53 protein-coding genes, 5 tRNA genes, 1 pseudogene and 1 riboswitch (1 of these 60 only partly in view) are annotated in these 55,825 nt (G+C 61.5%); of the genes and pseudogenes, 48 read left to right on the top strand and 11 right to left on the bottom strand.

Translation table 11 applies throughout. The features are described from left to right. From accC to B5F89_RS05625, 3 genes are all read right to left on the bottom strand, one after another. Positions 1 to 129, bottom strand: partial view of an acetyl-CoA carboxylase biotin carboxylase subunit gene (accC, locus tag B5F89_RS05615; RefSeq protein ID WP_087430816.1) — the start only. The gene continues 1,227 nt to the left of window position 1, outside the view; 129 of the gene's 1,356 nt are visible here — the first part of the coding sequence; its start codon is at positions 127 to 129; its stop codon lies beyond the left edge, outside the window. Between the two features lie 15 nt (positions 130 to 144). After that, on the bottom strand, positions 145 to 2,052 hold the full coding sequence (gene accB / locus B5F89_RS05620; RefSeq protein ID WP_204230589.1) for an acetyl-CoA carboxylase biotin carboxyl carrier protein: 1,908 nt from the start codon (positions 2,050 to 2,052) through the stop codon (positions 145 to 147). 218 nt (positions 2,053 to 2,270) lie between these two features. After that, complete coding sequence (locus B5F89_RS05625) at positions 2,271 to 3,647, bottom strand: D-alanyl-D-alanine carboxypeptidase family protein (RefSeq protein ID WP_087430817.1); 1,377 nt, start codon at positions 3,645 to 3,647, stop codon at positions 2,271 to 2,273. 235 nt (positions 3,648 to 3,882) lie between these two features. Here B5F89_RS05625 and B5F89_RS05630 point away from each other — a divergent pair, with 235 nt between their 5' ends. The 8 genes from B5F89_RS05630 (at position 3,883) to cysS (ending at position 12,917) form a co-directional block, all read left to right on the top strand. Then, positions 3,883 to 6,648, top strand: a complete 2,766-nt coding sequence (locus B5F89_RS05630) for an ATP-dependent Clp protease ATP-binding subunit (protein WP_087430818.1) — start codon at positions 3,883 to 3,885, stop codon at positions 6,646 to 6,648. Between the two features lie 101 nt (positions 6,649 to 6,749). Further along, the gene (gene disA / locus B5F89_RS05635; protein WP_087430819.1) at positions 6,750 to 7,814 is read left to right on the top strand and encodes a DNA integrity scanning diadenylate cyclase DisA; all 1,065 of its coding nucleotides are present in this window, start codon (positions 6,750 to 6,752) and stop codon (positions 7,812 to 7,814) included. Next, entirely contained in the window at positions 7,814 to 8,593 is a 780-nt protein-coding gene (gene ispD, locus B5F89_RS05640) for a 2-C-methyl-D-erythritol 4-phosphate cytidylyltransferase (RefSeq protein WP_204230590.1), read from the top strand. The genes disA and ispD overlap by 1 nt, the downstream gene beginning before the upstream one ends. A 13-nt stretch (positions 8,594 to 8,606) precedes the next feature. Next, positions 8,607 to 9,083 (top strand): 2-C-methyl-D-erythritol 2,4-cyclodiphosphate synthase, encoded by a 477-nt coding sequence (gene ispF, locus B5F89_RS05645; protein ID WP_087430820.1) that lies wholly within the window; start codon positions 8,607 to 8,609, stop codon positions 9,081 to 9,083. A 95-nt stretch (positions 9,084 to 9,178) separates the two neighbouring features. Further along, positions 9,179 to 9,294: riboswitch (TPP riboswitch) on the top strand. Positions 9,295 to 9,394: 100 nt separating this feature from the next. Beyond that, positions 9,395 to 10,234, top strand: a complete 840-nt coding sequence (thiM, locus tag B5F89_RS05650; protein ID WP_087430821.1) for a hydroxyethylthiazole kinase — start codon at positions 9,395 to 9,397, stop codon at positions 10,232 to 10,234. Beyond that, entirely contained in the window at positions 10,235 to 10,588 is a 354-nt protein-coding gene (locus B5F89_RS05655; RefSeq protein ID WP_087430822.1) for an MTH1187 family thiamine-binding protein, read from the top strand. Positions 10,589 to 10,599: 11 nt separating this feature from the next. After that, positions 10,600 to 11,301 carry a thiamine phosphate synthase gene (locus tag B5F89_RS05660; RefSeq protein ID WP_087430823.1) on the top strand — a complete coding sequence of 234 codons (702 nt, stop codon included), beginning with the start codon at positions 10,600 to 10,602 and terminating at the stop codon, positions 11,299 to 11,301. Positions 11,302 to 11,450: 149 nt separating this feature from the next. Further along, on the top strand, positions 11,451 to 12,917 hold the full coding sequence (cysS, locus tag B5F89_RS05665; RefSeq protein ID WP_087430824.1) for a cysteine--tRNA ligase: 1,467 nt from the start codon (positions 11,451 to 11,453) through the stop codon (positions 12,915 to 12,917). A gap of 534 nt (positions 12,918 to 13,451) precedes the next feature. Here cysS and B5F89_RS05670 read toward each other — a convergent pair. Further along, complete coding sequence (locus B5F89_RS05670) at positions 13,452 to 14,009, bottom strand: flavodoxin domain-containing protein (RefSeq protein WP_158098425.1); 558 nt, start codon at positions 14,007 to 14,009, stop codon at positions 13,452 to 13,454. Between the two features lie 190 nt (positions 14,010 to 14,199). Here B5F89_RS05670 and B5F89_RS05675 point away from each other — a divergent pair. The 7 genes and pseudogenes from B5F89_RS05675 to B5F89_RS05705 all read left to right on the top strand — a co-directional run. Further along, a pseudogene (locus tag B5F89_RS05675) lies at positions 14,200 to 14,328 on the top strand (transposase); the annotation flags it as partial. 102 nt (positions 14,329 to 14,430) lie between these two features. Next, positions 14,431 to 14,913, top strand: coding sequence for a PDDEXK nuclease domain-containing protein (locus tag B5F89_RS05680; protein ID WP_255375163.1), 483 nt, complete (start codon positions 14,431 to 14,433; stop codon positions 14,911 to 14,913). A 268-nt stretch (positions 14,914 to 15,181) separates the two neighbouring features. Then, positions 15,182 to 16,036, top strand: a complete 855-nt coding sequence (rlmB, locus tag B5F89_RS05685) for a 23S rRNA (guanosine(2251)-2'-O)-methyltransferase RlmB (RefSeq protein ID WP_239286687.1) — start codon at positions 15,182 to 15,184, stop codon at positions 16,034 to 16,036. 3 nt (positions 16,037 to 16,039) lie between these two features. After that, complete coding sequence (locus B5F89_RS05690; protein WP_087430827.1) at positions 16,040 to 16,735, top strand: NYN domain-containing protein; 696 nt, start codon at positions 16,040 to 16,042, stop codon at positions 16,733 to 16,735. Between the two features lie 77 nt (positions 16,736 to 16,812). Next, entirely contained in the window at positions 16,813 to 17,100 is a 288-nt protein-coding gene (locus B5F89_RS05695) for a type II toxin-antitoxin system Phd/YefM family antitoxin (RefSeq protein WP_087430828.1), read from the top strand. A 3-nt stretch (positions 17,101 to 17,103) separates the two neighbouring features. Continuing rightward, positions 17,104 to 17,409: a hypothetical protein gene (locus B5F89_RS05700; protein ID WP_087430829.1), complete on the top strand. Its 306-nt coding sequence runs from the start codon at positions 17,104 to 17,106 to the stop codon at positions 17,407 to 17,409. 120 nt (positions 17,410 to 17,529) lie between these two features. Further along, positions 17,530 to 17,601, top strand: a tRNA-Thr gene (locus B5F89_RS05705). A gap of 239 nt (positions 17,602 to 17,840) precedes the next feature. Here B5F89_RS05705 and B5F89_RS05710 read toward each other — a convergent pair. Beyond that, positions 17,841 to 20,717 (bottom strand): glycoside hydrolase family 2 TIM barrel-domain containing protein, encoded by a 2,877-nt coding sequence (locus B5F89_RS05710; protein ID WP_204230591.1) that lies wholly within the window; start codon positions 20,715 to 20,717, stop codon positions 17,841 to 17,843. A 168-nt stretch (positions 20,718 to 20,885) separates the two neighbouring features. On the opposite strand from B5F89_RS05710, the gene B5F89_RS05715 reads away from it, so the two are divergent. From B5F89_RS05715 to B5F89_RS05785, 15 genes are all read left to right on the top strand, one after another. Then, positions 20,886 to 21,425 carry a hypothetical protein gene (locus B5F89_RS05715; protein ID WP_087430830.1) on the top strand — a complete coding sequence of 180 codons (540 nt, stop codon included), beginning with the start codon at positions 20,886 to 20,888 and terminating at the stop codon, positions 21,423 to 21,425. Positions 21,426 to 21,666: 241 nt separating this feature from the next. Then, a tRNA-Tyr gene (locus B5F89_RS05720) sits at positions 21,667 to 21,751 on the top strand. 10 nt (positions 21,752 to 21,761) lie between these two features. Beyond that, positions 21,762 to 21,837 (top strand) — tRNA-Thr (locus tag B5F89_RS05725). A 4-nt stretch (positions 21,838 to 21,841) separates the two neighbouring features. Continuing rightward, positions 21,842 to 21,918: transfer RNA gene (locus tag B5F89_RS05730), tRNA-Met, on the top strand. Positions 21,919 to 22,011: 93 nt separating this feature from the next. Then, on the top strand, positions 22,012 to 23,202 hold the full coding sequence (tuf, locus tag B5F89_RS05735) for an elongation factor Tu (protein WP_087430831.1): 1,191 nt from the start codon (positions 22,012 to 22,014) through the stop codon (positions 23,200 to 23,202). Between the two features lie 270 nt (positions 23,203 to 23,472). Further along, positions 23,473 to 23,622 (top strand): 50S ribosomal protein L33, encoded by a 150-nt coding sequence (gene rpmG / locus B5F89_RS05740; protein ID WP_087205239.1) that lies wholly within the window; start codon positions 23,473 to 23,475, stop codon positions 23,620 to 23,622. A gap of 12 nt (positions 23,623 to 23,634) precedes the next feature. Next, positions 23,635 to 23,710: transfer RNA gene (locus B5F89_RS05745), tRNA-Trp, on the top strand. 78 nt (positions 23,711 to 23,788) lie between these two features. Further along, on the top strand, positions 23,789 to 24,127 hold the full coding sequence (gene secE / locus B5F89_RS05750) for a preprotein translocase subunit SecE (RefSeq protein ID WP_204230592.1): 339 nt from the start codon (positions 23,789 to 23,791) through the stop codon (positions 24,125 to 24,127). 3 nt (positions 24,128 to 24,130) lie between these two features. Then, positions 24,131 to 24,667 carry a transcription termination/antitermination protein NusG gene (gene nusG / locus B5F89_RS05755; protein ID WP_087430833.1) on the top strand — a complete coding sequence of 179 codons (537 nt, stop codon included), beginning with the start codon at positions 24,131 to 24,133 and terminating at the stop codon, positions 24,665 to 24,667. A 119-nt stretch (positions 24,668 to 24,786) separates the two neighbouring features. After that, positions 24,787 to 25,215, top strand: coding sequence for a 50S ribosomal protein L11 (rplK, locus tag B5F89_RS05760; RefSeq protein ID WP_087205236.1), 429 nt, complete (start codon positions 24,787 to 24,789; stop codon positions 25,213 to 25,215). A gap of 108 nt (positions 25,216 to 25,323) precedes the next feature. Continuing rightward, the gene (rplA, locus tag B5F89_RS05765) at positions 25,324 to 26,031 is read left to right on the top strand and encodes a 50S ribosomal protein L1 (RefSeq protein WP_087430834.1); all 708 of its coding nucleotides are present in this window, start codon (positions 25,324 to 25,326) and stop codon (positions 26,029 to 26,031) included. Between the two features lie 131 nt (positions 26,032 to 26,162). Further along, a complete protein-coding gene (locus B5F89_RS05770; protein ID WP_158098426.1) occupies positions 26,163 to 27,782 on the top strand; it encodes a glycosyltransferase family 39 protein in 1,620 nt (539 codons plus the stop codon). 124 nt (positions 27,783 to 27,906) lie between these two features. Then, on the top strand, positions 27,907 to 28,257 hold the full coding sequence (locus tag B5F89_RS05775; protein ID WP_087430836.1) for a PadR family transcriptional regulator: 351 nt from the start codon (positions 27,907 to 27,909) through the stop codon (positions 28,255 to 28,257). Then, the gene (locus B5F89_RS05780) at positions 28,254 to 29,489 is read left to right on the top strand and encodes a hypothetical protein (protein WP_087430837.1); all 1,236 of its coding nucleotides are present in this window, start codon (positions 28,254 to 28,256) and stop codon (positions 29,487 to 29,489) included. The genes B5F89_RS05775 and B5F89_RS05780 overlap by 4 nt, the downstream gene beginning before the upstream one ends. A 259-nt stretch (positions 29,490 to 29,748) precedes the next feature. Next, positions 29,749 to 30,312 (top strand): hypothetical protein, encoded by a 564-nt coding sequence (locus B5F89_RS05785; RefSeq protein ID WP_087430838.1) that lies wholly within the window; start codon positions 29,749 to 29,751, stop codon positions 30,310 to 30,312. A gap of 3 nt (positions 30,313 to 30,315) precedes the next feature. Here the strand turns inward: B5F89_RS05785 and B5F89_RS05790 are convergent, their stop codons facing one another. Beyond that, positions 30,316 to 31,218 (bottom strand): LysR family transcriptional regulator, encoded by a 903-nt coding sequence (locus B5F89_RS05790; RefSeq protein ID WP_158098427.1) that lies wholly within the window; start codon positions 31,216 to 31,218, stop codon positions 30,316 to 30,318. A 137-nt stretch (positions 31,219 to 31,355) separates the two neighbouring features. On the opposite strand from B5F89_RS05790, the gene B5F89_RS05795 reads away from it, so the two are divergent. From B5F89_RS05795 to leuB, 5 genes are all read left to right on the top strand, one after another. Beyond that, positions 31,356 to 32,780, top strand: a complete 1,425-nt coding sequence (locus B5F89_RS05795) for an aminotransferase class V-fold PLP-dependent enzyme (RefSeq protein WP_239286688.1) — start codon at positions 31,356 to 31,358, stop codon at positions 32,778 to 32,780. A gap of 453 nt (positions 32,781 to 33,233) precedes the next feature. After that, positions 33,234 to 34,760 carry a 2-isopropylmalate synthase gene (locus B5F89_RS05800; RefSeq protein ID WP_087430841.1) on the top strand — a complete coding sequence of 509 codons (1,527 nt, stop codon included), beginning with the start codon at positions 33,234 to 33,236 and terminating at the stop codon, positions 34,758 to 34,760. A 262-nt stretch (positions 34,761 to 35,022) separates the two neighbouring features. After that, positions 35,023 to 36,288 (top strand): 3-isopropylmalate dehydratase large subunit, encoded by a 1,266-nt coding sequence (gene leuC / locus B5F89_RS05805; protein ID WP_239286689.1) that lies wholly within the window; start codon positions 35,023 to 35,025, stop codon positions 36,286 to 36,288. Between the two features lie 244 nt (positions 36,289 to 36,532). Continuing rightward, positions 36,533 to 37,039, top strand: coding sequence for a 3-isopropylmalate dehydratase small subunit (locus tag B5F89_RS05810; RefSeq protein WP_087430843.1), 507 nt, complete (start codon positions 36,533 to 36,535; stop codon positions 37,037 to 37,039). Between the two features lie 68 nt (positions 37,040 to 37,107). Beyond that, on the top strand, positions 37,108 to 38,217 hold the full coding sequence (leuB, locus tag B5F89_RS05815; RefSeq protein WP_087430886.1) for a 3-isopropylmalate dehydrogenase: 1,110 nt from the start codon (positions 37,108 to 37,110) through the stop codon (positions 38,215 to 38,217). A gap of 11 nt (positions 38,218 to 38,228) precedes the next feature. Here the strand turns inward: leuB and B5F89_RS05820 are convergent, their stop codons facing one another. Together B5F89_RS05820 and B5F89_RS05825 are read right to left on the bottom strand one after the other, a co-directional pair. Continuing rightward, complete coding sequence (locus B5F89_RS05820; RefSeq protein WP_087430844.1) at positions 38,229 to 38,927, bottom strand: hypothetical protein; 699 nt, start codon at positions 38,925 to 38,927, stop codon at positions 38,229 to 38,231. 97 nt (positions 38,928 to 39,024) lie between these two features. Further along, positions 39,025 to 40,419: an amidohydrolase family protein gene (locus tag B5F89_RS05825; protein WP_087430845.1), complete on the bottom strand. Its 1,395-nt coding sequence runs from the start codon at positions 40,417 to 40,419 to the stop codon at positions 39,025 to 39,027. Between the two features lie 149 nt (positions 40,420 to 40,568). On the opposite strand from B5F89_RS05825, the gene B5F89_RS05830 reads away from it, so the two are divergent. After that, complete coding sequence (locus B5F89_RS05830) at positions 40,569 to 41,024, top strand: hypothetical protein (RefSeq protein WP_087430846.1); 456 nt, start codon at positions 40,569 to 40,571, stop codon at positions 41,022 to 41,024. Positions 41,025 to 41,033: 9 nt separating this feature from the next. Continuing rightward, positions 41,034 to 42,773 (top strand): serine/threonine-protein kinase, encoded by a 1,740-nt coding sequence (locus B5F89_RS05835; RefSeq protein ID WP_087430847.1) that lies wholly within the window; start codon positions 41,034 to 41,036, stop codon positions 42,771 to 42,773. 90 nt (positions 42,774 to 42,863) lie between these two features. Here the strand turns inward: B5F89_RS05835 and B5F89_RS05840 are convergent, their stop codons facing one another. Beyond that, positions 42,864 to 43,187: a toxin-antitoxin system HicB family antitoxin gene (locus B5F89_RS05840; RefSeq protein ID WP_087430848.1), complete on the bottom strand. Its 324-nt coding sequence runs from the start codon at positions 43,185 to 43,187 to the stop codon at positions 42,864 to 42,866. Positions 43,188 to 43,776: 589 nt separating this feature from the next. Here B5F89_RS05840 and B5F89_RS05850 point away from each other — a divergent pair. The 3 genes from B5F89_RS05850 to B5F89_RS05860 are packed head-to-tail and all read left to right on the top strand — an operon-like array spanning position 43,777 to position 46,287. Next, positions 43,777 to 44,658, top strand: a complete 882-nt coding sequence (locus tag B5F89_RS05850) for a MerR family transcriptional regulator (protein ID WP_087430850.1) — start codon at positions 43,777 to 43,779, stop codon at positions 44,656 to 44,658. A gap of 16 nt (positions 44,659 to 44,674) precedes the next feature. Continuing rightward, the gene (locus B5F89_RS05855; RefSeq protein ID WP_087430851.1) at positions 44,675 to 45,223 is read left to right on the top strand and encodes a hypothetical protein; all 549 of its coding nucleotides are present in this window, start codon (positions 44,675 to 44,677) and stop codon (positions 45,221 to 45,223) included. Positions 45,224 to 45,237: 14 nt separating this feature from the next. After that, positions 45,238 to 46,287 carry a DUF6591 domain-containing protein gene (locus B5F89_RS05860; RefSeq protein ID WP_143758342.1) on the top strand — a complete coding sequence of 350 codons (1,050 nt, stop codon included), beginning with the start codon at positions 45,238 to 45,240 and terminating at the stop codon, positions 46,285 to 46,287. A 3-nt stretch (positions 46,288 to 46,290) separates the two neighbouring features. Here B5F89_RS05860 and B5F89_RS05865 read toward each other — a convergent pair whose 3' ends face one another. Continuing rightward, positions 46,291 to 46,497: a helix-turn-helix transcriptional regulator gene (locus tag B5F89_RS05865; RefSeq protein WP_239286690.1), complete on the bottom strand. Its 207-nt coding sequence runs from the start codon at positions 46,495 to 46,497 to the stop codon at positions 46,291 to 46,293. A gap of 85 nt (positions 46,498 to 46,582) precedes the next feature. Between B5F89_RS05865 and B5F89_RS05870 the strand changes: the two genes are divergently transcribed. The 7 genes from B5F89_RS05870 to B5F89_RS05905 all read left to right on the top strand — a co-directional run bounded on the left by B5F89_RS05870 (position 46,583) and on the right by B5F89_RS05905 (position 53,626). After that, complete coding sequence (locus tag B5F89_RS05870) at positions 46,583 to 47,878, top strand: DUF4839 domain-containing protein (RefSeq protein WP_143758343.1); 1,296 nt, start codon at positions 46,583 to 46,585, stop codon at positions 47,876 to 47,878. A 37-nt stretch (positions 47,879 to 47,915) separates the two neighbouring features. After that, positions 47,916 to 48,614 carry a zinc ribbon domain-containing protein gene (locus B5F89_RS05875; protein WP_255375165.1) on the top strand — a complete coding sequence of 233 codons (699 nt, stop codon included), beginning with the start codon at positions 47,916 to 47,918 and terminating at the stop codon, positions 48,612 to 48,614. A 15-nt stretch (positions 48,615 to 48,629) separates the two neighbouring features. Continuing rightward, positions 48,630 to 50,009 (top strand): SPFH domain-containing protein, encoded by a 1,380-nt coding sequence (locus B5F89_RS05880; RefSeq protein ID WP_087430856.1) that lies wholly within the window; start codon positions 48,630 to 48,632, stop codon positions 50,007 to 50,009. A gap of 10 nt (positions 50,010 to 50,019) precedes the next feature. Beyond that, a complete protein-coding gene (locus tag B5F89_RS05885) occupies positions 50,020 to 50,391 on the top strand; it encodes a DUF4339 domain-containing protein (RefSeq protein ID WP_087430857.1) in 372 nt (123 codons plus the stop codon). A gap of 62 nt (positions 50,392 to 50,453) precedes the next feature. Next, entirely contained in the window at positions 50,454 to 51,947 is a 1,494-nt protein-coding gene (locus B5F89_RS05895) for a hypothetical protein (RefSeq protein WP_204230594.1), read from the top strand. Next, complete coding sequence (locus B5F89_RS05900; protein WP_087430860.1) at positions 51,922 to 52,311, top strand: hypothetical protein; 390 nt, start codon at positions 51,922 to 51,924, stop codon at positions 52,309 to 52,311. The genes B5F89_RS05895 and B5F89_RS05900 overlap by 26 nt, the downstream gene beginning before the upstream one ends. Before the next feature lie 373 nt (positions 52,312 to 52,684). Further along, positions 52,685 to 53,626 carry a hypothetical protein gene (locus B5F89_RS05905; protein ID WP_087430861.1) on the top strand — a complete coding sequence of 314 codons (942 nt, stop codon included), beginning with the start codon at positions 52,685 to 52,687 and terminating at the stop codon, positions 53,624 to 53,626. Positions 53,627 to 53,652: 26 nt separating this feature from the next. Here B5F89_RS05905 and B5F89_RS05910 read toward each other — a convergent pair whose 3' ends face one another. Continuing rightward, positions 53,653 to 54,882, bottom strand: coding sequence for an MFS transporter (locus B5F89_RS05910; protein WP_087430862.1), 1,230 nt, complete (start codon positions 54,880 to 54,882; stop codon positions 53,653 to 53,655). 209 nt (positions 54,883 to 55,091) lie between these two features. Between B5F89_RS05910 and B5F89_RS05915 the strand changes: the two genes are divergently transcribed. Further along, entirely contained in the window at positions 55,092 to 55,691 is a 600-nt protein-coding gene (locus B5F89_RS05915) for a hypothetical protein (protein WP_087430863.1), read from the top strand. Positions 55,692 to 55,825: the final 134 nt, after the last annotated feature.

Here is a 55,825-nt window from a genome sequence, read left to right on the forward strand (position 1 = left end):
CTCAACGGCGGCGGTGTTGCGGTCCGCGGTGGAGTAGGCGACGCATGCCGTGACGCCCAGGTCCTTGCAGGCGCGCACAACGCGCAGCGCGATCTCGCCGCGGTTGGCGATGAGGATCTTCTTGAACATGTCTCTCGCCTGCCTTTACGCCGTGGGCTCGAGGTAGAAGAGCGGCTGGCCAAACTCAACGGGCTCGGCGTTCTTGCCACAGACCTCGCGGACGATGCCGTCCTCCTCGGCGGTAATCTCGTTCATGAGCTTCATGGCCTCGACGATGCAGAGGGTCTGACCGGCCTTGACCTCGTCGCCCACCTTGACAAACGGATCGGCGTCGGGCGCGGGGGCCTGATAGAACGTGCCGACCATGGGGCTCTCAACCGCCTTCCAAGTGGCAGGGCGATCGGTTGCTGCCGCAGGGGCGGGAGCGGCGGGCTCGGCGGCCGCAGGGGCTGCAGGCGCGGCGGGTGTGGGCTCTGCCGGGGCGACAGGAGCGGCGGGCGCGGGCGCGCCGGCGGTCACGGCAACGGGCTTCTTGATGGCAACCTCGGTGGTGCCGTCCTTGATGGTGACTTCGGCGACGGAGCTGCCGTCGAGGGCCTCGATGAGGTCGCGGATCTGGGAAACGTTCATATCGGTATCCTCCTCGGTGTCGGTGCCGGCGGGCGCTGCCGTGTCGGCGTCAATGGGTTGGGTGATGTCGCGCAGGGTCCCTGCGGCGCGCTTCTCAAACAGGGCGCGTGCCTCGTTGGGGAAGAGCGCGTAGGAGAGCACGTCCTCGTCGGACTGAGCAAGGTCGCCAATCTCGGCCTTGGCCTCGTCGAAGGTCTGCAGGTGCACGTTCTTGGCGTCCTCCTGCAGCTTCTTGACGTCGACGTGGCCCAGAATCTTCTCGCGGATGCCCTCGTCGATGGGCGCGGGGGTCTTGCCGTAGAAGCCCATGAGGTATTCGCGCATCTCGGTCGAGACAATCTTCCAGCGCTCGCCGGTGAGTACGTTCATAACTGCCTGCGTGCCCACGATTTGGCTCATGGGGGTCACGAGCGGCGGGTAGCCGACCTCTTTGCGCACGCGCGGAATCTCGGCCACGATCTCGGGCAGGCGGTCGTGCATGTTCTGCAGGTCGAGCTGGCCCACGAGGTTGCTCATCATGCCGCCCGGAATCTGGTGCTTGTAGATGCGCATGTGGGTGAGCGTGGTGATGCCCCTCTGGTGCTTGCCCGCCTTGCGCACGCCGTCCCAGTAGTCGGCGATCTCAAAGAGAAGGTCGAGGTCGAGCCCGGTGTCAAAGGGCGACCCGCTAAACGACGACACGGTCATCTCGACAGCCGGCTGCGAGTTGCCGAACGCGAGCGGCGCATGGGCGCAGTCCACGATCTCGGCGCCCTCTTCGGCTCCGCGCAGATAGTTGGCGCTCGCCATACCACCAATGAAGTGGCAGTGCATGTGCACGGGCAGGCCGATCTCGGTGCGCAGGGCGCTGACAAGCTGGGCAGCACGATACGGCACCAGAAGGCCGGCCATATCCTTGATGCACAGCGAGTCAGCGCCCAGCTCGGCGAGCTGGCGCGCATAGGCGATGTAGCTGTCGAGGGTGTGAACGGGACTGCGCGTATAGGAGATCGCGGGTTCAAAATGCGCGCCGACCTTTTTAATAGCCGCCGCGCAGTCACGGATGTTATCTATGTCGTTTAAGGCATCGAAGACACGGAAGACGTCGATGCCGTTGGCGTGGGAACGCTCGATGAAACGCTCCACCACATCCGTCGAGTAATGCTTGTAGCCCACAAGGTTCTGGCCGCGGACGAGCATGGCGAGGCGCGTGTTGGGGCAGCGCTCCTTAATCAGACGCAGCCGCTCCCAGGGATCCTCGTCCAGAAAGCGCAGGCACGTGTCGAAGGTAGCGCCTCCCCATGCCTCGATAGCCCAATAGCCGACTTCATCCATCTTGGGCAAGATGGGCAGCATCTCTGCGGTGGTCATGCGGGTCGCCCAGAGGGACTGCTGACCATCGCGGATGGTGGTGTCCATGATGCGGAGACGGTTTCCAGCCATAAGCCCTGCCTCCTCTCGTTGTCGTGTTCCATACCGTATTGTTAGGGCGCGAACGCCCGAAACGCCGATGTGACAACGCATCGCTTTCACTCTAGACCCACATCTTCGTGCGGGGCAACGGTTGTCTGGCGAACGGTAGGGGCTTTGAGGGGAAGGGTCGTCGGGCGTGTTCGAACGACAGGCGACGGGGCTGAGGATTGCTCCGTAGGGGCCGAGGCTTATTTGAAGTGCGCCCCGCGGGGAATCTGGGGCCCGTCGGTCGGGGTGCTGCCAGCGTCACCCTGCGCCGCGCGGCGGTGCTTCACGATGGCGCGCACGATGAGCGAGACAACAACAAGGCCGACGATGCCGCCCGCCACACACCAGGTGAGCGGGTTTTGGATGATGCCGAGGGCGGTGTTGCGGATCTGCGCGAGGGCGGAGAGCTCCACGTCGTTGGCGGCAACGAGCGAGACCTCGCCCAAGACCTCGCCGTCAAGGGTATAGGTTGCCTTGCCGAGCTCGTCACCCTCTTCATACGGCGCAACGAACTCCTCGGGCAGGTCGTAGGTGACGGTAATGGCTGCCGGGTCGGTATCTGCCGGCAGGAGCTTGGAGAGGCCGCCGGCCGTCTCGATGCCGAGCTGCTCGTCTTGATGCGCGTCGGTAACGTCAACGGTTTCCACCGGGGTATCTGCGGCGACGATTTCCTGCACCGACCACTCGGCATAGGCCCACTCAAAAAGACGCTTTGTCTCGGTGAGGCTCGCGGGAATCTCGGCGTCCTCGCAGCCGAGCACAATCGAGTAAAGCGTGATGTCGTTCTGGTTTGCTGCGGCGACAAGGCAGCGGCCGGCCTCGGTGGTGTTGCCGGTCTTGATGCCGCGCGCCGGAGCGTAGTAGACCTCGGAGGCGCTGTTGAGAAGCAGGTTGGAGTTACGCAGCGTCCGCGCGTCCTGCACGTTGGTCGCGGGCATCTCGTAGGAGGGCGTGGCCACGATCTGGGCAAACGTGGGGTTCTCCATGGCCGCCTGCGTGATGCGCATGAGGTCGCGCGCGGTCGTGTAATGGGCGTCATCGTGCAGACCGCAGGGGTTGGCAAAGTGCGTGCCGGTGCAGCCGAGCGCTGCGGCGCGGTCGTTCATCATCTGGACAAAGCCGTCGACGCTGCCGCCCACGGCGCGGGCGAGGATGTAGGACGCGTCGTTGCCGCTGGGGAGCATAAGGCCATAGAGCAGCTGCTCGATGGTGAGCACCTCGCCGGGCTTGAAACCGGCGACCGAGCTGTCGGCGGTGACGTGGTCAAAATCCGCCTCCTCGACCGTGACCTGCTGGGCGAGGTCGGCGTTCTCGAGCACCACGAGCGCCGTCATGATCTTGGTGGTGGAGGCGGGATAGCGCGTCTCGTCGGCGGCGACCTCGTAGAGGACGGTGCCGCTTGCGGGCTCCACAACCAGTGCGGACGCGGCGGCGATGGCGGGATCGGTGAGCGCTGCAGCGCAGACGGGGGAGAGCGCCGAGAGCGCAAGGCTGAGCGCGCAGAGAAGCGCCGTTGCGCGCAGGCGGGCGCGTGTGATGAGATGGTGGCGCGAGGGGGTGCGATTGAGGTGCGACATGCCGGCCTTTCTGCCGAGGTGAGATATGGGCACATTGTAGCGGAGCGCGTTGACAACTGCGGCGCTCTTATAGTGGCGCTGCCGTATGAGATGCGTGTCTATTTGCTCAATTGCCACAGAATAGGTTATGATTCCTCAACTCTGGGTACACAGCAGACGTTCAACTACGAGTGATAGGGCATATCGGGTCCGTCCGCGCTGCGCGGACCGGTCCCGCACGTAAAAGAAGGTACCTATGCTGGATAGATTCACCGATCGCGCACGGCGCGTCATGGCGATCGCCAAGCAGGAGGCGCTCGCTCTCGATACCACCAAGGTTGGAACCGAGCACCTGCTGCTCGCGCTCGCAAAAGAAGACGAGGGCATTGCTGCCGAGGCACTGCGCTCGCTCGATATTGCCTACGACGAGATTCTCGAGGAACTCAAGAGCTCCTCGACAACGAAGGGCGTGCCCGAGGGGGAGCCCGCGGGCACGGTCGACACGGTTGTGGACGGTCCCGAAGGGGCTGCGGATGCCGCGGATGCTTCGGATGCTTCGGACAAGGCCGATGCCGAGGCGACTCAGGCTGAGGACGCCCCCGAGCCGGCGGCTGCCGCATCGCGCCAGAAGCTCGCCTTCACGCCGCTGGTCATCTCTGTTATGGAGCGCGCCTTCCGCATCGCGCGCGAGAACAACCAGACCTACGTCTCCACCGAGCACCTGCTCCTCGGCATGATTGACGAGGCGCAGTGCCGCGGTATGGATCTGCTCATGCGCCTTGGCGTCACGGCGGCGTCCGTTCGCCAGGCGGTCGAGAAGCTCACGGCCAAGGACCAGAGCGGCAAGCGCCCCATGGCGGGCGCCGGCGCCGGCAGGCCCGGGGCGGGGCTCCCGTTCTTCTCGGGTACGGCCGCCCAGGGCAAGGGCGACGAGGAGGCCTCGGCGCTCAAACGCTACGCAACGAACCTCACCGAGAAGGCGCGCGAGGGCGGGCTCGACCCCGTCATCGGCCGCGAGAGCGAGATCTCGCGCATGATGGAGATCCTCTCCCGTCGCACCAAGAACAACCCGCTCATCTTAGGCGACCCCGGTGTGGGCAAGACCGCCATCGTCGAGGGCCTCGCGCAGGAGATTGCTGCCGGCAACGTGCCCGAGAACCTTATGAACCAGAATATCTGGTCGCTCGACCTGCCCGGTCTTGTGGCGGGCGCCAAGTACCGCGGTGAGTTTGAGGAGCGCCTGAAGGGCGTCATCCAGGAGGCGACCGACGCCGACGACGCCATCCTCTTCATCGACGAGATGCACACTCTCATCGGTGCCGGTTCCGCTGAGGGCTCCATCGACGCGAGCTCGATGCTCAAGCCCGTGCTCGCGCGCGGCTCCTTCCAGATCATCGGCGCCACCACGGCCGAGGAGTACCGCAAGTACCTCACCAAGGACCCGGCGTTTGAGCGTCGCTTCCAAACGATCGATATTCCCGAGCCGAGCGTCGAGGACACCATCAAGATCCTGGAGGCGCTCCAGAGCCGCTACGAGGAGCACCATCACGTGCGCTACACGCGTGCTGCCATCGAGGCCGCCGCGAGCCTATCGGCCCGCTACATCCAGGACCGCTACCTGCCCGATAAGGCAATCGACCTTATTGACGAGGCGGGTGCTCGCGCGCGTATCGCCAAGAACCGCGCTCCCGAGGACGTCCGCGCCGCCGAGGCGCGCGTGACCGAGCTTGCGAGTCAGGCGGAGGATGCCACCGAGCATGACGACATGAACCGCGCCGCCGAGCTCAAAGAGGAGCAGAGGACGGCCGAGATTGCCCTTTCTGAGGCGCGTGCCGCTTGGACGGCCGAGATGGACGCGAGCCCGCTTACCATCGATGTGGCCGAGATTGCCGACATCGTGTCCGCTACCTCCGGCGTGCCCGTCTCGTCGCTCACCGAGGACGAGAGCCGTCGCCTTTTGCAGTGCGAGAGCGTCCTCAAGACGCGCATCATCGGTCAGGACGAGGCCGTCGCCGCCGTGGCGAAGGCCATCCGCCGCAGCCGCTCGCCGCTCAAGGACCCGCGCCGTCCCGGCGGCTCGTTCATCTTCCTCGGCCCCACGGGCACAGGTAAGACCGAGCTCGCCAAGACCCTCGCCGAGTACCTCTTTGGCAGCAAGGACGCGCTCATCAGCTTCGACATGAGCGAGTTTGCGAGCGAGTACGAGGTCTCCAAGCTCATCGGCTCGCCTCCGGGCTACGTGGGCCACGAGGAGGGCGGCCAGCTCACCAAGGCCGTGCGCCGGCACCCGTACTCGGTCGTGCTCTTCGACGAGATTGAGAAGGCGCACCCGGATATCTTCAACATCCTTCTGCAGGTGCTTGACGAGGGGCGCCTGACCGACGGCCAGGGCAAGACGGTCGACTTCCGCAACACGGTCATCATCATGACCTCTAACGTGGGCGCGCGCGAGATTGCCGCCACCTCGAGCGTGGGCTTTGGCACCACAGGTGAGGCGGGGCTCAGCTCGGGCGAGATCAAGAGCAGGGCGATGGGCGAGCTCAAGCGCCTGTTCCGTCCCGAGTTCTTGAACCGCGTAGACGACATCGTGGTCTTCCAGAAGCTCACGGGTGAGAGCCTGACCAAGATTGCCGAGCTCCTTGTCGACGACCTGCGCCAGCGTCTCATCGCAAACGGCATGAACATCCGTCTCACCGATGCGGCCATCGCCAAGATCGTCTCCGAGGGCACCGACCTCACCAACGGCGCGCGCCCCTTGCGCCGCGCCATCCAGCGCCTCATTGAGGACCCGCTCTCCGAGGAGCTCCTGGCGGGCGAGTGGGGAGCCGGCGACACGGTCGTTTGCGATGTGGTGGACGATGCGTTTGTGTTCACCCATGGCACGGGTGAGATTCCCGCCCCGCGCGAGAGGGGTGCGCTTGGGGCGAGCTTTGAGCCCGCGCCGCGCTCCGGCGGCGGTGCTCCTGCACTTGCAGCCGGTGGCTCCGGTGGCGCCGTTCAGACGGGCGCCGGATCCCGATAAAACTTTTCGATAAAACGCCCTCGTGCCGTTTCGGCCGGGGGCGTTTTCATGCGACAATATGGGTAACTGTGATGTTTTACGTATGAGATGGGAGTAGCACGTTGGATAAAGAAGAGCTCAACAAGCGTATGGACGAGGCGATTCGCCTGACCGCCCCGGGGCAGCCCATCCGCGCCGCCCTCGACATGATTATTGCCGGCCACCTCGGCGCCCTTATCTGCGTGGGCGACGAGGAGAGCGTGCTTGCCGCCGGCAACGACGGTTTTCCCTTAAACATCTCGTTTACGAGTAACCGTCTCTTTGAGCTCTCCAAGATGGATGGCGCTATCGTCATCGACGGTGACGTGACCCAGATTCTGCGCGCAAACTTCCATCTTAACCCCGACCCGTCGCTCGCTACGAGCGAGACGGGCATGCGCCACCGCACGGCCGCCCGCATGAGCGTGCTGACCGACGCAATTGTGATCTCGGTCTCGTCCCGCCGCGCCGTGGTAAACGTCTACGTGCACGGCAAGAGCTATCAGATTCAGACCGTACCCGAGATTATGAGCTCGGTGAACCAGCTCGTCTCGACGCTGCAGACCACACGCACCCAGCTCGACCGCAAGCTTCTGCACCTGACGGGCCTTGAGCTCGACGACTACGTGACGCTCGCCGACATCACCGATATCTTCTCGAGCTTTGAGATTCTCCAGCAGTCCAAGGCCGAGCTCAAGCGCTGCATCGTCAAGCTCGGCACGCAGGGCAAGATCGTGCGCATGCAGCTTGAGCAGCTCGCCGGCGAGTCCATCGACAACGAGTACGACCTTATGATCCGCGACTACGCGCGCGACTCCTCGGAGGAGAATGCACGCCGCATCCGCGAGAAGTTTGCCGACATGACCCCGCGCGACCTCACCAACCCGCAGCGCGTGGCCGAGGCGCTGGGCTACGACGACCTCGACGAGGATTCGGTCATGACGCCTCTGGGACTGCGCACGCTCTCCCAGGTCTCGGTCGTGCGCGACGGTGTGGCCGAGCGCATCGTCGACGAGTACGGGTCGCTCCAAGACCTCATGGACGATATCCGCACCAACCCCGAGCGCCTGGTGGACATTGGCGTTAACAACCCGACGATTCTGGCTGACTCGCTCTACCGCATCCAGGGCAAGCGGGGGAACGCCTGATGGAGGGCGTCGGCACCGCTCCCGTGACGGATGGCGCCGCGTCGTGCGCGTGTGACGGCGTGCGGGAGGGCGTCGCCTGTGCGGTGATTGTTGCCGGGGGTTCGGGCACGCGCTTTGGCAACCCCGGCGGCAAGCTTTTGGTCGAAGCGGCGGATAGACCGCTCATCGCTTGGACGCTCGCGGCGTTTGACCGCGCACGTACGATCGGCCATATCGTCATCGTCTGCCAACCCGCGCGCCGCCAAGAGATGCGCGAGGCCGCTATCGACCCCTATCCGCTTGCGACGCCGGTTGCCTTTGCGGACGCGGGTGCCGAGCGGCAAGATTCAACTGTCTCGGGCGTTGCAGCCGTTCCTGCGGGATATGACGTTATTGCCATCCACGACGCCGCTCGACCGCTTATCAGCCCGGCAACCATCGATGTGGCGGTGGCAGAGCTTCTACGCGACCCGCGCCGCGACGGCGTGGTCTGCGGACAGGCCGCCATCGACACGTTGAAGACGGTCGAAGAGCAGGAGGTGGGCACCCGCTTTGTCGACACCCCGCCGCGCTCGCGCTTCTGGTGCGTGCAGACGCCGCAGGTGTTTCGCACCCACGCGCTTGTGCAGGCTATCGAGCACGCAGCGGCGGACGGTTTTGAGGGAACGGACGACGCTTCTGTGGTGGAGCATGTGGGCGGGGTCGTTGTGGGCGTCGAGGCGCCGCGCGACAACATCAAGGTGACCGTTCCCGAGGACCTGCCGCTGGTGGAGGCGCTGCTGCGGGCGCGCACAAACTAAAAGGAGGATTGCCGTGCTGAGCATAGGACACGGATACGACGTGCATCGTCTGGTGGAGGGCCGCCGTTGCATCATCGGCGGTGTCGATATTCCGCACAACAAGGGGCTTCTGGGCCACTCCGATGCCGATGTGCTCGCCCATGCCCTCGCCGACGCGATTCTCGGCGCGTGCCGCGGGGGCGACATCGGCAAGCTCTTTCCCGATGATGACCCGGCTTATGAGGGGGCGGATTCGCTCGTGTTGCTCGGCCGTGTGATGGCCTATGCCCGTGAACGCGGCTATACCTTTGTGGATGCGGACTGCACTATCGCCGCCCAGGAGCCCAAGATTGGCCCGCATCGCGAGGCAATGCGCGAGAACCTGGCGCGCGCCCTTGGCGTCTCCGTCGAACACGTAGGCGTGAAGGCCACTACCACCGAGCGCCTCGGCTGGGAGGGCGAGGGCGCCGGCATTGGCGCATGGGCCGTATGTCTGCTTGACCACGCATAGCTGCACATTTGGGGACGGGGTCAAAACGTGCACAAAAACGCGTAAGAAAACGTTTTGATTGCCGCGCCCAGATGACGCCGCGCGCACTATCATAGACATCGATGCAGGGGTACCCGGCGCGCGGAAGCGCATGCCGAGTTGAGAGGGCGTTCTGCCCAACCCTTCGAACCTGTCAGGTAATGCTGTCGTAGGGAGCATGGACGCGAACACAAGGCGCTCCCTGGGGGCGTTGCCGTCTGCGGGCATCAGCGGAAGGCAACGCGTGAAACCTCGGGTGGGCGCCTTTTTCGTTGCTCCGGAAAGGATCTTCGATGATCGAGAAAGAAACGCTGGAAGCACAGGTGGCGCGCGCGGCGCAGAAGGTACGCGAGACGTGCCCGGTGGCGCCGTCTATCACCAACACGGTGACCATCAACTTTGTGGCGAACGCTCAGATTGCCGTGGGTGGTTCGGCGGCTATGGTCTATCTGCCCGACGAGGGCGAGGCGATGGCCGAGATGGGCGGTGCCGTGTACATCAACGTAGGCACGCTTCTGCCCGTTTACGCAGATACCCTGCCCGCTACGGCTAAGCGCCTGCACGAGCTCAACAAGCCGTGGGTGGTCGATCCTGTCGCCGTGGGCATGGGTAAGCTCCGCACTCAGCTTCTTGCCGACTTCAAGCCCTATAAGCCCACTATCGTGCGCGGCAATGCGTCCGAGGTGATTACCTTGGCTGACGTGTGGGGGCTTGAGCGCGCTGATGCGGGCGCGGCCGTGCGCGGCGTCGACTCCACGCAGGAGGTCGACGCGGCCCGCGCCGCCGCAGTCGCTATTGCGCGTTACACGGGCGGCGCTGTGGCGGTTTCGGGTGAGACTGACTTGGTGACCGATGGTGAGACTGTGGTCTTGAGCCACGGTGGCTCGCACTTCATGGCCAAGATCACGGGCTCCGGCTGCAGCCTGGGCGGCGTGTGCGCCGTGTATGCCGCATGTGCGGAGACCCCGCTTGCGGCGGCGCTTGCGGCGGTGGGCGTCTACAACGTTGCAGGCGAGCGCGCCGGTGCACGGGTAAACGCGCCGGCAAGCTTCCAGGTGGCGTTTCTGGACGAGCTCTACCTCGCCACGCCCGAGGACATCGCACACCACACCTTTGAGATCGAGGAGGCATAAATGAACGCGCTGGTTGCCGTGGCCATCGCGCCGGTGGGCGTGGGTGACGAGCTGAAGGAGTACGTGGCGGAGGTTATCCGTGTCATCCGCGAAAGCGGCCTTTCCTGTCGCACCAACTCCATGTTCACCGAGATCGAGGGCGAGTGGGACGATGTGATGCGCACCGTGCGCGACGCGACCTTTGTGCTCGCGGAGCGCGGCATCCGCACCGAGGTGGTGCTCAAGGCCGATATCCGCCCCGGCTTTGAGAACATGATGGAGCGCAAGGTGCGCGTGGTGGACGAGATTCTGGACGGCGCGGGCTCCGATGAGGCCGCGGCGAACGGCGCCGGCGCGTGCGCCTGCAAGGCATAGGGGAGTGCGCTATGAGCATACGTGACAACCTGGATATCTCGGCATATCTGGTATTAGGGCCCGAGAACACCTGCGGTCGCCCTGTGGAAGAGGTGGTGGCTCAAGCGCTCGACGCCGGCTTCACCATCATCCAGGTGCGTTCCAAGGTGGCGGGCGCGCGCGAGATGATCGACTGCGCGCGCCGCGTGGCAGATGCCATTGCCGCTGCCGGCAAGTCCGACACCGTGCCTCTGCTCATCGATGACCGGCTCGATGTGGCACTCGCTGCGCGCGAGATGGGCGTCAAGGTGGACGGTGTTCATGTGGGGCAGTCTGATATTCCGCCCGAGATTTGCCGGAAGTTCCTCGGCGAGGATGCGGTGGTGGGGCTCTCTGCCGCCGCGCATGAGATGCGTCACTATATCGAGACGGCCGATGTCTCGGCGGTGGATTACTTTGGCGTGGGCCCCCTGCACGAGACGGCTACCAAGCCCGACTGCGGTCTTGACGACGACGGGCATGTGATCACCCGTAGTCTTGCCGAGCTCGCCGAACTCCACCAGGTGAGCCCGCGCCCCATCGTGGTGGGCGGCGGCGTCAAGGCGGCCGACATCCCCGCACTTGCAGCAACCGGTGTGGAGGGCTTCTTTGTGGTGTCCGCCGTGGCGGGCGCCGATGACCCGCATGCGGCAGCTAAGGAGCTCGTCGACCTCTGGCGTGCAAACAGCGACTAGACGCTATCCCTCAGAACGTCAGATTGTTCACTCTTGTGTGCCGGGCCCGGTCTTTCCGGGCCCGGTCGCGTATAATCGAGCAGTATCGCGCCCTGCCGTCGCGGCAAACCCGCGCCAGCATCACGGGCGAGGCAACGCGAGGAGATCTCATGCTTATCTACAACTCGGCCACGCACAAAAAAGAGGAGTTCGCCCCCATCGAAGAGGGCAAGGTCCGTATGTACGTGTGCGGCCCGACGGTCTACGACAACATCCACATCGGCAACGCACGCACGTTCATCTCCTTTGACGTGATTCGCCGCTGGCTCATCGCGTCGGGCTTTGAAGTGACGTTTGCCCAGAACCTGACCGACGTGGACGACAAGATCATCAATCGCGCCAACGAGCAGGGACGCACCGCCGCCGAGGTGGCCGAGGAGTTCTCGAAGAAGTTCATCGACGTCATGCATGCGGCCAACGTGATGGACCCCGATGTGCGCCCGCGTGCCACCAAGGAAATCGGCCCTATGATTGGCATGATCAAGACGCTCATTGAGGGCGGACATGCCTATGCGGCCGATAACGGCGACGTGTACTTTGCGGTGCGAAGCGATCCCGCGTATGGCGAGGTGTCCGGTCGCAAGGTTGACGACCTTATGGTGGGCGCGCGCATCGCCGCGGGCGAGGCCAAGCGCGACCCGCTGGACTTTGCGCTTTGGAAGGCCGCCAAGCCCGGCGAGCCGAGTTGGAAGAGCCCGTGGGGCGAGGGGCGCCCGGGCTGGCACACCGAGTGCGCCGCCATGGTGCACCGTTACCTGGGCTGCCCGATCGACATCCACGGCGGCGGGTCCGACCTTGCCTTCCCGCACCACGAGAACGAGTGCGCCCAAGCCACCTGCGCCTGGCACGAGGGCTTTGCCAACACGTGGATGCATACGGGCATGCTGCTCGTCGACGGCGAGAAGATGAGCAAGTCGCTCGGCAACTTCTTTACGCTCGAGGAGGTGCTCGAGAAGCACTCCGCGGCTGCCCTGCGCCTGCTCATGCTGCAGACGCATTATCGCTCGCCGCTCGACTTTAGCTGGGAGCGCCTTGCCGGTGCCGAGAACTCGCTGGCGCGCATCGCCGGCACCGTCAAGAACTTGGTGTGGGCTGCGCACCATGCCGAAGGCGTGGCAGACGCTGAGCTCGGAGCTTCGCTCGAGGCAGCGGTCGATGCCGCAAAGGCGGAGTTCGAGCGCCAGATGAACGACGACTTCAACACCGCGGGCGCGCTCGCGGCGTACTTCCAGCTGGTGACCGACGCCAATACCTACCTTGATCAGGCGGGCTCCGCAGTTGATGTAGACGTGGCAACGGGCGCCGCGGCGAGCATTGCCGGCGCGTTCAAAATCCTGGGTATTGAGCTTCCCGAGCCGGAGGAGGAGCTGCCGGTGGGACTCCTCGGCGTGGCCGCAGGGCTTTGCGCCTACACGGGCGACGACGTTGCCGAGGCGGCCGAGCAGATTCTCGCCGCCCGCGCCGAGGCCCGTGCTGCCAAGAACTGGGACGTGGCCGACGCCATCCGCGACCAGCTGCGTGACATGGGGCTCGTGATTGAGGACACCGCCGCTGGTAGCCGCATCAAGCACGCGTAATCTCGGCGACTGCTTTTTCTGCAGGAATACGAGCCGCTCTTTCCCCGAGGAAAGGGCGGCTTTTGCATATGGACTAAGCAATTTCGAGTTCGCATGCGAGACGAACGGGGCATTTGTGCAAACAGCGTTTGCACAGCTTCCCGTTACATGACGAAACCCCTTTCAGAGAGTTTTTATCTTTTCACTAATTCGGAGGGGCTGTGTGGCGATTGAAAGGCCTAGTAGGTTTAATTGCTCGGGGCTTTTTCTTGCGTACTTTTATGCGTAACCGGTGGTGTTTCCCCTCGTGAAAAGCGATATCGGGCTCACGGATGACCAGCAACGCGTGTACGACCTACGTAGTACCGCACGACCCATGGCGGCGGGGAGTTGCTGGAAGGAGTCGATTTCAGCAGGTTGAAGCTTACGAGGATTCTTCAACGCCTCGTTTCCCTTGGCGTGGCTGAGACAATTGGCGTAGCGAGGGGGACGAAGTATCGTCGATTGGCGTAGATGGCGCTGCAGAGCGATAGGGTTGCGCAGAATCGGGTTGCCTTACGATAGTCGCCTGTTATCTCCGCAGCCCAGCTGCTCGAGCAACGGCTCCAAGTACGAGCGATTGCAGCCATCGAAGCCCTCGTGCATGCCCGCGAGCGAGATCTTCTCGCGCTCGTTGCCGCGCGCGATCTCGTCTTCGAGCATTTTGAAGTAGATGCGCATGGCGATTTTATCCATCACGCCGAGCCGCTCGAAGTGGAATCCACCGCGGCAGTACACCCACGGCAGATCGGGGTAGCTATCTGCGGGGAAGGAGCGACGGAACGCCTCCTCGTGCTCGCTCGCAGGCCACAGGTCGCACGGCATGGGCGTTGCACCCACCGCGATTACGGCATAGCGCTTCTCGGGATGCTTCGCCATGTACGCTTGGAAACGCTTGGCGCCCTTGATGCTCGCCGCATGGAACCAGCTGGCAAACACTACGAGTTCGGCATCCGTGGCAACCGCCTCGATGCGATCAAGCGGTTCAGGCGTGCAACTCAGCTCTTCGGCCATCCAGTCAGCGTACGTCTTTGTCGATCCCGTTTGCGAGCAATATACAACAGCGGCTTTCATACGTTCTCCTAGCATCAGGGCCTATGGTCAACTATTCCCTGCAAGGTCGTATTTGCCGCTGTCGTGAATAAAGCCTTACCAAGTGCTGATGAATGCGATCAAGCCAATAGCGACCAATAGTCGAAAGACTCTTTTTCACGAAGTGAGCGTTTCAATGGTGATTGTTCAGGTCGCCGGCCCCGAGGGGAAGGTAATAGAGGGGCACCTGATGCCCGACCACGTGCACATGCTTGTGAGCATCCCGCCCAAGATCGGCGCCTCGGGCTTCATGGGCTGCCTGAAGGGGAGGAGCTCGCCGCTCATGTTCGACCGGCCCGCCACGAGTCAAGGGGCCATCGGGCCTGAACGGCGGTTCAGGCCAGGGACTTGAGCCCCTGGCCTGGGGCCATAGGGTTATACCCTAAGAGCAGACCACCCGCTAGTGGGTGGTCATGATTGGTCGCACAATATCGCGCTGATGGACAAGGTGAAGGGTGTGAAGCAGCGACTTTGGTACGCACAGGCATCAATAGAGAACGGTTGGTCACATGCTGTACTCATCCATCAGATTGAATCACATCTCTACGAGCGCCAGGCGCTGTCCGGTATCGTGAACAACTTCAGCCGTACGCTTCCCGAGTCAGAGAGCGAGCTCGCGCAGCAGGCGCTTAAGGACCCATTCATCTTCGATTTCATTACGGCCGAGCAGAGCCGATCCGAGCGCGATATAGAGACGCAGATGGTCGAGAATGTGACGAAGGTGCTGCTGGAGCTGGGGACTGGCTTCGCATTCATGGGCAACCAGTATCATCTAACTAGAGTGCGTATTATCAAAAACCAGCATCCAGTAAACTGCGTATTATTGGAATATGGGAGCTACGGTAAACTGCGTACTTTTGAAAAAGCATGCTGTCTTACTAGATAGATTCCCTGTTTACGAGGCGACTCTCAAGAAAACCATTCAGCGATTTCATATGGCGAATTCAAGAGGCGTTTCGGCAGACGTGTCGGTGATTCGTTCATCGTTCATCCGAAGGCTCTGTCGCAAGATGAGAGCGGATTGAGAATACCGACGTACATGATGTTCTGTGCGGCCGAGGATCAAAAGCAAGAGAATGAAGTACTATTTTTGGAATGGCTGGGCGAGGCAAGTTTGTCTGTTTGAGCTGAGCGAGAGAATGAACGGGGCGGATATGGCAAAACGTGGCAACACTGATAAGCGGAGGCGTGTGGGAAATTCTCAGGTAGTGGGCGCTTATATTGAGGGGCGCCGGGCTGTAACGGAGGCGCTGCGTGCCGGCTTTCCCGTCAAGCGTGCGCTCGTGGCCGAGGGTGAGGGCAAAGATGCCGCGCTGGTGCAGCTTGTTGACTACCTGCATGCGGCCGGCGTGCCCGTTATCACTCGTCCCCGCGCCGAGCTCGACGCCATCTCCGCACACGGTGCGCATCAGGGTATCGCGCTTGAGGTTGGCGCCTTCCCGTACGCTGAGCTTGCCGATATCGTTGCGCGCGCGGGCGAGGGCCCCGCGCTCGTGGTGGTGCTCGACCACGTGACCGATGCCGGCAACTTTGGCGCCATTGTGCGCACGGCCGAGGTCGTGGGCGCCGCGGGCGTGGTCATTGCCAACAAGCGCGCGGCCGAGGTGACGGTTGCTACCTATAAGACCTCCGCCGGCGCTGTCATGCACCTGCCCATCGCGCGCGTGCCCAACATCGCTCGTGCGCTTGAGGATCTCAAGCAGGCGGGCTTTTGGTGTGTCGGCGCGAGCGAGCATGCCGAAGGGTCCTGCTGGGAGTCGTCGCTTACCGGGCGCATCGCTCTTGTGATGGGGTCTGAGGGCGAGGGCATCTCGCGCCTGGTGCTCGAGACCTGCGATGACCTCACGCGCTTGCCGCAGCGCGGGGTGACCGAGAGCCTGAACGTGGCGCAGGCAACCACGGCGCTCGCCTACGAATGGCTCCGCGTGAACATCGCCGAGCTCGGCGACGCCGGTGCTGCAGTCTCCGACCAGGGCCGCGAGATTGCCGCGGCAGGGGCGGGGGAGTAGCCCATGTCCAAGAAGAACCGTGCGAAGGCCAAGGCAAAACGCTTTGGCGAGGGCTCGGCAAAGCCTCTTGTCTCGGCGAGCACCTTTGGGGTCGGCAACGCCTTCTCGGCGGCGTTTGGCGAGGTGGCTGAGCCGGCGCGCGGCACCAACGCGCGCGGCCAAAAGGAGCTCCTGGTGGTCGATGGTTACAACGTCATTCATGCCGACCCGCGCTACGAGCGCCTTATCTTCGACCGCTCGGACGATCCCTATTCGCGCGATGTCTACGACGCGGCGCGCACCTCGCTCATCGCGGATGTGGCCGCTTTTGCGCAGGGGCGCTACGAGCCGGTGATCGTGTTCGATGGTGCGGGCAACGTGAACCCCGACCGTCCGAATCTCCCGCAGGCGGGGGTGCGCATCGAGTTTTCGCCCACGGGGGTCTCGGCCGACACCATCATCCAGCGCCTGTGCACTGACGCTCGTGAGCATGGTCGCGCCTGCTCGGTCGTCACGAGCGACGGCACGATCCAGGCGACGGTCATGGGCAAGGGCGTCACGCGCATCTCGGCGCGTATGTTTGTGGGCGAGGTCAAGCAGGTTGATGCCGATGTGGCGGAAGCAGAGGCGGCGCCCGATATCAAGCTCACCCTCGGCAGTAGACTCGGCGGGGATTCTCTCTCTAAGCTGGCGGCGCTCCGCGACAGCCTGCGCGGATAGCAGGTTATTAGCATGTAATTATCTGCTAGAATGGACGGCGACGACAAGATCCGGGTTGTATCGGCAGGGAGGTCGCGATGTCCAAAACAGCTGCGCTTACTGATTTCAATCGTTCGCCTAATACGTTGCTCGCCGAGCTCCATGAGTCTCAGCAACCTTGCTATCTCACCAAAAATGGTAAGGCATGCGCCGTCATCATGGACCCCGACGCATTTGAGCAGGCGATGTCTTTCCGTGCAGAAGCGCGTGAGCGTGAGATGCGCGTCTATGACGGCGTGCTTCGGGGCTATGAGGATTATTGCGCGGGGAGGGTTACGCCGGCTCGTGAGGCGCTCGCTGCGCTCCGAGAGAAAAAAGGCTGGTAGCGTATGGCGTATCGCGTCTATTTCGCAAACAGCGTCCTCGACTTTATCGATGAGCATGTTACGTCAGAACGCGTTTTTGAGCGCATTGAGGCGTATCGCGAGTTGCTGGAGAGCTACCCATACCTTGGCGCTGCATATGATCCGGAGTACGCGGCGGCGCAGCCTCCGATCCCCTGCAGGCGACTGCCGATTCCCGATACGCCGTTTACCATGTATTACGCCGTTGATGACGAGGCGCAGGCAGTTAATGTGTTCTACCTAGACTTCTCGGCGGCAAACCCGCGATATCGTTTCAGGTATCTCGATTAGGTTGTGGGCTCGTGTGCAGAACGGCTCGGTTGCGCTTCGCTGCTTGCCGCTTGCACCGTCATTCAGTATCCTATAGAAGCTTCGTGCGGGGGTGCATATGCGCCGCCAAGCGCCGAGCGTGCCAGCGTGGCTCAACGGTAGAGCAAGTGATTTGTAATCACTGGGTTGCGGGTTCGATTCCTGTCGCTGGCTCCCTTACACATCAAGCCCAGAGACCGATGGGGTCTCTGGGCTTTCGTTTTGCGAACCCGCCTCTGTTCGGAGCGTGGTGCGGGTGTGGCACCTTTTGGTGTTGACCGTACGCCAGTATCAAGAGGTTATGGTGGGTGTACGCGACAAGGGCGGTCCATGGGGTTTGTGTTGACCAAACTGACGCCTATCAACTGCGAGAGCAGAAGACGGCAGCCCGCGCCGCGCCCCGTGAGCGAGGCCTAGCGGAGGATGCGCACCGCCACGCGATACGTTCCTGCGGCGTTGATGCGGTACGGCTCCTCCACGTCCGACCCCCAGCTATCGATGCCGCCCACGCCGCGCATCGCGCCGTACAGGCACAGGTGCGTGCGCTCCGTTACGGGGAGCTCCTCGGGGTGCGCGGCGCTTTCAATCTCGAGTGCGCTCGCGGGAAGCGCCGAGAACGCGAACGGTTCCTCCTCCATAACGAACGCGATCTTGCCCGTGCAACGCTCGCCAGCATCGCGCACCGCGAGTTCAAGCTCGTGCGTGTGCATGTGGCAACCGCAGTCCTGTGGGACGAGGTAGGCGGGTACGTGCGGCTCCTCATGGTGGCGGCCAAAGGTGCCGCCGCGCCAGCGGTCGGGGTACGTCTCGCCCGAGAGGCCCGTCCAGGCAACGTCCGCGACAGGTAACGGGGTCACCAGGTGCACGCCAAAACACGGCAGCTCAGGTAGCCCCTCGGCACCGGTGTAGAGCGCCTCGACGAGCATGCCAGCACCTGCCTCAACGGTGTAGCGCAGGATTATCTCCGCTCCGGGGACGACGTCTGCCGCAAAGCGGTACGCCACCACCACGCGGCGCGGGCCGAGCTCCTCCACGCGCTGATCCGTGCAGCGGCAGAACGCCTCTGCGGCGAGCCAGGCGGCGCTTCTTGCCGGGAAGCCGCACCCGCGGTCGTTATCGGTCGAGGCGCGCCAAAGCGCGGGCCGCGGTGCCCGCCAGAGCCACTCGCGCCCGTCCACGCGCAGGCTCACGGGTCCATGTTCCGCCCACGAGAAGAGGACGGAGAGCTCGCCGCACGTAACGCCAAGGTTCACATCGCCCTGCACGATTGCAAGGTCGGGTGCTTCTGCGGCACGTTCGCGCCGCGTCGCTGCCTGCACGGCAATCGTGCGTGTGCTCTGTGCCTCGGCAGCATCGCGTGCGGCATCGTGCGCGGCGCGCGCGGAGGCGTCTGCGTACCAGTAGCGCACCTCCTGCATCGCGGGCTTCTCAGTGCCGTCGGCAAAGACGATGCCGTCGCCGCTGAACGCGTAGTCGCTCGGTCGCTCGCCAAAGTCTCCACCGTAGCCCAGCGTGCGCCGTGCGAATGCATCGCGCCGCCAGAGGGCCTGGTCCATGTAGTCCCAGATAAAGCCTCCCTGGTACTGGTCAAACTCTTCGCCCAGACGCATATAGCTCTCCATGCCGCCCAGGCTGTTGCCCATGTCGTGCATGTACTCGCAGAGTATGAAGGGCTTTTTGGGCGAGCTCTCAAGGTAGCGGCGGATGTCCGTCGGCGTTGCGTACATGCGGCTCTCTACGTCCGAGGTCTCCTCCCATGTGGGGTCGTAGCCCTTGCGCCCCCGTGCTTGGAACACGCCTTCGTAATGAACGGGACGGCTCGGGTCCGCCTCGTGGAAGAAGCGGCTCATAGCGAGGATGGCATCGCCGGCGTACGACTCGTTGCCGCAGCTCCACATAAGGACCGCAGGATGGTTCTTGTCCCGCTCAAACATCGAGCGCGCGCGGTCGATGACGGCGGGTGTCCACGCGGCGAGGCTACCCGGTACGTTCCATGCGGGATCCACGGCTCCGAGCTTTTGCCAGCTGCCGTGGGTCTCGAGGTTTGCCTCGTCAATCATATAGATGCCGTTCTCGTCACAGAGGTCGTACCACGGCGTCTGATCGGGGTAGTGGCAGGTGCGTACGGCATTGATGTTGTTGCGCTTGAAGACCTCCATCGCGCGGAGCATGTCGTCACGTGCGATGGCACGGCCGCGCTCGGCGCTCCACTCGTGACGGTTTACGCCGCAGAAGAACAGGCGCTGCCCGTTGAGACGCAAGACGCCGTTCTCGATCCCCACGCGGCGAAAGCCCGTCCGCACGGTTGCGTGCTCCACCTCGCGTCCGGAGTAGAAGTCGACAAGCGCCACCTCGACCGTATAGAGCGCCGGATGCTCGTGGCTCCAGGGGACGATGTTCTCGATTCGCAGGGGGCAAGCGAGCTCGACCGTGCGCGCGCCCTCCCAGGGGCAGTCTGCCTTCTCGACGTTCGTAAAGCCCGGCGCCCCCTCATAAAGCTTGGCCCCGTTCGCGTCCGTTATGCGCAGCTGCACAATGCACGACGCGAGCGTCTCGGCATCGTTGGTGGAGGTAAGGGTGATGCGCGGGTCGAGTATGCCCGTGGTGTTGTCCATGCCGAGCCCGGCCCTCAGCCACACATCCTCAACATGCAGGCGCGGCTTGGCGTAGAGCACTACGGGACGGAAGATGCCAAAGAATCGGAACATATCTTGATCTTCCAGCCACGATGCGCTCGCGTGCTGAAAGACCTCGACGGCAAGGCGGTTCACCCCCGGGTGCAGATAGTCGGTGAGGTCAAAGTCGCTCGGGGTGAAGCTGTCCTCGGCGTAGCCTACAAAGCGCCCATTTACCCAGAGATAGAAAGCGCGCTCAACGCCCTGGAAAGAGATGCATACGCGCATATCCTCCCATGCGGGGTCGAGCTCGAAGTCGCGCACATAACAGCCCACGGCGCAGCGACTGGCGTCGATGGCGGGCGGACGCAGGTCGGAGATACCGTCCCAGGGGTATTGCGTATTCACATATTGGATTTGACCGTATCCCTCGAGCTCGATATGGGCGGGCACTTGGATGGTGCCAAAGCCGGAGAGATCGGCGTCTTCGCGCCAGAAGTCGCGCGGTCGCTCGTCTATGGAGGGAGCGTAGGCAAAGCGCCAGCTGCCGTCGAGCGAGCGCGTGCAGGTGCGCAGGGCGCCGCGCCACGTGTGGTCCGAGTGCGCGGGGAGCCGGTTCACCTCAAAGACCTCGGGGTCCTGGAGCCAGGCGAGGGTGGGGGACAAAGCGTTCACGGTGCCTCCAATCGGTTGGTTGGTGCCAGTGTAGCGCGCGCGGACCCATCTTGCCGACGCCTGCCGTTTACCGCCCGAGCGCGCCGTCTGCCGATGCCGTAGCTGTAACGCTGCCGTCGCGTGCGCGGTGTGCTGTAATACGGGGACCAATGGGGTGGGGTGGTTTATATGGCTACGGGCAGCAAGAACGGAAAGAGGCGTCGCAGGAACCATCGCCGTCCAAACAGGCGCACGGTTGGTTCTTACATTGACGAGCCCTTTGGCCTTGTTATGAACTGTTTCTTGGGGTTTTGGCTGTTCTGCACCCTGCCAACGTACTTCCTCACGCAGAACAAGGAGTACTTTTGGCAGTTCTACGGCCCGATTATCGTGCCGGCTCTTCTTATCATCATCGCGGTATGGGTTATTGGCGGTATCGTGAAGTATGGGGCCCGCGCGATAGTGGCTGTGCCCGTGCAGATGTGCTACACCATCATTGTTCTGCTGGGGCTTGTCTGGCAGCTTATCGCTGCAATCGGCGAGGCAATCGGCCTGTCCGTCCCTATGTTTCTCACAGTGAGAACGCCGGGTGCGCCCACCGAGGACGGTCACTGGCACGACGAGCCGCGCGAGACGCCATCGAGCGGGCTCGGGACGTTCGAGCAGACCTATATTGCTTACAAAGGGACTAAGGCGCTGTTTGACAGCGACGAGCCGCGCCGTCGCTGAGGCACCGTCGCGCTCATTCGGAGCCCCAGCCGATCGGTGCGCCTTCACAACACGTTCACGACAACGCGCCGCGCAGTAAAAGACGAATCAATAAAACCGCAGGAAACCCGAGTATAGATACGCCCGGTGGCGTGTATTTAAGCAAAGTGGTTGACAGGCACCGGCACCGCGTCGTACTATTCTTTCGCTCGCGGAGATGCTTAGCCGTCTGGCAAAAGCGCTTTGCGGGTCTTGCTTCTCTGGGAGTGTGCCCGAGTGGTTAATGGGGACGGGCTGTAAACCCGTTGGCTCTGCCTACCAAGGTTCGAATCCTTGCGCTCCCACCAGCAAGCAAGTGCCTGTATAGCTCAGTCGGTAGAGCACTTCGTTGGTAACGAAGAGGTCACCAGTTCAAGTCTGGTTGCAGGCTCCAGTACGGCGGTGTAGCTCAGTTGGTTAGAGCACACGGTTCATACCCGTGGCGTCACTGGTTCGAATCCAGTCACCGCTACCAAGGTAACACGGTGGCTTTCCCACTCCGGGGGAGCCACTTAGGTTAAGAAGGCATTGTCCCCGCCGGGGACGACCTTTGAAGGAGGAGGGCTAAATGGCCAAGGAAAAGTTCGAGCGCACTAAGCCGCATGTTAACATCGGCACCATCGGCCACGTGGACCACGGTAAGACCACGCTGACCGCCGCCATCACCAAGGTTCTCTCCGAGACCGAGGGCTGCAAGGCCGACTTCACGGCGTTCGAGAACATCGACAAGGCTCCCGAGGAGCGCGAGCGCGGCATCACCATCTCCGTTGCTCACGTCGAGTACGAGACCCAGAACCGTCACTACGCTCACGTTGACTGCCCGGGCCACGCTGACTACATCAAGAACATGATCTCCGGTGCTGCCCAGATGGACGGCGCTATCCTGGTCATCGCCGCTACCGACGGCCCCATGGCTCAGACCCGCGAGCACATCCTGCTCGCCCGTCAGGTCGGCGTTCCCTACATCGTCGTGTTCCTGAACAAGTGCGACATGGTCGACGACGAGGAGCTCATTGACCTCGTCGAGATGGAGACCCGTGAGCTCCTCTCCGAGTACGACTTCCCGGGAGACGACATCCCCGTCGTCCGTGGTTCCGCTCTCGGCGCCCTCAACGGCGAGGAGAAGTGGATGGATTCCGTCCGCGAGCTCATGGCCGCTGTTGACGAGTACATCCCGACCCCCGAGCGTGACGACGCCAAGCCGTTCCTGATGGCCGTCGAGGACACCATGACCATCTCCGGCCGTGGTACCGTTGCTACCGGTCGTGTCGAGCGCGGCGTGCTCAAGCTCAACGAGCCCGTCGAGATCGTCGGCATCAAGGAGACCCAGTCCTCCGTCGCCACCGGCATCGAGATGTTCCGTAAGACCATGGACTTCTGCGAGGCTGGCGACAACGTCGGCATTCTGCTCCGTGGTATCAAGCGCGAGGACATCGAGCGCGGCCAGGTTCTCTGCAAGCCCGGCTCGGTGCACCCGCACACCAAGTTCACCGGCGAGGTCTACGTCCTCACCAAGGAGGAGGGCGGCCGTCACACCCCGTTCTTCGATGGTTACCGTCCGCAGTTCTACTTCCGTACCACTGACGTGACCGGCACCGTCAAGCTCCCCGAGGGCACCGAGATGGCCATGCCTGGTGACCACATCACCATCGAGGGCGACCTCATCCACCCGATCGCCATGGAGGAGGGCCTGCGCTTCGCTATCCGCGAGGGTGGCCACACCGTCGGCTCGGGCGTTGTCTCCACGATCATCGAGTAACTTCGGTTATCCGGTAATCACGAGCTACCTGCAACCCGGTTCCCTCTCGGGGGAGCCGGGTTGTTTTCTGTCACGGTCGGTAGCACTTGATCGATCTGCAGCCAGGTGAATCTGCGTGTCAAGATAATCTATCTGCGCACGAGCTACCTGAGGTTATGTATCGTTTCTGCAGACAGGCCGCCCGGCCTACCAGACCGTTGACGTAACATCCACGAGATGATAATGTAATCCACCGTGCCCGTCCGGGCGGTATTGGAGGTAATAAGTTTCATGCGTACCCTAGTCACCCTTGCATGCACCGAGTGCAAGCGTCGCAACTACACGACGACCAAGAACAAGGCCACCATGCCTGATCGCATGGAGATCAAGAAGTATTGCCCCTGGTGCCACCGTCACACGGTCCACAAGGAGACTCGCTAGTCTTCTAACCATACGCCAGTAGTTCAATTGGTAGAGCATCGGTCTCCAAAACCGAGTGTTGAGGGTTCGAGTCCTTCCTGGCGTGCCAGTAACCAATCCGTAAGCCCCGCTCTTTGGGGCTTACGGTTTTACCATGTTTGAGCGTGTTTTGCCGGAGGTAGCCACTATGGCCAACAAGAAGACTCCTAAGAAGGGAACTGCAGCCGCTGCTCCCTCAAAGGACACTGCCAAGAAGGCCGAGAAGGCAAAGCAGAGCAAGGCTCCGGCCAAGGCGGCTAAGGGCAAGGGCGGTAAGGCCGCTAAGCCCGGTTTCATCGAGCGCACCAAGAAGTACTTCTCCTCGGTCCGCACCGAGATGCGCCGTGTTACGTGGCCGACCAAGCAGGAGCTCATCAACTACTCCGTTGCCGTGTGCGTCTCGCTTGTCGTTGTTGGTGTGGTCATCGCTGCGCTCGACTTCGTCATCAGTGAGGGCCTCGTGCTCTTCTCCGGTCTGAGGGGGTAATCCGTGTCTAAGCGTTGGTATGTGGTTCACACCTATTCCGGTTACGAGAAGAGCGTCAAGTCCGACCTCGAGCATCGCATCGAGACCATGGGGATGCAGGATCGCATCTTTGATATCGAGATTCCTATGGAGAGCGTGACCGAGATCAAGGAGGGCGGCAAGCGCGAGACCAAGGACGTCAAGATCTTCCCGGGCTATGTGCTCGTTCGTATGGAGATGGATGACGACGCTTGGACGTGCGTCCGCAACACCCCCGGTGTCACCGGCTTCCTCGGCGCTAACGGCAAGCCCTCTCCGCTTTCGCGCGATGAGTACAACAAGATGATGCGTCGCTCCAAGAAGGGCGATTCTCCCAAGCGCACCGCTGTCGGCCTCGAGGTCGGCACGTCGGTCCGCGTTACCTCCGGCCCGCTCGCCGATTTCGACGGTCAGGTCGCCGAGGTCGACGCGAACGCCGGCAAGGTGAAGGTCACCCTTGTGATCTTTGGGCGCGAGACGCCGGTCGAGCTCGGCTTCGATCAGGTGGCTGTCATCAGCTAATTCGTCCGTTCGCGAGCCTGTGTTCCCCGAGCGGCCGCTCACCGCTCGAGGTGCTTCTAGCACGGGCACGCTGACGATATAGATTTACGTTAGAAGCATTCTTTAAGGAAGGTTCCAAGATGGCTGAGAAGAAGGTTGCAACCGTCATCAAGTTGCAGATCAACGCCGGTCAGGCTAACCCGGCTCCTCCGGTGGGTCCTGCCCTCGGTGCTGCCCAGGTCAACATCATGCAGTTCTGCCAGGCGTTCAACGCCGCCACGCAGGACAAGATGGGCGACGTCATCCCCGTTGAGATCACCGTCTACGAGGATCGCTCGTTCACCTTCATCACCAAGACCCCGCCTGCGGCTCACCTCATCAAGAAGGAGCTCAAGCTCAAGAGCGGCTCCGCTGTGCCCCAGCGCGACAAGGTCGGCCAGCTCACTCAGGAGCAGCTCACCAAGATCGCTGAGATCAAGATGCCGGACCTCAACGCCAACGACATTGAGGCCGCCAAGAAGATCGTCGCCGGTACCGCCCGTTCCATGGGCGTGACCATCGCCGAGTAACACGGTGTAATCGAGGGCGCTCTTGCGGGCGCCCTTGTTAGGCGGTGCGCCGCGGTGGCGCACCACGATGTGGGAGGGCACCTGCCCGTTGACCACAGGAGGTATAACATGGCAAAGCATGGAAAGAACTTCCGCGCTGCGGCCGAGAAGGTCGACAGCCAGAATCTCTACAGCCCGCTCGCGGCTGTGAAGCTCGTCAAGGAGGTCGCTCCGGCCAAGTTTGACGAGACCGTTGAGGCTCACTTCCGTCTGGGCATCGACACCCGTAAGGCTGACCAGAACGTCCGTGGCTCCATCTCGCTGCCCCACGGCACCGGCAAGAGCGTGCGCGTTGCTGTCTTCGCTGAGGGCGAGAAGGCTCGCGAGGCGGAGGAGGCCGGCGCCGATGTCGTTGGTTCCGACGAGCTCGTCGCCCAGATTCAGTCTGGCGAGATCAACTTCGACGCTGCTATCGCCACGCCGAACATGATGGCCAAGGTTGGCCGCATCGGTAAGATCCTCGGCCCCCGTGGCCTCATGCCGAACCCCAAGCTCGGCACCGTGACCATGGATGTTGCCAAGATGGTCTCCGAGCTCAAGGCCGGCCGTGTTGAGTACCGCGCCGACCGCTACGGCATCTGCCACGTGCCGGTGGGCAAGGTCTCCTTCGACGATCAGAAGCTCGTGGAGAACTACGCTGCTCTCTACACCGAGCTCCTGCGCGTGAAGCCCGCTTCCGCCAAGGGCCGTTACGTCAAGAGCATCTCGCTCTCCTCGACCATGGGCCCCGGCGTGAAGGTCGATCCTTCCGTCCAGCGCGACTTCATGGCTGAGTAGTTTGCTGACATACTGAAGCCTTGTTGGGCCCGATTCCGTTTCTGGCGGAGTCGGGCCTTTCGTGTTAGGGTGGCTTGATGTGCGTCGTGCGTGGGAGGTTACCCGTCGTTTCGCCAATGGGGAGAGGTTCTATGAGCCAGCGCGTGAGAATCGGCTATATCGCTGTTTTTGTAGTGGGCGCTGTGCTTATGCTGGCACCCGCCCTCACCGACGTGTTCTGGTTTGACGAAGCCTACTCCATTGCGCTTGCTCGCCAGAGCTTGCCTGAGATCTGGCGCATCGGTGCCGCGGACGTACATCCCCTTCTCTACTACGTGCTCTTGCATGGGGTGTGTGCCGTGTTTGGCGAAAGCGTTGTCGCTTACCGCCTGTTCAGCGTCGCCGGAATGATTGCCACGGCGTTGCTGGGGCCCAAGCTTGTGCGACGGGACTTTGGGGTGCGCGTGGGGCTCCTGTATAGTGCGCTCGTGCTCTTCACCCCGTATGCCCTCTTTCAAGCGACCGAGATCCGCATGTACAGCTGGGCGATGTTCACCGTCATGCTCTGCTTCCTTATGATGCTGCGCATCGTCTATGCGCTTCGCCAGAAATCCGGCGAGGACGTGCCTTTCTCCTGGTGGCTCGTCTTTGGCATCTCGAGCTTTGCGGCAGCGTCGCTGCACTACTACGCGTTGCTTTCCGCATTCATGCTGAACCTTATGGTTCTTATCGAGCTTGTGCGCGTGCGTGCGCCGCGTCGTGAGGCGCTGCGGTTTGTGGCGAGCGCGGTGCTGCAGGTCGCCTTATACGCCCCTTGGCTGCTCACCCTCATAGCAAAAATGGGTGATATGACGGGTGGCAGGTTCTGGATCGCACCGCTTGGTGTGAAGTCGCTGGTGCAGCTCGTCTTGTATCCGCTCGTTACCCCTGCGATGAGCATAGGGGCTGCGCGACTGTTTGGTGATGAGGCATCCGCCCTGCTGCCAGGCGTTCTTATGGTCGTGGCGGTAGTGCTTACCCTTTGTGCGGCGGGATGCCTTCTGGCGGGCAACATCGCGTTGCAAAAGAGTGGGGAGCGCCCTGCTATGGCGCTTCGCCGGGGAGCTGTCCTCTACCTCGGTATCATCGTGCTCGGTGGGGTAGTCTCCTTTGCGCTGGGAACGACGGTGCTCTATTACCGCTACCTTGTGATTGCGTTGCCGCCCTTGCTGCTCGCCCTTGCCGTGGGCGTTTGCAAGATACGGGCGCGCGGAAGATGGCGCGCGCTTGCTGGAGCAATGCTCGCGGTATTGGCGCTCTTCCAGACCATGTCGGCGGTAGAGCTAGCCTATGACCCGGCGAATAGCGCCGTGCGCGATGCTGTGCTCGAAGTTGCGTACACAGATGATGGCGAGCGCCGCCCCGTCGTATCCAACGACATCATCGCCTTGGGAACGTTGGCCACGCACGAGCTCGTAGACGGTGAGGCGGGGGAGACGGCGTCCAAGCTTGGGCCGGAGCTTGTGTATGCAGATGATATCTCGGGGTATTGGTCTGCGGCGTACGACTGCTTTGCCCCGGCGCTCACCTGCACCGAGGACACTGAGACGCTGGCGTCGGCCGCCCCCAACGGTGAGATTATTTGGCTATCGCGCAACCAGGGGGAGGACGGCGCCGCCGTGAAGGACCTTCTGGAATGTGGGCTTACCAAGCTGGACGCACAGACCATTTGGAGCCCGTACGAGCGCGATACCTATGTAATCACGCTGTTGAGAGTGCCCGATTCGCGCTAGTAAAAAGTGCGACAAAGCGCGAGACGCTAAAGCAGCCCTCAGCTATTTATAAAAAAGTATATCGACAGACATAGTACATCGTGTTACATTATGCCTGAGGAACAGCATCCAGGGAGGTGACGCGATGGCCACACGCGATGCAGTGAGCGACCTCATTCGTGGAAACATCGATGCCATCATCCTGTGCGTGCTCTCGGACGGAGATAGCTATGGGTACGAGATCCTGAAGGAGATCGCCCAGACCAGTCGAGGCGCGTACGAGATGAAGGAGCCCTCGCTCTACACGAGCCTGAAGCGCCTCGAAGGCCAAGGCTTTGTGGAGAGCTACTGGGGCGACGAGACCCAGGGGGCGCGGCGCAAGTACTACCGCGTAACCGATGCGGGCAAGACCGAATTAAACGTCGCAACAGAGCGCTGGGTGCATGTACGCGAGATTATCGACCGCTTGCTCAAGCAGGACGGGGGAGAGAGATGAACGAGCTGAGGATGTACGTCGAGCATCTCTTTGAGGGCAAGGTCCTCACGGCAGAGATGATCGAGCTGAAAGAGGAAATGTACGGGAACCTTGTTGCGCGCTACGAGGATTATCTGGCGGGCGGCATGGATGCTGCCGAGGCTCTCGAGAAGACCAAGGCGAGCATTACGAGCGTTGAGGACGTTCTCGCGGGTGAGGATGCGGACGAAGTGGCCGAGGCGGGGGCTCCGGTGGTGCAGCCCACCGCGGACGCTGAGCCGGTTGCGGAGGAGCCCGTGTCTTCGGCATCGCAGGCCGAAGCGCCTGCTGCTGAGACCACGGTGCTGTCCGGCGCCACCGCCGCACACGCCGCGGGTACGCCTGTGCCGCCTCAGACAGAGCCGGAGCTGGCGGACCTCGCCACGCCTGCGATGGGCCGTAAGATTACGTCAAAGGTTCTCATCGCGAGTTTGATCGCGCTTGTATTCGTCGTGCTCGCGGCGTTTTTTGGGGTCCTCGCGGTTGGCTGTGTCTCCTTTGGCGTGACCGATGATACGCAAGGGCAGGTTACGACTGCCAACACCGTGCAGGGTACTGGTAACGACACGGCGGACGGCACCACGGGCAACGGTAACACCTCAGGCAACAACGGCGCCGCGAGTAACAACAACGCTGTGGGCAACGGCAACGCCGCCGGCAACGCCGGCCAAGGTCAGTCGACCACGCCTCGTTTCGAGGACCCCGAGGACCAGGCGGAGTACGAGGCCACGAGCGCGCTCGACAGCGCCATCGCCAACCAGACCGCCGCGAGCCTGGCTGAGATGGCGGGGGCCGGTAACGCCCCGGCAAGCATGGTGCAGTCGCTGCCGCTTGGCGAGTATGCGGGTTCCACGGGCAACGACACCCAGCAGGCGAGGTTCAACGTGCGTTACGACAACGTCTCTGACCTTATTGATGGCGACGCCATCGACCGGGCGCTCCTCTACAACGCCACAGCCCTCATGAGCGCCCACAGCGATATCCGGCAAGTGACCATCACGGTGCATGAGCGCTACGACAGCGACTACGACACCGATACCTACACGTTTGACCGTGCAACGCTCGAGCACGCCTACAGCAACGCCAGCAACGGTGCCATCGCAGCGCTCGACAGCTCGCTCTTTGCGAGTGAGGAGGCGTGGCAGAACGTGCGCGACTACGTGTTCCGCGAGAACTTCTGCGAGCGCCAGGTCGATTTTGCAGAGGTCGAGTAAGTGGATACGTTCTTTCCACGTTGGGCCACAGGACGGTAATTCGTAAACGTTTTGCATGGGGCGTCACCGTAACGTGGCGCCCCATAGTGCGTTTACAGCGACACATTACGAAGGGCTTATCCCTTTCGGCGGAATTGATGAAGACTGTTTGAGCGGGGGCCGGGGACGGCATAATACCTCGGACAAGGAAATACGTTATCTATTTGGTAGCGTATTGCCGAATACGCGCCCGAGGGCGCTCGTGAGAAAGGTCTCGATTATGTCTGAGAATACGGTTATACACGGCGCGGTTGCTGCTGCCGAGCCGAGCGTTCGCGAGGCGGCGCTTGAGGCGGAGGATGCTCGTCGCACCCTGGTTGCTGAGCTCGCGGGTCTTGGGGCGACGATGGCCGCAGCTATGGATGCCGACCCGAGCTTTATGCCTTGCGGGCAGGCCTTTGGTGTTGTGATTGATGGTCTGGCGGCCGCTGCCGCATCGACGAGCGTCGTGGAGCTCGGCGCGCTCTCGGAGGTCGTGCGCGCCCGCAGCGAGCATGTGGCGGCGCACCGCGGCGTCTCGCAGGGAAGCGCCGCCGACGTGCGTCATGCTATGGGCGAGGCGTCGGGGAAGCCGACGATGCGCGCCCATCTTCTTGCCGAGCTCATGGGCATCGCCTTGGCGGCGCAGCGTGGTATGTCGCTCGGTGCCATGTCGGACGAGGTGAACGAGCTGCTCGTCCGCGGGCTCGATGCGCTTTCTTATGGCGAGGATACCGAGTACGTGGTGGAGTGCCTCGCGAACTGCGCGTCGGCATCTGCCCACGCGTTTGCGCTCGTGGCGTAGGCGTCAGGCGTTCTGGGCAATGGCGGAGCGCAAGAGCCGCATAAACGCCTCCATAACAGGGGTTACCCACTTCTGATCGCGATACAGGACTTGGATCGCCATTCGGGGCAGCTCGAGGGTGGTGCGAAGCTGCGCAAGCGACCCGGTTTCCAAGGCGGCTGAGGCGGAGAAGCGCGGTACAAGCGCAACGCCCGCGCCGTCTGCCGCAAGGCGAACGAGCATCTCGGTGCTGCCCGTCTCGATTGTGGGGGTGACAACAATATCGTGCTCGGCGAGGGCGCGGTCGAAATCGTGCCGGTAGCTCTCGCCGCGCTCTGTCAAGACAAAGGGCAGGTGCGCCAGGCCCTCGGGATCGAGCGTGGTATCGGCCTCGGGCACAAGGCCGGGTGCGGCTGCAAGCACCACCGCTTCGTCACGCAGCGTCTCTCGTGTAAAGCCAGGAAGCGTTATGGGCTGCTCGAAGGTGAGTATGAGATCGAGCTCACCTCTGCGACACTTGTCGGCGAGCTCTTCAAGGGCTGATGTCACCACGACGACCTGGGCCGCAGGATGTTCACGCGCAAATGCAGCAAGCACGGGCGGCAGCAGCGAGGTGGCGGTTGACTCTACGCTGCCGATGCGAAGGGTGCCGGTGAGGTCACCCTCGTCGGAAGCGGGGGAGACAGCTGCCGCGGCGGCAGACGCTGCTTCCATGAGAATGTGGGCATGAAAAGCAAAGGTGCGACCCGCGTCGGTCAGGATGACGCCGCGCGGTACCCGCTCGAAAAGTGCCGCACCTAGCTCGGCTTCCAGCTGCTTAATCTGCATGGTGACCGCAGATTGGGAATAGCCGAGTTTGACGGCCGCATGCGAGAAGCTGCCCACTTCGGCAACTTTTAAAAAGGTCTCCACTACGCGTAGCTCCATCCCTTGCCCCTTTCCACGGTTCGCGCTGCTACAGATAGCTATCATTTTTATTGATGCAAGTATAGTAAGTATGAATTTTACATATGGATGACTCCCGACGATGATAGTGCCGTACCGCACGAACGCAACGAGGGAGGATGCCCATGTACACCCGCGAGACGCAGATGGAGCAAGAGGTCGAGCGCGCCGCTGTCCGCTTTGTATGCGACCTTTTTGAGCGCAACCGCAACCTGTCGGACGGGCCGGTCATCAACGAGCCCGCGCCGGAGCACCTCGCCCGGCTCGCCGAGCGCGCTATCCCCGCTGAAGGGCGCCCGCTCGAAGAGGTCGTCCGCGAGATGGAGCGCGATGTGATCGGTTACGGCTACAACGCCGACCATGCGCGCTTCATGGGCTTTGTTCCGGGTCCGACCTCGGCCATCTCTTGGTTGGGCGATATGATCTCGGCGGGATACAACCGCCATGCGGGAAGTGTTGCCAACTATCCTGCGGGACACGCCGTGGAGGAGGGCCTCATCCGCTGGCTCTGCGACAAGGCAGGATTCCCGGCGGGAGCGAGCGGAACCTTCGTCTCGGGCGGATCGATGGCAAACTTCACCGCCTGTGTGGCCGCGCGCGACACGGTTCTCGACGAGCGCGACTGGCCGCGCGCGGTGGCGTACGTGTCCGGGCAGACGCACAGCTCGGTCGCTAAGGGCCTGCGCATGATGGGCGTGACCGATGCGCGCATCCGCACGATCGCGGTCGACGACCTGTTCCGCATGAGGACCGACGACCTCGCCCGCGCCATTCATGAGGACCGGGCGGCCGGACTCGCCCCGTTCATGGTCATCGCCACGGCGGGCACCACCAATACAGGGTCGGTTGACCCCCTGCCCGAGGTCGCCGCCATTTGCCGGCGCGAGGGCCTGTGGGTGCACGTCGACGGAGCCTTTGGTGCAAGCGCGCTTCTCACGCGCTACCGCGATCTGCTCGCGGGCGTGGAGCTCGCCGACTCGCTCAGCTGGGACGCGCATAAGTGGCTTTTCCAGACCTATTCGTGCAGTATGCTGCTCGTACGCGACGAGCGCACGCTTCTCAAGAGCTTCAGTGCGCACCCCGAGTACCTCGCCGACCTGGAGGGCGACGCCGATCTGGTGAACCCTTGGGATCTGGGGCCTGAGCTTACCCGCCCTGCGCGCGGGCTCAAGCTGTGGTTCACGTTGCAGGTAATGGGCGCCGACGGCATGGCCGATTGCATCGAGCACGGCTTCGACCTCGCTCGCTGGGCGGAGGACGAGCTGCGTGCCACGCCGGATGTCGAGATTGTCTCGCCCGCCCAGATGGCTATGGTGAACTTCCGCTTCGCGCCGGCGGGATTGAGCGAGCACGAGCGCGATGCTCTCAACGCACGTGTCTCTGCGCGCATGCTCGAGAGCGGTTACGCGGGCGTCTTCACCACCGAGCTCGCCGGCAAGAAAGTGCTGCGCCTTTGCGCGATCCATCCCCGCACGCACGAGGAGGAAGTGCGCGAGATCGTGCGCCGGCTCGCCGCCTTCGCAGCGGAAGAGCTTGGCGCGTAGGCACCGCGTATCCGGTTTTGCTCGTTGGTAACCGGTTGGAAACACACGCGCCGCTCACGGGATTGTGGGCGGCGCCCTTGCCTGCCTTTGCTACACTTCATACCAATGCAGTGCCGGGAGTCGGCGCTGCCGGCGAAGGGACTCGCGGCACTATGGTTATGGGAGAGAACATTTGGGCAGGTAAGGCCACCTCGGCCGCTGCCGCATGCTCGCTCCTAACCCTAGCGCTACTACGCGCCGATGCGCGCTAGGGTCCTTCCCGTCTGAGCGGTCGCAACCGCACGTTACTTCAGAAGCACCCCGATGCGCATCTACCCAACGCCTTGCAGGGCGTGACGCGCGACGGGGTGCTTTTCCGTTGATAGGGTCTCACAATCACGTCACCTCCTGCATCGCCCGACCCGGCACAATGCCGGAGCGCTCGCGCCCCGGCCAGAGCAACAGGAGGACCGTATGACCCGCAAGATCGCCATCTTTGACACCACGCTCCGCGACGGCGAGCAGTCTCCCGGCGCCAGCATGAACACCGAGGAAAAGCTCATTGTCGCGCGCCAGCTTATCCGCATGAACGTGGATGTTATCGAGGCGGGCTTCCCCATCTCGAGCCCCGGTGACTTCAAGAGCGTCTCCGAGATTGGTCGCCTCGCGGGCGACAAGTGCGTTGTTTGCGGCCTCACGCGCGCTGTCGACAAGGACATCGAGGTTGCGGCGGAGGCGCTCAAGACCGCTAAGCGCCCGCGTATCCACACCGGCCTCGGCGTCTCCCCGAGCCATCTGCGCGACAAGCTTCACCTGACCGAGGACGAGGCCATCGAGCGCGCCATTCGCGCCGTCAAGCTCGCCCGCAACTTTGTGGACGATGTTGAGTTCTACGCCGAGGACGCCGGCCGCGCCGATCAGGACTTCCTGGTGCGCATCATCGAGGCCGCCATCAAGGCGGGCGCCACGGTGGTGAACATCCCCGACACCACGGGCTACAACATGCCGTGGGCGTTCGGCGCGCGCATCGCCGACCTGCGTGCGCGCGTGGACGGCATCGAGGATGCAACCATCTCTGTGCACACCCATAACGACCTCGGCATGGCGACGGCGCTCGCCATCGAGGCCGTGCGCAACGGCGCGACGCAGGTTGAGTGCACCATCAACGGCCTTGGCGAGCGCGCAGGCAACACGGCGCTCGAAGAGGTAGTCATGGCCATCAAGATGCACGGTGCCGAGCTCGACGCGCACACCGACATCGTCACCCAGGAACTGACGCGCGCCTCCAAGCTCGTGAGCTCGATTACGGGCATGACGGTGCAGGCCAACAAGGCCATCGTTGGCGCCAATGCCTTTGCGCACAGCTCCGGCATCCACCAGGACGGCGTCCTCAAGGCGCGCGACACCTACGAGATCATCGATCCGGCGGACGTGGGCGCCGGCGGCTCGCAGATCATCCTCTCCGCTCGTAGCGGCCACGCAGCGCTGCGCCACCGCATGGCAGAGCTCGGTTACACCTTTGCCGATGATGAGTTTGAGAGCATCTACCAGGCGTTCCTTGAGGTTGCAGATAAGAAGAAGGAAGTGTACGACGAGGACCTGGAATCCATCGTGCACGAGCGCGAGCGCGAGACCCGTGCCATCTGGACCCTCGGTGCCGTGCAGGTGTCCTGCGGCTTCCCGCTCACGCCCACGGCAACGCTCACCTTGGTGGGCGAAGACGGCGCCGAGCACACGGTGGCCGCCTTTGGCACTGGCCCCATCGACGCGGTCTATAAGGCCGTGAACCAGATCGTGAGCGTGGAAAACGACCTCTCCGAGTTTGCGATCAAGGCAATCACGCGCGGCATCGATGCGCTGGGCGAGGTCACGGTGCGCGTAACGGCGGGCGACGGTCAGGTCTACACGGGCCGCGGCTCGGACAACGATATCATCGTGTCCTCCACCAAGGCCTACATCAACGCGCTCAACCGCCTCATCTCTGAACAGCGGCAAGCGTAAGGCACTCTTCGGGGACTGCCGGGGCGCGGATATCATCCCGTGCTCAGACAGTCCTCGCGCTACGCGTTGCGGAACTGCGCGCGGGACGATATCCGCGCCCCGGCTTCCGCACGGCGCAGTTCTGTTTGAACGAGGTAATACATCACAGGGGGATTCGGGTGCATCCTCCGCGCGCAGTTCCGCAGGCAAGCGAAGCGCAGCCGAGGACTGTCTGAGCACGGAGGATGCACCCGAACCACCGGGGAAGGATAAAGGAGTATCAATGGCTAGACCTATGACCGTAGCCGAGAAGATTTTGGCTGCACACGCCGGGCTCGATGAGGTGCGCCCCGGCCAGCTTGTAGAGTGCGACCTCGATATCGTGCTCGCCAATGACATCACGGCGCCCATTGCCATCGATGTCTTCCGCGAGCTCGGAGCAACGCAGGTGTTCGACCGCGACCGTGTGTGCCTCGTGCCGGACCACTATGCGCCCAATAAGGACATCAAGAGCGCCGAGCAGACCAAGAAGATGCGCGACTTTGCCCATGAGCAGAAGATTACGCACTATTGGGAGCAGGGTTGCGCGGGCATTGAGCACGCGCTTCTGCCCGAGCAGGGCGTTGTGGTCCCGGGCGACCTCATCATCGGCGCCGACAGCCACACCTGCACCTACGGCGCGCTCGGCGCGTTCTCCACGGGCGTGGGCTCGACCGATGCAGGCGTGGGTCTTGCGACCGGTCGCGCCTGGTTCAAGGTGCCCCCCACCATCAAGTTCGTGATTGATGGCGAGCTCACCGACGGCGCCGCCGCAAAGGACATCATCCTCCACATCATCGGCCTCATCGGCGTAGACGGCGCGCTCTACCAGGCTATGGAGTTCACCGGTTCCACCATCGCGAACCTCTCGATGGAGGGGCGCATGTGCATCTCCAACATGGCGATCGAGGCGGGCGGCAAGGCCGGCATCATGGAGGTCGACGATGTGGCACGCGCGTGGCTGCGTGACCGTTGCGAGCGCGACTACGTGGAGTACCACGCCGACGCGGATGCCGAATACGCCCAGGTGATTCATATCGACGCGGCGGACATCAAGCCGTGCGTCTCCTGGCCGCACCTGCCTTCCAACACGCATCCTGTGACGGAGAGCCGCGACATCAAGATCGACCAGGCGGTCATTGGCAGCTGCACCAACGGCCGCATGGAGGACATGCGCGCCGCCGCCGAGGTGCTGCGCGGTCGCCGCGTGAACGAAAACGTGCGCTGCATCGTGATTCCCGCCACGCAGGCGGTCTTCAAGCAGTGCATGGCCGAGGGACTGGCCGATGTCTTCATCGACGCCGGCTGCGTGTTCTCCACGCCCACTTGCGGTCCGTGCTTGGGCGGCTACATGGGCATCCTTGCGGCGGGGGAGCGCTGCGTCTCCACCACCAACCGCAACTTCGTCGGCCGCATGGGCGACCCCACCTCTGAGGTCTACCTCGCGAGCCCGGCTGTTGCCGCTGCCTCTGCCGTGGCGGGCCACATCGCCCTGCCGAGCGACCTGTAAACCGTGCTGGGGACCGGGACATATCATCCCGTGCTCAAACAGCGCGCTGCGCGCGAACTGCGCGCGGGACGATATGCCCCGGTCCCATCGACGGCTTACCGGTTGTTCTGTCGATTAATCATGCTCGCTGCGGAGGGCGGGACGGCATCCTCCGCGCGCAGTTCCGCAGGCCAAAGGCCGAGGACTGTCTGAGCACGGAGGATATGCTCCCACACCTCAACAGACGAACAAGGAGGATCATCTCATGAAGTTCGAAGGTACCGTTTTCCGTTATGGGCGCGACGTGGACACCGATGTCATCATCCCCGCGCGCTACCTCAACAGCTCTGACCACGCGCACCTGGCGGCGCATGCGATGGAGGACCTCGACCCCACCTTTGCCACCCGCGTCCAGCCGGGTGATATCGTGGTCGCGGAGGAGAACTTTGGGTGCGGTTCCAGCCGCGAGCACGCGCCGGTTGCCCTCAAGGCGGCGGGCGTGTCGTGCGTCATCGCCAAGAGCTTTGCGCGCATCTTCTACCGTAACGCCATCAACGTGGGCCTCGCCATCATGGAGTGTCCGGAGGCCGTGGACGCCATCGCCGACGGCGCGCGCGTGGCGGTCGACACCGAGACCGGCACCATCACCAACCTCGACACCGGCGCCACCTTTACCGCTGAGCCCTTCCCGCCGTTCATTGCCGAGATTATCGAGGCGGGCGGCCTGGTGGAGCGCACACGTCAGAAGCTTGCCGCGCAGGCGGATGCGTAAAGGAGGCGTGTATGGCGCTCGATAACCCCTTTGCATCCGGCCCGTCGTCGATTGATTGGAGTTGCAACGTGAAGAAGACCTATCAGATCTGCTGCCTGCCGGGCGATGGCATTGGCCCCGAGATCATCGCCGAGGGCAAGAAGGTGCTTGCTGCGGTGAGCGCCAAGTACGGTGTGGCGTTTGCCTGCGAGGATGCGCTCATTGGCGGCGCTGCCATCGATGCTACCGGCAACCCGCTGCCCGACGAGACGCTTGCCGCCGCAAACGCTTCCGACGCGGTGCTGCTCGCCTCGGTGGGCGGGCCCAAGTGGGATACGACCGACCCCGCCGCCCCTCGCCCCGAGCAGGGTCTGTTGAAGATCCGCAAGGAGCTCGGTCTTTACACCAACCTGCGCCCGGTCCAGATCTTTGCCGCGCTCGCCGACGCCTCGACGCTGCGTCCCGAGGTCATCGACGGCGTGGACATGATGATCGTGCGCGAGCTCACGGGTGGGCTCTACTTTGGCCGCCGCGAGCGCTTCTACGATGAGGCGGGCGCCGGCACGGACGGGGCGCCCGGCCAGCGCGCCTACGACACGCTCGAGTACCGCGAGTACGAGATTGAGCGCATCGCGCGCCAAGCGTTTGAGGCCGCCCGCAAGCGCCGTGGCAAGGTGTCGAGTGTCGACAAGGCCAACGTGCTCGAGACGAGTCGCATGTGGCGTGAGATCGTACATCGCATCCACGATGCGGAGTATCCGGACGTGGAGCTCGAGGACGTGCTTGTGGACAACGCCGCCATGCAGCTCATCAACCGCCCCGCAACCTTTGATGTGGTGGTGACCGAGAACATGTTCGGCGACATCCTCTCCGACGAGGCCGCCCAAATCACGGGGTCGCTCGGCATGCTCGCCAGTGCGAGCCTGGGCGACGGCGTGGCGCTTTACGAGCCGAGCCACGGCTCCGCACCCGATATCGCGGGACAGGGTGTTGCGAACCCGCTCGCGCAGATTCTCTCGGTCGAGATGATGCTGCGCTACAGCTTTGATATGGGAGATGCGGCCGACGATATCCGCCGTGCGGTGACCGCGGTCCTCGACGAGGGCTGGCGCACGCGCGACATCGCCGACGCCGCGACGCCTGCGGAGAAGATCCTCGGCACCACCGCCATGGGTGACAAGGTGGTAGAGCACCTGTAAGTGCGACTCCCTTACGGGTTGAGCGAGCCGCCAAAGTAGGGGATAAAGAGCAGAAGCGCCGCGAGGCTCACGGCAAAAAGAACGATACCCGCCACCTCGATCGCGATTGCCCAGCGCGGTCGAGGTGCGTGCGTTGTGAGTCCCGCCGCGGCAAAGACACACAGAAAAATGCTCACGCCGAGGCCCGCCATGCACAGACCCTCGCAAAAGGCGAGGCGGGGCAGGTCGGCGGCGGCAACGGTGGCGTAGTGATAGCTGTGCAGCAAGCTCACGTCACCCGTTGCCATCATGTACGCGCCGGGCGCGATGCCAAAAAGTGAGCCCAGCGCGCCAAACACGCCGCATACAAGAAGGCGGGTTTTCGGGGTCATGCCGGCGAGCATCCCGGTGTCGCCGCCGGTGATGAGGCCGCCGTTGTGGCGGATGATCGAGGCGAGCATCACAACAATGCCCGCAATCATGGTGACAACGCCGACAACGCTTGCCCACGCGGGCAGTACGCTCGGCACCATAAGCATGCAGCCCACGCCTGCGGCGACAAGTCCCACGCCGGTCTCACGTGCGAGCGGGGCAAGCTCGGCGGCGGGCGTCGTGGCGTAGTGGTAGCTGTGCAACAGCCGCGGGTTGCCGGTTACCATCTGCCAGATGCCGAGGCCGACGATGCAAAGCCCAATGCCAACGGCGATGGCCGTACCGATGAGCGATTCCATAGGTGCCGCCTTTCACGTTACCGTCTGAAACGTGCTCGCTATTGTAGTCCTCTCAGGCGCGATGGGCGGGAGTTTTTCAGGTGCTCGGCGGGCGGCATCATGCTGCGTGCGGCAGGTCTTTCGTCTTGGGGAGCGGTGTGTTGTCGGCGAGAATCTCGTCCAGCTCGGCATCAAGCTCGCTCATATGCTTTACCTGAGGATTCTCAATCAGATGCCCCTGCGCCATAACGTAGAGCGGCTGCCGCAGATGCGCGAGGTCCTCGAGCGGGTTTTCTCGCGTGACGAGGATATCTGCCGAGAGCCCCTCCGCAATGCGCCCACAGACGTCGCCAAGTCCGAGGATCTGCGCGTTGATTGCGGTAGCGGTATGCAGGGCAAAGGCGGGTGAGACCTCAGCATACTTGGCAAAGTAGGCCACCTCGCGCCACATGTCGTAGTGCGTGACGTACGGACAGCTCGAGTCGGTGCCGAGCCCCACGGTGATGCCGAGCTCGAGTGCGCGACGCGCCCCTTCGACAATGCCCGCGCAAACGATGTCGCCGTTCACCTTTTGCACGTCGCTCGAGTGCGTCTTCTCGGCAGGAAGCTTCACAAACGGCAGCGCAGGTGAAATGGTGCAGGTAAGCGTGGGTGCACGGCCCGCGAGCTGCTTGCCTGAGCCGCTCTGGAAGAGCTCCTCGATCTGAGGTGTCATGGGTGCGCCGTGCTCAATGGTGTCGACGCCGCCCTCAAGCGCGGCGAGCACGCCGTCGGTGCTCTCCACGTGTGCCATGACGGGAAGTCCTGCCTCGTGGCTCGCCGCGCAGGCTGCCTCGATCATGGCAGGTGGCATACGGAGCACGCCCGGCTCGCCGACCTTCTCGGCATCAAAGACGCCGCCGGTGATGAAGAGCTTGATGACGTCCGCCCCCGCCTGGGCTAGCGCGCGCACGGCACGGACGGCGTCCTCAGGCGTCTCACATACCTCGGCAAAAAGACCGGCGCCGTGTCCGCCGGGGACGGTGATGCCGGTGCCGGGCGCTACCACGCGCGGCCCTGCGAAGCGACCGGCGCGAATTTGGTCACGACACCAGATGTCGCCAAGCGCGGGGTCGCCCGCGCCGCGCACGGTCGTGACGCCGCTTGCGAGCTGCGTTACGACGGCGGACTTGATGAGCTTGTGGATGAGGGCGCGGCCCAAGGGGTTTGACTGGGCGAGCTTGATAAGCGCGCTCGCGTTGCCCGAGCTCACCGGGGTTCCGCTTCCAATAAAGTGCGCGTGCAGGTTGATGAGCCCCGGCATAAGGTAGGCGCCCGCAAGGTTGATAATGCGCGCGCCGGGGGCGAGGCGTTTGGCGTGCGCATAGGCATCACTGCCAACCGGCGCCTCGGCAATATGCGCGATTGTGCCGTCGCGCACGATAACAATGCTGTCCGAATGAGGTTGCATGTCCGCCGTACCGTCCAGAATGGTTGCGTTGATGAACGCGAGGTCACGCTTCTCTGGCTTCATGGGTGCGCCTTTCGCCGTGGTTGCGATGCTCTAAGCATACGCCCCTAGCGCGCGCATGCGCCCGGCAATTGCGCTTGCCGGCAGCGAATGTACCGCGCCCGGGCGTCCTTGGGTATCATGGACAAAGCTATGGGGGATAAGGAGCGGCCGTGCAAGAAGAGCGCCTTACCGAAGACTTGGTAAACCGTCTGCTTGAGGCGGCGACTCCCGAGGCGTTTCTTGCCGAGGACGATGCTGTTATCGACCGCTCGCTCGCCGATTATCTAAACGAGCTCCTTGCGGACCGGAAGACGCGCTTTGATGCGAGGTTCAACCGGTCGCGGCTGGCCGCCGATTCCGGTGTGAATAGCACTTTTGTATACGACATCTTTGACGGCAAGAGCATGCCGGGCCGCGATAACGCCATCATGCTCGCCTTTGGTCTGCGCTGCGATGTGCGTGAGACGCAGCGCTTGCTCAGGCTCGCGGGAGTTTCTGAGTTATGGCCCAAGCGCCGGCGCGACGCCATCATCCTCTGGTGTGTGAAACACGGCATGACGCGCGTGGTCTGCGACGATGAGTTGTATCGCTTGGGCGAGCGTCCGTTGTTTGATCCTAAGGCATAAGGAGGCGCGATGGACGAGCGTGCGGTGCGACAGGCTATGAGCATCGATGATGCGTACGTGGTCGAGCGACGCCTGGCCAAGGGTCCGGACGGTACGACCGAGCTCGTGAGCATAGACGGCGCCGGTCCGTTCGTGCGTCGGCGTATGCCTATCGCTCGTGCGCGTCGTGCGGTTTGGGCGGCACTCGCAGACTGCCAAGACCCGCGCCTGCCGCACGTTCGGATGAGCTATGAGCTGCCAGACGAGTACGTGGTGGTGCTCGACTATGCAGAGGGCGAGACCCTCGCCGATCTGGTCGCGCGCGAGGGCGCCTTATCCTGTTCCCAGGCGTGCGATCTTGCCGCCGATCTTTGTGGAGCTCTTTCTGTGCTGCATGCGCACGGCCTGGTGCACCGTGACGTGGCGCCCGCGAATATTGTTGTGGGCGAGAACGGCGTTCACCTCATCGATTTTGGCAATGCGTGCCTGCCTGCGCTGGAGCAGGAGGAGGAGAACCCGCAAGGCACGTGGGGCTTTGCTGCGCCCGAGCAGCACGGCTTCACGCAGGTGGATGCCCGTGCCGATCTGTATGCGGTGGGCCGCGTCGCCGCGTTCGTGCTTACCGGGGCATTGCCCGAGGGCAACACCCAGCGTGAGCTCCGTGACCACGTGGCGCACCTGCCTGAGGCGGTCCGCGCCGTTATCGAGCGCGCCTGCGCCTTTGAGCCGAGCGCGCGCTATCAATCTGCCGAGGAACTCGCCCGTGCGTTTGGCGCCGCATGTGCAGGTGAGGCTGCTCCTGCGGAGGATGCCGCGAATTCCGGCGCGCCCACTAAAGACGCTGTACCCGTGAGCGCTGCGGCTGCCACGCCCCAAGGGGCTGCTGAGGTCCCGCCAACAACATGGCCGCAACCTTCTGCGCAGGAGGCCCCTTCTGCGGGACGGCGCTGGTCTGCTAAGCGCATCGTTGGCGTGTGCGCGATTGCCCTCGTTGTGGTGGTTGCAATCGCCGCCGTCGCCATGAACATGAATCAAACTCAGGCGAATCTCATCCCGTCCGAGGGCTTTGAGAAAGATGAGCAGGTGGACGCAGATGTCTCTGCGGTTGGCAATGCCCCTGCGGCAACCGACGACTCTGCTGCTATCGGCGTGACAGCGGGCATCTCAACCGATGACGTTGCCCGTGCGCACGCGGCGCTCAAACTCGCCGAGACCGGTTGGTCCATCGATGCGAACGGTTACATCAGCTACGCCTTCTCCCTCGAAAATACGAGCGACGACCTGCTTGTTGACTTTCCCGCGGTGACTATAACGGGATATGACGACGCGGGTTCGGTAGTCTCATCCGACACCATGACGCTCGCCGCGCTCTATCCCGGGCAGACGCAGTACTGCGCGAGTATTGCTGGCAATGGGGCGGGCGCCGCTACGGTCGAGTTCAGCATCGGGATGCCCGGTGACTGGGACGTCAGGCGCATCACGGGGAGTGCGAGCACCTACGAGGTCACCGACGCTATCCTCGTAAGCAACGGATTTGGCGGCTCGGCTGCCACGGGTAAGGTGCGACTCGCCGTCGCGGGCGATGATATGTCGACCGCCATGGGAAGCATCGCCCTGACCGCTCTTGTGCGGGACGACGCGGGCTCCATCGTGGCAAGTGGCGAGACGTACATCGACATGATTCCCGAGGGTTCAACGGCTTCCTTTGAGATCCCGCTCTTCACTCCGGCCGCCTCTGGAACGCTCGAGGTCCATGCTCGAACGTGGTAGGGTTGATGGGTTATAGAGGCAAGGACACGTATGTGCCGAATGCCTTAATAGCGTCGGCTCATCCAATATGAGCAAGGCTCCATTTACGTGTTATATGCGCGAAACGAGGAGCTGGTTGATAGATACGTGCGCCTCTGCAGCTTCCATTGCGACGCGGCGATGTTGATCAGGAGTCATGCGCAAGGGGAACTTGCCGCTGAACTTTCGCGTTCCCAAGGGGATAGGAGGAACTTCTCCCCTTTCCGCCATATCTACGAGAACGTCTTCTACAAGGTCAACAAGCCCGTGCAGTGCCCCCTCCTGCCGGTCGTCAACACAGGAGAGAGACGGAAACTCTGCGACGGTAGCGATGAAGCTGGAATCCTCCTCCGACCAGAACACGCGATAGGTATATTCATTCGCTTTACGAGCCATCGCTTGTCCTCCTTTCCACTGCAGCGAGGAGCTGCTTTATTTGGTATGGGGCGACGAAGCCCGAGCGATCTTGGATATTGACGCGCGGGTCTCCCGGCCAAGGCGTGCGGAACACATGATGAGAGCCGTGAATACGAGGAGGCCCAAAAAAGAACCGGGCAACTCTATCGGCATCTTTGAAGCGAACATGGTTCGGTTGGCGCCTCATCCTTTGAATTAACTCATAAATATCCGGCATTGCTACCCCCTCGATAATATCGCATATGATATCGTTTGGCAAATTGTGATACCAAACATCTGTTCGCTTTAAGTAGAGAACAAATGTTCTATATCAACAAGACTTCATTTCAAACAATTCAGTTGGCAGCTGAAGAATCCGTGCTGCCGATTCGCGAAAATCGCAACGACCTTCTCGAAAGGATGCGCACGAGCGCATCAAACCCATCGAGAAGGGATGACGATGAGCGATTGGAATGCAGCTATGGGACGCGAGCGCAAACGCTGCGACAACGCGGCAGAGGGCGCCTTGCGCCGTATTCTTGCCGCCCGGTTACCGGGCGGTACAGGATGGGGTGGAAAGGAGGTGCCCATGTGGCAACGGTCTGAGGTCGAACGCCTCACGGGCTTGTCGCGCCATGCGATTCAAGACCTGTGCAATCAAAACACGAGCCGTGACGGTCTGGGGTTTTGGGTCCCCGCGGTGTCCAAGCCGGGCTATGCGCGCTACGACGAGGGCGACCTCCTCGCGTTCTACCTGGTGCGGCAGCTCACCCGTGCCGGTTTTACGCTGGCAGAGGTGGAGCCGGTGGTGTTTGGCATGCTCGAGGACGATGAGTCGTTCGAGCGCGCGTTAGAGAGCAAAGAGCGTCGGCTTGTTGCGCAGCGCGATGCGGTGGAGGCCAAGCTCGCGGCTCTTGAGCTTCTGGAGGACGCGGTGCCGAGCGCCCCCGAGAATCGCCTCTACACCATCATGGGCGAGGCGCTCAGCGCATGCGCGGATGCAGCGATTGATGTGGCCACAGAGAAAACTTCGCTCGAAAGCCAAGATGCCGAGCTCTTGCGGCAGAGGCTACTTGGCGCAGTGTTCGAGATGCTCGATGTCATCAAAGGGGACCTTCCCTGTTTTTGGCGGCGCCCGAGCGCGCCTCATCGCGATCATGGTGAGAAATGTGGTCTAGAGCATGTTGTGCACGCCCTGAATGACCTTCAGCAGGCGGGTGTTCGCCCTGCGGCTCGTCCCTCGCGTGCCTTTGTTGTTGCAACGGCCCAGCGTCTAGCGGGCATCGCCTCCCCAGGGCGTTCCGTGCTCGGTGGGGATCATCTTCAACCACGAGCCAAGGCCGCCGTGTACTCCCTCGAAGCATTCTGTGCCGCGCCCGAGACCGGCGTGCCCATCGAGCTCGTCTTTGGCAACGGATCGTACGGCTTTCTTGCGCAAGCGACGCGCGCCTGCGCTGCAGAAATCGACTAGGGAAAGGATGCAAGAAATGGACCAACACCAAGAAGTGTCCTCGGCAAAGGTGATGCTCATACTGAGAATCGCCATGGTCGCTTTGGCGGCTCTGCTGGTCGGCTGTTTCTTCCTGCCGTGGGGCTCCGCAATCGCGGAGTTTCGTGACGCTGCCGCGCAGATGCCTGAGGCGTGGTTCTACGAGCCTGCCGGCCTTACCGCTGCCGACGCCGCCGATCTGTCGCTTGTGGAATACGCGGCTTCCTATCAGACGCTCGAGGGAGCGCTTCGCGACGTGTACGTTTCGATCATGTACGCCGCGGTAGCGCTGCCTGCTATTGCGTTGCTGTTTGCCGCGCTTGGCAAGCCCGTTCCTGCATCGATATTCGCCGTGCTGACGCTCGCGGTCACAGAGCTTCTGCGTTGGGATTTTGGCGATCGAGGTGTGTTGCCCAGCGCTTCGCACGATTGGGGTATCGCACCGACGGTCTATATGGTTGTGGCAATCGTGCTCATTGCGCTGGGTATTGCCTCGGCGGTACTCAAGCATCGTGTGAAGAAGGCAAAGGCAGCGGCTGCTGTCTAGATGGGAGGTAGAACATGAGAAAGGTATTTGCTTGGGCAGGCGCATTGGCTTTGGCGGCGGCGCTCACCGCATGCAGTGGGGGAGGAGCTCCTGCACAGACAGGGCAGGGCGACACAACGTCAGCGCCTACATCTGACAGCCCGTTCGAGGCCATCATCGCCGAGGCGCAGGCAGATTTCTCGGAAACGAGTCAGAAGATTCTCGACGCGCAGGAGAAGATGTTCTCTGAGGTCGGCGAGACCTACGAGGAGTACCTCGAAAACACCGACAAGATACAAGCTTGGTATGACCTGGCGGTGAGTGAGACCGAGGCCCTTGGCGAACGTGCCGTTTCCTATGGCCGTGAGTATTATCAGGCAGTTGTGGATAACGTTGATGTCACGGAAGACCGTGATTGGGAGCGTGCTACCGAGGACTTCTATGATGCCATTTACGACGACGCGTTCGACGATTACTACGATGCCGTGTACGACGATGCGTTTGAGGACATATACGATAAGTATTACGACGGCATAATCGCCGATGCGTACGAGACGACTCCGTATGATGAGTGGTCGGATGTCAGCGGTGACGCATACGACGCCTACTCCGACGCGCATTCAGATGTGTACGACGCCTACTCCGACGCTCATTCAGACGTGTATGACGATTACTCGGATATTCGCAGCGCGTTCTACAACAACGATTTTGATGTCGAGGGCGTGTTTGCACCCGTCGAGCTCAAGAGTGACAGCGCACCCGAGGCGGAAGAAGCCGTTGCCGAACCCGAGGAAGAGCCGACGGACGATGCTGCCGGTGATGAGTCGACGCCGTCTGCGGATTTTAAGACCGCGATGGACGAGTATGAGGCGTTCTTCGACGAGTACGTCGCGTTTATGCAGGCATATAATGCAGACCCCTCAGCGACGGATCTTCTTGCGCAGTACCCCGACATGATGACGCAGTATGCGGATACGATGGCCGCGATGAGCGATATTGACGCGGGGAGTTTGACGCCTGAGGACTATGCCTACTACGCCGAAGTGACCGCACGCATCACCGCAAAGCTCGCCGAAGTGGCATAGCCGCTAGAAATCGATGAGGTCGCGCACCTTCACGTCGAGCGCCTGAGCGATGCGAATCAAAACGTCGATGCCAACATCAGCCGTTCCCGTCTCGATCTTCCAGAGATAGGAACGGCTGGTCCCGGTCATAAGGGCGAGTTGGCGCTGCGAGATGCCGCGCTCGGCTCGTCTCGACCGTATACGAGAGCCCAATGCCCGCTTGTCGTGCACGTTATCCATTTCTCTAGCGTACGTGCGCTATGATGCAGAGTGGCTCTCTAAAGAGAGCCATCTGGTTGAACCCTAAGGAGATAGAGTGAGAAAAGGACGGGCATTATTCTTGGCTTTGACAAGTGTGGCACTAACGCTTTCTCTGGTCGGCTGTAGCTCTCAGGGCGAACCGGATGAGGTGACAATACAAACTGCTGATAATGCTTTAACGGTTTCGCTCGAAGTCGAATGCAGGTCTAACCTATTTTTCAGTCGCTATGACATCGCATTTTATGTAGACGAGGAACTCCAAGAGGTCATAGACCATGGAGCGACCAAGCAGTATGAGATTGACTTGTCTGAAGGCGACCATGTGCTGAGGTTCGCCAAAGAAGGCGATAATGAGGTAGATGGAAGCGTCGAAATAACAGTTAATGACAATATGGCTCTTAAGTGCGTTCTGGGGTGTACCTCTTCTCAAGTAGAGGTGCAGATGGTGGAGTCTATCTTCCCACCGATTGCGTCAGACGAAGCTGTTTCAATGAGCCATGATGATGTTCGAGAGGCATTTGAGCAGGCTGGATTCACGGAGATTCGTGAGGAAGAGCTAAGAGACCTTGCCCTCGACCAGGCTGACCATAACTGGCTTGTCGGGTCAATTTCAATCGATGGAGATGATTCTTTTGACAAGGAGAGCTCCTTCCTTGCCGATGATGAAGTGCTGATTTCTTATCATGTTCTTGGCGATATAAATCCTCCTGCATCCGCCTCAGAGCTTGTCGGCCAGGATTATGAGAAAGTTGCCGAACAGTTCGCTAGCGCTGGATTTAGCAATGTAAAGACAGAACCGGCAGCATCGGCGGGTACGGTGGGGGCAGTCAGTCAAGTGACCATCGGAGGTTTTTTCGGTTCTTCAGATTTTGTGCGTGGTGACTCTTTCCCCTTTGATGAACAGGTGACCATTCAATACTACGAAGAGGACCCCGATGCTGAGACTCCCAATGCAAATGCGAATGCGAATGCTGAAGTGGAAGAGGTGCTCACCATTGACTCCTCTCCAGATTTAGCTAGCCTCCTCTCTTCGGGTGAAACCAATGCCTCTTGGTTCAGCACAAGCTATCGCGGAAAAACGATTCAGTTTGATGGACATGTCGCGAGCTTAATGACCCATGGGGATTACTCAACCCGTTGGGATGTTTTGATCCTCGCAGGCAATAACGGAGCAAGTCCATCCCTTGGCCCCAATTTCAAACTGATTAACGTCAGCTTTTATGACATGAACGTAACTAATGCAGATACATTACGCGAGGGGCAAAACATAACGGTCACTGCTGTCGTAGGAGATTACGATTCCGCGACAGATTGGCTAGAGCTCGATCCCGTTTCAATTTCAATTAGATAGCAGCAGGCCCTTTTATCTCGATGATTGGAAGCACCAAGTGTTTTGTACTAAATGCGGGAAGCAGTTGAATGATGACGATCGATTTTGCCCCAGTTGTGGCAAATCGACTGGTATGTTGGCGCCGGACGGAGCAGGAGCAAGGCGAGAGCAATGGGAGGGGACCGTATTCAAGTGTCCGTGTTGCGGCCAGGTGCTCGATGCGTTCTCCGTCGTCTGTCCTTCGTGCGGCTTCGAGCTTCGTGATGCGAAAGCGACAACATCGCTAAGCGTTTTATCGCTGAAGCTGCAGGAAATTACGGCACACGCTGATAAGGGGGTAAAACAAACATTACTTGAAAGGCTCCGGCGCGACACGTCGGATGTCGACGATCGGGCAGCGGCTTTGATCAAGGCTTTTCCCATACCTAACACCAAGGAAGATCTTATCGAATTCATCATCGCATCTGCTGCAAATATCAACATAGATGCGTTCAATGAGATGAAGAGGGGTAATTTATCCTCTTCTGAGATTGCGATGTCCAATGCATGGTTATCAAAACTTGAGCAGGCCTATCGGAAGGCGTCAATCGTCCTTGATGGTGAGGCATCGTTTGCTAAAGCGAAAGAGATGTATGTCAGTACGATGAAAAAAGTATCATCGGCTAGGCATGCGATTATCCGTTTTTGGATCGCTCTTGGACTCGTATGGGTGGGAATCATCCTTTTCTGCCTTTTGATGGCGACCGTGAATTCTTAGGAAAAGTGAGATGTAATGAGTGCTTTTAACAAGAATGCCGGCGGTTTCATGGATGAGATCCGCTGCGACGAACCGAGCTACCTCATCTGGAAGTGGCGCCCGGCGGGCTCGCAGAAGGGCGCGAACCGCCGAGAGAACGCCATCCGCTGGGGCTCTTCGTTGCGCGTGCGCGATGGGGCGGTCGCCGCGTTCGTCTACCACCAGAAGGACGGCACCTACCAGGACTTTATCGAGGGTCCCTACGACCAGATTCTCAAGACGGCCAACCTACCGGTTCTTGCCAGCATCGTCGGCCTCGCCTACGACGGCGGCACTCCCTTCCAGGCCGAGGTCTACTTCATCAACCTCGCTCAGGTGGTACAGATCCGCTTCGGTGTACCGTTCTTCGATGTTTATGATCCACGTTTTCTCGATTTTGGCGTTCCCGTGGCAGTGCGCGGGACGGTGACGTTTGCCATTAAGGACTACCGTCAGTTCATCAAACTGCACAGACTCGACGAATTCGATCTTGAGACATTTAAGAGTCAGGTGAAAGATGCGATTAGGCGTTATTTGAAAGGCGCAGTCGCCAACGCCCCTACGGACCTTGGCATTCCGCTCGTCCAGATCGAGCGCGGCCTCGCCAAGATCCACGACGCCGTGGAGCCCCAGGTCAAGGAGCGCCTCTCGAGAGACTTCGGCGTCGCGGTGTCCGGGGTGGACATCTCCGCCATCGAACTCGACAAGACGAGCGACGGCTACCGTCGGCTCATGTCCGTGACGCGCGATGTCGAGCAGGCGACCGTCCAAGCTCAGACCGAGGTCAACATCAAGAACCTCCACGACCAGCAGCGCATCAACGCCGAGAACCTCGAGGAGACCCTTCGTATTCAGCGCGAGGAGGCCCAGCGCGCCCAGCGCATGACCACCGAGACCGCCAACATCGGCGCATTCCAGCTCGAGAAGCAGGCCGAGGTGGGTGTCGCCGGCGCCAGCGCGCTCGGCCAGATGGGCGCCAACGGTGCGACCGAGATGGGGGCCGGTTCCGGCGGCGGGTTCGATCCGGCTGCGATGATGGCCGGCATGGCCGTCGGCGGCGCCGTGGGCCAGAACGTCGCGGGAATGATGAACGGCATGATGGGCGGGCTCGGCGGCCAGCCGGCGCAGCCCGGCGCCCAGGTTCCGCCCCCGGTCCCTCAGGCCGGCTACCACGTGGCCGTGAACGGCGCCGCGAGCGGGCCCTTCTCGCCCGCGATTCTCGCCCAGATGGTCGCTGCAGGCGCGCTCACACGTGACAGCCTCGTCTGGAAGCAGGGGATGGCCGAGTGGCGCCGCGCCGGGGACGTCGACGAGCTCGCTTCCGTTTTCGGGGGCGAAGCACCCGCCGGCATGGCACCGATTCCGCCAGCCGTCTAAGGGGGAGACCATGGACGAGAGCAGCTTCTACTCTATTGACCGTCTCGTAGAGTTTGGTCTTACGCTTGGCGTGGCAACGCAGATGGCTAACTCCATGAATGCGGGCCTCCAGGCCATGCGGATGCCCGGGGCGAGAAACCCCATGCAGCCCAACGCGCTTGCGGAGGACCAGCCTCTCTTCTACGTGGTTCTCGACGGCAAGTCTGTGGGCCCGCTCGCCACCTCCGAGCTCTCACGCTTCATCGCCGAGAAGCGCGTGACCAAGGAGACCTACGTTTGGAAGCCGGGGATGCAAAATTGGCAGCTTGCGGAAAACGTGCCGGAAGTATTGCGTCTTGTTGCAATGACCCCGCCTCCGGTTCCTACCATGGGAGATGAATAACGGAAGATCCATATCTACCTCAGATGCTTGGTCTTGTGTTGCAGAAAGAATGGTGTAGGAGTTTGTCCAACAGAAATGGTTCGCTCAAGCCAAACGTGAATGAAGAAATCCGTATTCCTGCGGAAGCGGCGGGAAGAGGCGTTGGCGCAGAGCAAATTGTTAACCATCTTTATGACCAAGAAAAGTTCCATGCTTGGCAGGGGCATGGGTTTGCCGCCGAGCAGGCAAATAATCTTCACGATAAACTGTTGGGCAAAGATGCTCGCATTCTTGGGGATGATTGCGCCAAAAACGGTCCCGATCGCATAGTTAACGGGCGGTGGATTCAGTCAAAATACTATGCAAATGGGCGTAATGCGATTAATGCATGTTTTGAAGACGCCGGTAAAGGAGCTTTCAGATACGTTGGCAAGCATGGTGAGCCGATGGTCATAGAAGTGCCGAAAGACGACATTATCTATGAGCAGGCGCTCAAAGCCATGCGTGAGAAGATTGCCAAAGGCCAGGTTGACGGAGTCAATGATCCTGCTCAAGCGGAAACCCTGGTAAAGCGGGGTAACTACACGTATCAGCAGGCAAGGAACATCGCGAAAGCGGGCAATATCGATTCGCTGAAATACGATGCGACTAATGGCGCGGTTACCGCCGCTTCCGCTTTCGGCGTAAGCGCTGTAATTGCTTTTGGAACCTGTATCTGGTGTGGTGACAAGCCAGAGGTGGCGGCAAAGAAGGCCGCCTTTTGTGGTCTCAAGGTCGGAGGCACATCTTTCATTGTTTCTGTTATATCTAGCCAGTTGTTGAAAGCGGGACTAAACAGCGCAATGGTTTCCAGCACGGAGGCGATAGCTACGGCGCTCGGTCCCAAGGCGTGCGCAGTTATAATCAATGCGTTTAGGACTGGCTCCAACATATACGGCGCTGCTGCAATGAGGAGTGCTGCAAAGTTACTTCGCGGTAATGTGGTGGTCGCCGGGCTTACCGTTGTCGTTCTCTCGTCCTTCGATATAGCTGACATCGTTCGCGGCAGGATATCTCCTGGCCAGCTTGCGAAGAATCTTGCTGAGACGCTTTCGTCTGTAGCAGGAGGAACTGCTGGATGGGTGGGGGGTGCCGCTCTTGGTTCCATGGTGCTTCCGGGAGTGGGAACGGTTGTTGGAGGGGTGGTAGGTTCCCTGGGAGGTGGCGCTGTAGCGGGTGTTGCGGCAAGCGCCTTGGCGGGACTGTTCATCAAAGATGACGCAGAGCAGATGTGCGCCCTCATAGAAGAGCGGATTGGGCTGGTGACGGTTGAATATCTTATGAGCGAGGACGAGGTTAAGAAGCTTGTCAATTCTGTCAGCCGCCGTCTGGATGGGAGCGCTCTCAAGGACATGTACGCATCTTCTGACAGACCTGCTTATGTCTCAGAATTCATAAAAAGTGATGTCGGTGAAATCGTATCCGAGAGATCTCATATAGCGGGTGACATTGACAGTCAGATTGCGGATGGTCTCGTAAGGCTCTTGGAGGAATCGACTGAAAAGGAAAAGAATGATGGATGTGAAGGGCTTGCTTAAGAGGGCTGCTGACGACTATGCGCCTGCACTTGGTGAGTTGAATTCTGAAGTTAATCAGAAGGCATTTGCAAAAGGTTCCGCCTTTTCTGAAGTAAGAGTTACCAACAGCAGCCCTTATAAGACCGTACGGGATGCAATGATAGATGAGGGCGACGTATTGCTCGACGATGAGGATGGCGGAACGGTGCTTGCCATGATAAAGGGAGGGCTTGGCGGAATGGCACCGGTGCTCCTTGCCGCTGTTGTATCTTCAGAAGGGGTGATCTCGATTGGTGCCTATTCCAAAGAGGGTCTCATTCCCCAGCATGCATCGCAGCGCGCCATCGATTCTTTCGAGAAACGTCTGAGGGATTTCTCAAACTGAACAGACGAGTACGTGTTTCGAGATGCGCTTTTTATAGCCATAAAGACTCTTGTCATGCCGCGATACCGCCCTTTATATCGGAGGTTGGAAACATATACTGTTCCTTGATATTCGGGAAATCGTGCCCGCTGAGCCTCCTGTGCAGATGCGGCTCTCCTCTCAAACGAAGCGGATCTATCTGCGTTAGGGCGAACAGAAGGTGTTTCGCGCAGAAGAAGTTGCGATATCGTCGCGCTAATCGTTGGAAGATAGATTCGCATTGTTGAAAGCAGTCTACTTGTGAGCCACTTCCCCTAAACTTAACGTGAGGGGAGTGAAGCGAAGTTCGCTTTCCTTGCGAAGCCAGAAGGGGAAGCGAGCGTAGGGGGCGCTTATGTACGAGGACGAGAACCGCGATTTAGGTCCGGCTGCAGAGTATGCCGAGGCAACGTATGCAACGGAGCTTGCTGCAGGCCCCGACCCCATGGCGTTCATGGTTCGCTACAAGTTCGTGGTAATCGCCATCTTGGTGGTCGTTGCGCTCGTTTCGGCGTTGCCTTTGCGTGCCGTTTTCACCACGCCCGATACCTATGCTCCCACCATCGCAACCATCGACGAGAAGAAGGCAACGGTGCTCGGTCTCACGGCTGCAGCTGCGGGCGCTTCGGCGGCGATCACGGCTATTCCCGATGACGTGGGAACGCCTGTTGCGGATAACCTGATGGATCTCTGCTCCAACTTCACGATTGTGCTTGTGGCCCTCTACCTCGAGAAATACCTGCTCACCATTTTTGGCTTCACTACGTTTGCCGTGCTCATCCCCGTGGCATGCGCCCTCTTTGCGGCGTCGCTGCTGCTCTTCCGCAGCCGCGGCGGCGCGGTGTGCGCACACATCGCGCGCAAGCTTTTGGCGCTCGGCGTCGTGCTCATGCTTGCCGTGCCGGTTAGCGTCTTTGTGACCGATATGATCGACACCACCTACGAGACGTCTGCCGAGATCACCGGCGAGCAGGCGGACGAGGCCTCCGAGGCAGATACGGAGGAGGGCGACGGCAACGTGCTCGATTACCTTCTGAGCATTCCCGGCGCTGTGGTGGACGGTTTAACGTCGGTCTCCGATGAGCTTCTCAACCAGGTGAACCGTCTCATCGAGTGGTTTGCCGTTATGGTGGTCACCTCGTGTGTGATTCCTATCCTCGTGCTCGTCTTCTTCCTTTGGATGGCAAATCTCATCCTGGGGATTAACATCGACGTTCCCATGAATGCGCTCAAGGCGCGGGGGAGTCGGCTCAAGCAGATGCCGGCTAAGGCCATGAAGTCTTCGCGCAAGGGATAACCATTACGTGCCGTTGCGACGAATACCTACTTCTGTGCGCTGCGCTTGCGATCGAGAGCGTATGTGACGCCCGTGAGCACCCAGGCAACGAGGGAGAACGCCGCTCCCACAAGGCCTACCTGAGCGAGGCCCATGCCGCCTACCACGGCGCCGCCCACCGCGGTGCCAAAGGCGATGCCGGTATTGAATGCGGTGGGTTCGAGCGAGCTCGCGAGCGTGAGCGCTTTGGGGTGCCAGCGCTGTGCATCCTTCATAAAGACGGAGATGCAGGGCACCGACACAATATACATGGTGAGGGCAAGGGCGAGTATCGCGGCGATGGCGGGAGCGGTGGCGCTTCCCAAAAGCCAGATGAGGGCAAGCATGGCTGCCTGGACGGGGAAGCTCGCCATAAGCGCGCGTAGCCCAAAGCGCGCATCTGCCCAACCCGAGATAAGGTTTGAGAAGAAGCACATCACACCGTATGCCATGAGCACGGTACTTGCACCGAGAGCGTCGAGGCCAACGACCTCCTCCAGATAAGGCGTGATGTAGCCGTAGAGCACATACACCGATCCCACGCCAAAGACAAAGATGAGCGCGCCGGTTATGACCTGCGGCTCGGTAAGGAGCGATGCCTGTTCGCCCATGGTGGCGGGCTCGTCGGTCGCACCTGAGCGCGGCAGCGCCACCAGGAGCGCAAGCGACGTGGCGAGCGCAAGCACAAGCGAGGCCACCATGACAAGGTGCCAGTCAAACGCGTGGGCGATCATCTTGCCCGCCGAGGTGATGAGGACCATTGCCACAGAGAACGCGGCGTAAACCACCGAGATGGTCATGGAGGTGCGCTCGACGCCCGCCAGCTCGGGAATGTAGGTGACACCGAGCGCGAGCAAAGCTCCCGAGACGGCGCCCAGAAGCACACGCGACGCGAGCAGAATCTCAAACGTGGGCGCGAACGTCATGGCAAGGTTCGCCAGACAGAAGAGAACGGTGTAGGCCACAAGCAGGGGGAACCTGCGGAAACGCCCGGTGGTGATGGCGAGCGTGGGCGTGAGCACCGCATAGGCGACCGAGAAGAAGCTGATGAGCTCGCCCACGCGCGAGAGGCTCACCCCAAAGGATGCGGCGAGTTCGCTCTCGATGCCAATGACCACAAACTCCGAGCAGCCGAGCGAGAATCCGAGCACCACAAGCAAAGCGACGCAGAGGCGCGCGCGTGCGGGCGAGTGCACGTCGGTCTCATGCGGACGGTCGGTACCTTTCAACTCTTGCATCGCTTCCCCCTAAGAATCTAAGCTTGACGATTGTAGCAGCCATGGTGCGACGCGGCGTGACCGGGCGGCTACCTTTGGGTAAAGCATCGGCATAGATGCCGTAAGGAAACGGTCTTGATTGCTCGCTGACGGCCGTGGCGGTCTGTGCGCTTGTTACCGTCGAGAAGATAATGCCCGGCAACAGGCAAACGCGTGTGAGGAGGACCGCCATGGATGAAGACAAGAATGAGGATATGCAGAGCGCAAACGATCGCTCTGCGGAAGATGGCCCCATCGCGCTGCCGCTTCCGTGGGGAAAGATCTCTCTTGTCGCCATTCTCATCTTAGTGGCTGCCGTTGGTTTCTTCTTTCTCATGCAGCGTGCAAGGGGCAACTTCGTCATGGGAACGATCGGTGTGGTTGCCCAGTATTTCGTAGCGGTGGTGTTTATCTTGCTGGCGGGCTTTCTGGCCCTTCCGGTGGTGGCGGGCATCCGCTCCCTGTCCCATATCGCCGGACGCATCGCCGCAGCGCTTGCAGCGCTTGTCATCACGGCGGTCTTCGCGTGGATCTTCCTTGCGGCGCCTATTCTTGACATCCCTCACCTTTCGAGCCCGTCGGTGACAAGGCTCACCGAGGTCGAAGTGGAGGTGGATGACAGTTACGAGTCGTCGACTTTCTACAAGCTCCAGGGCACCGACGCCGAGGGTAACCTGCAGATCTTTGACGTCGATCGCGCGGTCTTTGACGCTTGGGACCCCGAGGTAGACGAGGTCACGGTGACCTATCTCCCGCATACTGAAACGGTGCTCTCCCTCGTGTGCTCATAAGACGCCTCGTTTATACGTCTTGCGGAGTTGATGCGTTGCCTTTGCGAGCTCGCCCAACCGTCGGGCCATTGTCTTAAACCAGATATTGAGGCACCCTATGTGACCGGGCGCGCATGGGATAATCAATCTATCTG

Source organism: Collinsella sp. An307 (genome assembly GCF_002161805.1).
Lineage (GTDB): Bacteria > Actinomycetota > Coriobacteriia > Coriobacteriales > Coriobacteriaceae > Coprousia.

What these genes read in the sequence shown, in the direction of transcription:
- B5F89_RS05670 (WP_158098425.1), bottom strand. Translation starts at nt 14,009, where the DNA reads ATGAAAGCCGCTGTTGTATATTGCTCGCAAACGGGATCGACAAAGACG.
- B5F89_RS05655 (WP_087430822.1), top strand. Translation starts at nt 10,235, where the DNA reads ATGAACGCGCTGGTTGCCGTGGCCATCGCGCCGGTGGGCGTGGGTGAC.
- B5F89_RS05785 (WP_087430838.1), top strand. Translation starts at nt 29,749, where the DNA reads ATGTCTGAGAATACGGTTATACACGGCGCGGTTGCTGCTGCCGAGCCG.
- B5F89_RS05915 (WP_087430863.1), top strand. Translation starts at nt 55,092, where the DNA reads ATGGATGAAGACAAGAATGAGGATATGCAGAGCGCAAACGATCGCTCT.
- B5F89_RS05775 (WP_087430836.1), top strand. Translation starts at nt 27,907, where the DNA reads ATGGCCACACGCGATGCAGTGAGCGACCTCATTCGTGGAAACATCGAT.
- B5F89_RS05770 (WP_158098426.1), top strand. Translation starts at nt 26,163, where the DNA reads ATGAGCCAGCGCGTGAGAATCGGCTATATCGCTGTTTTTGTAGTGGGC.
- B5F89_RS05630 (WP_087430818.1), top strand. Translation starts at nt 3,883, where the DNA reads ATGCTGGATAGATTCACCGATCGCGCACGGCGCGTCATGGCGATCGCC.
- rplA (WP_087430834.1), top strand. Translation starts at nt 25,324, where the DNA reads ATGGCAAAGCATGGAAAGAACTTCCGCGCTGCGGCCGAGAAGGTCGAC.
- cysS (WP_087430824.1), top strand. Translation starts at nt 11,451, where the DNA reads ATGCTTATCTACAACTCGGCCACGCACAAAAAAGAGGAGTTCGCCCCC.
- B5F89_RS05835 (WP_087430847.1), top strand. Translation starts at nt 41,034, where the DNA reads ATGGACGAGCGTGCGGTGCGACAGGCTATGAGCATCGATGATGCGTAC.
- B5F89_RS05795 (WP_239286688.1), top strand. Translation starts at nt 31,356, where the DNA reads ATGCCCATGTACACCCGCGAGACGCAGATGGAGCAAGAGGTCGAGCGC.
- B5F89_RS05825 (WP_087430845.1), bottom strand. Translation starts at nt 40,419, where the DNA reads ATGAAGCCAGAGAAGCGTGACCTCGCGTTCATCAACGCAACCATTCTG.
- B5F89_RS05840 (WP_087430848.1), bottom strand. Translation starts at nt 43,187, where the DNA reads ATGGCTCGTAAAGCGAATGAATATACCTATCGCGTGTTCTGGTCGGAG.
- B5F89_RS05690 (WP_087430827.1), top strand. Translation starts at nt 16,040, where the DNA reads ATGTCCAAGAAGAACCGTGCGAAGGCCAAGGCAAAACGCTTTGGCGAG.
- ispD (WP_204230590.1), top strand. Translation starts at nt 7,814, where the DNA reads ATGGAGGGCGTCGGCACCGCTCCCGTGACGGATGGCGCCGCGTCGTGC.
- rpmG (WP_087205239.1), top strand. Translation starts at nt 23,473, where the DNA reads ATGCGTACCCTAGTCACCCTTGCATGCACCGAGTGCAAGCGTCGCAAC.
- tuf (WP_087430831.1), top strand. Translation starts at nt 22,012, where the DNA reads ATGGCCAAGGAAAAGTTCGAGCGCACTAAGCCGCATGTTAACATCGGC.
- rplK (WP_087205236.1), top strand. Translation starts at nt 24,787, where the DNA reads ATGGCTGAGAAGAAGGTTGCAACCGTCATCAAGTTGCAGATCAACGCC.
- B5F89_RS05855 (WP_087430851.1), top strand. Translation starts at nt 44,675, where the DNA reads ATGGACCAACACCAAGAAGTGTCCTCGGCAAAGGTGATGCTCATACTG.
- leuC (WP_239286689.1), top strand. Translation starts at nt 35,023, where the DNA reads ATGGCTAGACCTATGACCGTAGCCGAGAAGATTTTGGCTGCACACGCC.
- B5F89_RS05905 (WP_087430861.1), top strand. Translation starts at nt 52,685, where the DNA reads ATGTACGAGGACGAGAACCGCGATTTAGGTCCGGCTGCAGAGTATGCC.
- B5F89_RS05660 (WP_087430823.1), top strand. Translation starts at nt 10,600, where the DNA reads ATGAGCATACGTGACAACCTGGATATCTCGGCATATCTGGTATTAGGG.
- B5F89_RS05800 (WP_087430841.1), top strand. Translation starts at nt 33,234, where the DNA reads ATGACCCGCAAGATCGCCATCTTTGACACCACGCTCCGCGACGGCGAG.
- B5F89_RS05885 (WP_087430857.1), top strand. Translation starts at nt 50,020, where the DNA reads ATGGACGAGAGCAGCTTCTACTCTATTGACCGTCTCGTAGAGTTTGGT.
- rlmB (WP_239286687.1), top strand. Translation starts at nt 15,182, where the DNA reads ATGGCAAAACGTGGCAACACTGATAAGCGGAGGCGTGTGGGAAATTCT.
- B5F89_RS05900 (WP_087430860.1), top strand. Translation starts at nt 51,922, where the DNA reads ATGATGGATGTGAAGGGCTTGCTTAAGAGGGCTGCTGACGACTATGCG.
- B5F89_RS05790 (WP_158098427.1), bottom strand. Translation starts at nt 31,218, where the DNA reads ATGGAGCTACGCGTAGTGGAGACCTTTTTAAAAGTTGCCGAAGTGGGC.
- B5F89_RS05715 (WP_087430830.1), top strand. Translation starts at nt 20,886, where the DNA reads ATGGCTACGGGCAGCAAGAACGGAAAGAGGCGTCGCAGGAACCATCGC.
- B5F89_RS05820 (WP_087430844.1), bottom strand. Translation starts at nt 38,927, where the DNA reads ATGGAATCGCTCATCGGTACGGCCATCGCCGTTGGCATTGGGCTTTGC.
- B5F89_RS05910 (WP_087430862.1), bottom strand. Translation starts at nt 54,882, where the DNA reads ATGCAAGAGTTGAAAGGTACCGACCGTCCGCATGAGACCGACGTGCAC.
- B5F89_RS05880 (WP_087430856.1), top strand. Translation starts at nt 48,630, where the DNA reads ATGAGTGCTTTTAACAAGAATGCCGGCGGTTTCATGGATGAGATCCGC.
- B5F89_RS05810 (WP_087430843.1), top strand. Translation starts at nt 36,533, where the DNA reads ATGAAGTTCGAAGGTACCGTTTTCCGTTATGGGCGCGACGTGGACACC.
- secE (WP_204230592.1), top strand. Translation starts at nt 23,789, where the DNA reads ATGGCCAACAAGAAGACTCCTAAGAAGGGAACTGCAGCCGCTGCTCCC.
- B5F89_RS05850 (WP_087430850.1), top strand. Translation starts at nt 43,777, where the DNA reads ATGTGGCAACGGTCTGAGGTCGAACGCCTCACGGGCTTGTCGCGCCAT.
- B5F89_RS05695 (WP_087430828.1), top strand. Translation starts at nt 16,813, where the DNA reads ATGTCCAAAACAGCTGCGCTTACTGATTTCAATCGTTCGCCTAATACG.
- B5F89_RS05700 (WP_087430829.1), top strand. Translation starts at nt 17,104, where the DNA reads ATGGCGTATCGCGTCTATTTCGCAAACAGCGTCCTCGACTTTATCGAT.
- accB (WP_204230589.1), bottom strand. Translation starts at nt 2,052, where the DNA reads ATGGCTGGAAACCGTCTCCGCATCATGGACACCACCATCCGCGATGGT.
- B5F89_RS05860 (WP_143758342.1), top strand. Translation starts at nt 45,238, where the DNA reads ATGAGAAAGGTATTTGCTTGGGCAGGCGCATTGGCTTTGGCGGCGGCG.
- B5F89_RS05780 (WP_087430837.1), top strand. Translation starts at nt 28,254, where the DNA reads ATGAACGAGCTGAGGATGTACGTCGAGCATCTCTTTGAGGGCAAGGTC.
- B5F89_RS05625 (WP_087430817.1), bottom strand. Translation starts at nt 3,647, where the DNA reads ATGTCGCACCTCAATCGCACCCCCTCGCGCCACCATCTCATCACACGC.
- thiM (WP_087430821.1), top strand. Translation starts at nt 9,395, where the DNA reads ATGATCGAGAAAGAAACGCTGGAAGCACAGGTGGCGCGCGCGGCGCAG.